The 56830-nt window shown below is 73.9% G+C and carries 51 protein-coding genes; 27 read left to right on the top strand and 24 right to left on the bottom strand.

Features of this window, described 5'->3' with window-relative positions:
• Window positions 1-3: 3 nt before the first annotated feature.
• Window positions 4-666 (bottom strand): DUF4230 domain-containing protein, encoded by a 663-nt coding sequence (locus tag AB0L74_RS18275; RefSeq protein ID WP_365652649.1) that lies wholly within the window; start codon window positions 664-666, stop codon window positions 4-6.
• Window positions 667-1009: 343 nt separating this feature from the next.
• On the opposite strand from AB0L74_RS18275, the gene AB0L74_RS18270 reads away from it, so the two are divergent.
• A complete protein-coding gene (locus tag AB0L74_RS18270; RefSeq protein ID WP_365652646.1) occupies window positions 1010-1963 on the top strand; it encodes a ribose-phosphate pyrophosphokinase in 954 nt (317 codons plus the stop codon).
• Between the two features lie 4 nt (window positions 1964-1967).
• Here AB0L74_RS18270 and AB0L74_RS18265 read toward each other — a convergent pair whose 3' ends face one another.
• The gene (locus AB0L74_RS18265; protein WP_365652643.1) at window positions 1968-2348 is read right to left on the bottom strand and encodes an anti-sigma factor antagonist; all 381 of its coding nucleotides are present in this window, start codon (window positions 2346-2348) and stop codon (window positions 1968-1970) included.
• A gap of 199 nt (window positions 2349-2547) precedes the next feature.
• The gene (locus tag AB0L74_RS18260; RefSeq protein WP_365652639.1) at window positions 2548-3498 is read right to left on the bottom strand and encodes an NADP-dependent oxidoreductase; all 951 of its coding nucleotides are present in this window, start codon (window positions 3496-3498) and stop codon (window positions 2548-2550) included.
• A 709-nt stretch (window positions 3499-4207) separates the two neighbouring features.
• Here AB0L74_RS18260 and AB0L74_RS18255 point away from each other — a divergent pair.
• From AB0L74_RS18255 to AB0L74_RS18235, 5 genes are read left to right on the top strand one after another with little or no spacing between them, the layout of a single operon-like run.
• Window positions 4208-5929 carry an ATP-binding protein gene (locus AB0L74_RS18255; RefSeq protein ID WP_365652636.1) on the top strand — a complete coding sequence of 574 codons (1722 nt, stop codon included), beginning with the start codon at window positions 4208-4210 and terminating at the stop codon, window positions 5927-5929.
• A gap of 4 nt (window positions 5930-5933) precedes the next feature.
• On the top strand, window positions 5934-6344 hold the full coding sequence (locus tag AB0L74_RS18250; RefSeq protein ID WP_029384842.1) for a roadblock/LC7 domain-containing protein: 411 nt from the start codon (window positions 5934-5936) through the stop codon (window positions 6342-6344).
• Window positions 6341-6712, top strand: coding sequence for a DUF742 domain-containing protein (locus tag AB0L74_RS18245; protein ID WP_365652631.1), 372 nt, complete (start codon window positions 6341-6343; stop codon window positions 6710-6712). Before AB0L74_RS18250 ends, AB0L74_RS18245 begins: the two co-directional genes overlap by 4 nt.
• The gene (locus AB0L74_RS18240; protein ID WP_365652628.1) at window positions 6693-7298 is read left to right on the top strand and encodes an ATP/GTP-binding protein; all 606 of its coding nucleotides are present in this window, start codon (window positions 6693-6695) and stop codon (window positions 7296-7298) included. The genes AB0L74_RS18245 and AB0L74_RS18240 overlap by 20 nt, the downstream gene beginning before the upstream one ends.
• A complete protein-coding gene (locus AB0L74_RS18235; RefSeq protein ID WP_365652623.1) occupies window positions 7295-8539 on the top strand; it encodes a cytochrome P450 in 1245 nt (414 codons plus the stop codon). The genes AB0L74_RS18240 and AB0L74_RS18235 overlap by 4 nt, the downstream gene beginning before the upstream one ends.
• 143 nt (window positions 8540-8682) lie before the next feature.
• Here the strand turns inward: AB0L74_RS18235 and AB0L74_RS18230 are convergent, their stop codons facing one another.
• Window positions 8683-9711, bottom strand: a complete 1029-nt coding sequence (locus AB0L74_RS18230) for a 7-epi-alpha-eudesmol synthase (protein WP_365652620.1) — start codon at window positions 9709-9711, stop codon at window positions 8683-8685.
• A 610-nt stretch (window positions 9712-10321) separates the two neighbouring features.
• On the opposite strand from AB0L74_RS18230, the gene AB0L74_RS18225 reads away from it, so the two are divergent.
• Both AB0L74_RS18225 and AB0L74_RS18220 read left to right on the top strand, forming a co-directional pair.
• A complete protein-coding gene (locus AB0L74_RS18225; RefSeq protein ID WP_365652616.1) occupies window positions 10322-11884 on the top strand; it encodes a PQQ-dependent sugar dehydrogenase in 1563 nt (520 codons plus the stop codon).
• Between the two features lie 207 nt (window positions 11885-12091).
• Window positions 12092-12484 (top strand): VOC family protein, encoded by a 393-nt coding sequence (locus AB0L74_RS18220; RefSeq protein WP_365652613.1) that lies wholly within the window; start codon window positions 12092-12094, stop codon window positions 12482-12484.
• Window positions 12485-12573: 89 nt separating this feature from the next.
• On the opposite strand, the gene AB0L74_RS18215 is transcribed toward AB0L74_RS18220, so the two are convergent.
• Window positions 12574-12876, bottom strand: coding sequence for a DUF4235 domain-containing protein (locus tag AB0L74_RS18215; RefSeq protein WP_365652610.1), 303 nt, complete (start codon window positions 12874-12876; stop codon window positions 12574-12576).
• A 107-nt stretch (window positions 12877-12983) separates the two neighbouring features.
• Window positions 12984-14009, bottom strand: a complete 1026-nt coding sequence (locus AB0L74_RS18210) for a glutathione S-transferase C-terminal domain-containing protein (protein ID WP_365652606.1) — start codon at window positions 14007-14009, stop codon at window positions 12984-12986.
• Between the two features lie 246 nt (window positions 14010-14255).
• Between AB0L74_RS18210 and AB0L74_RS18205 the strand changes: the two genes are divergently transcribed.
• On the top strand, window positions 14256-15248 hold the full coding sequence (locus AB0L74_RS18205; protein ID WP_365652603.1) for a cation diffusion facilitator family transporter: 993 nt from the start codon (window positions 14256-14258) through the stop codon (window positions 15246-15248).
• 400 nt (window positions 15249-15648) lie between these two features.
• Here the strand turns inward: AB0L74_RS18205 and AB0L74_RS18200 are convergent, their stop codons facing one another.
• The gene (locus AB0L74_RS18200) at window positions 15649-16200 is read right to left on the bottom strand and encodes a TetR/AcrR family transcriptional regulator (RefSeq protein ID WP_365652599.1); all 552 of its coding nucleotides are present in this window, start codon (window positions 16198-16200) and stop codon (window positions 15649-15651) included.
• A gap of 94 nt (window positions 16201-16294) precedes the next feature.
• On the opposite strand from AB0L74_RS18200, the gene AB0L74_RS18195 reads away from it, so the two are divergent.
• Both AB0L74_RS18195 and AB0L74_RS18190 read left to right on the top strand, forming a co-directional pair.
• Window positions 16295-16753 (top strand): nuclear transport factor 2 family protein, encoded by a 459-nt coding sequence (locus tag AB0L74_RS18195; RefSeq protein WP_365652596.1) that lies wholly within the window; start codon window positions 16295-16297, stop codon window positions 16751-16753.
• A gap of 217 nt (window positions 16754-16970) precedes the next feature.
• Window positions 16971-17939 (top strand): aldo/keto reductase, encoded by a 969-nt coding sequence (locus AB0L74_RS18190; RefSeq protein WP_365652593.1) that lies wholly within the window; start codon window positions 16971-16973, stop codon window positions 17937-17939.
• 73 nt (window positions 17940-18012) lie between these two features.
• Here AB0L74_RS18190 and AB0L74_RS18185 read toward each other — a convergent pair whose 3' ends face one another.
• Window positions 18013-18720, bottom strand: a complete 708-nt coding sequence (locus AB0L74_RS18185; protein WP_365652590.1) for a DUF4232 domain-containing protein — start codon at window positions 18718-18720, stop codon at window positions 18013-18015.
• A gap of 159 nt (window positions 18721-18879) precedes the next feature.
• On the bottom strand, window positions 18880-21258 hold the full coding sequence (locus AB0L74_RS18180) for a SpoIIE family protein phosphatase (protein ID WP_365652587.1): 2379 nt from the start codon (window positions 21256-21258) through the stop codon (window positions 18880-18882).
• A gap of 262 nt (window positions 21259-21520) precedes the next feature.
• Here AB0L74_RS18180 and AB0L74_RS18175 point away from each other — a divergent pair, with 262 nt between their 5' ends.
• The 4 genes from AB0L74_RS18175 to AB0L74_RS18160 all read left to right on the top strand — a co-directional run bounded on the left by AB0L74_RS18175 (window position 21521) and on the right by AB0L74_RS18160 (window position 27793).
• Window positions 21521-24616, top strand: a complete 3096-nt coding sequence (locus AB0L74_RS18175; RefSeq protein WP_365652584.1) for a glycoside hydrolase family 2 TIM barrel-domain containing protein — start codon at window positions 21521-21523, stop codon at window positions 24614-24616.
• Between the two features lie 163 nt (window positions 24617-24779).
• Window positions 24780-27023: a glycoside hydrolase family 9 protein gene (locus tag AB0L74_RS18170; protein ID WP_365652581.1), complete on the top strand. Its 2244-nt coding sequence runs from the start codon at window positions 24780-24782 to the stop codon at window positions 27021-27023.
• A gap of 142 nt (window positions 27024-27165) precedes the next feature.
• On the top strand, window positions 27166-27411 hold the full coding sequence (locus tag AB0L74_RS18165) for a hypothetical protein (protein WP_029384821.1): 246 nt from the start codon (window positions 27166-27168) through the stop codon (window positions 27409-27411).
• Between the two features lie 4 nt (window positions 27412-27415).
• Window positions 27416-27793, top strand: a complete 378-nt coding sequence (locus AB0L74_RS18160; protein WP_365652576.1) for a toxin Doc — start codon at window positions 27416-27418, stop codon at window positions 27791-27793.
• A 42-nt stretch (window positions 27794-27835) separates the two neighbouring features.
• Here AB0L74_RS18160 and AB0L74_RS18155 read toward each other — a convergent pair whose 3' ends face one another.
• Window positions 27836-29005, bottom strand: coding sequence for a lactate 2-monooxygenase (locus tag AB0L74_RS18155; RefSeq protein ID WP_365652573.1), 1170 nt, complete (start codon window positions 29003-29005; stop codon window positions 27836-27838).
• Window positions 29006-29385: 380 nt separating this feature from the next.
• Here AB0L74_RS18155 and AB0L74_RS18150 point away from each other — a divergent pair, with 380 nt between their 5' ends.
• On the top strand, window positions 29386-29820 hold the full coding sequence (locus AB0L74_RS18150; RefSeq protein ID WP_365652570.1) for a protease inhibitor: 435 nt from the start codon (window positions 29386-29388) through the stop codon (window positions 29818-29820).
• Window positions 29821-29947: 127 nt separating this feature from the next.
• Here AB0L74_RS18150 and AB0L74_RS18145 read toward each other — a convergent pair whose 3' ends face one another.
• From AB0L74_RS18145 to AB0L74_RS18100, 10 genes are all read right to left on the bottom strand, one after another.
• Window positions 29948-30196: a CDGSH iron-sulfur domain-containing protein gene (locus AB0L74_RS18145; protein ID WP_365652567.1), complete on the bottom strand. Its 249-nt coding sequence runs from the start codon at window positions 30194-30196 to the stop codon at window positions 29948-29950.
• Window positions 30177-30821, bottom strand: coding sequence for a HemK2/MTQ2 family protein methyltransferase (locus AB0L74_RS18140; protein ID WP_365652563.1), 645 nt, complete (start codon window positions 30819-30821; stop codon window positions 30177-30179). Before AB0L74_RS18140 ends, AB0L74_RS18145 begins: the two co-directional genes overlap by 20 nt.
• A gap of 30 nt (window positions 30822-30851) precedes the next feature.
• Window positions 30852-31871, bottom strand: a complete 1020-nt coding sequence (locus tag AB0L74_RS18135) for an iron-containing redox enzyme family protein (protein WP_365652728.1) — start codon at window positions 31869-31871, stop codon at window positions 30852-30854.
• Between the two features lie 144 nt (window positions 31872-32015).
• Window positions 32016-32198 carry a hypothetical protein gene (locus AB0L74_RS18130; protein ID WP_365652560.1) on the bottom strand — a complete coding sequence of 61 codons (183 nt, stop codon included), beginning with the start codon at window positions 32196-32198 and terminating at the stop codon, window positions 32016-32018.
• Between the two features lie 68 nt (window positions 32199-32266).
• Entirely contained in the window at window positions 32267-33274 is a 1008-nt protein-coding gene (locus AB0L74_RS18125; RefSeq protein WP_365652557.1) for a Ppx/GppA family phosphatase, read from the bottom strand.
• 109 nt (window positions 33275-33383) lie between these two features.
• On the bottom strand, window positions 33384-36203 hold the full coding sequence (locus AB0L74_RS18120; protein WP_365652554.1) for an NHLP bacteriocin export ABC transporter permease/ATPase subunit: 2820 nt from the start codon (window positions 36201-36203) through the stop codon (window positions 33384-33386).
• 1 nt (window position 36204) lies between these two features.
• Window positions 36205-38430 (bottom strand): NHLP family bacteriocin export ABC transporter peptidase/permease/ATPase subunit, encoded by a 2226-nt coding sequence (locus AB0L74_RS18115; protein WP_365652551.1) that lies wholly within the window; start codon window positions 38428-38430, stop codon window positions 36205-36207.
• Complete coding sequence (locus AB0L74_RS18110; protein ID WP_365652548.1) at window positions 38427-39233, bottom strand: HlyD family efflux transporter periplasmic adaptor subunit; 807 nt, start codon at window positions 39231-39233, stop codon at window positions 38427-38429. Before AB0L74_RS18110 ends, AB0L74_RS18115 begins: the two co-directional genes overlap by 4 nt.
• A 127-nt stretch (window positions 39234-39360) precedes the next feature.
• The gene (locus tag AB0L74_RS18105) at window positions 39361-39576 is read right to left on the bottom strand and encodes a type A2 lantipeptide (protein ID WP_365652545.1); all 216 of its coding nucleotides are present in this window, start codon (window positions 39574-39576) and stop codon (window positions 39361-39363) included.
• Between the two features lie 513 nt (window positions 39577-40089).
• Entirely contained in the window at window positions 40090-42249 is a 2160-nt protein-coding gene (locus AB0L74_RS18100; RefSeq protein ID WP_365652543.1) for a SpoIIE family protein phosphatase, read from the bottom strand.
• Between the two features lie 338 nt (window positions 42250-42587).
• Between AB0L74_RS18100 and AB0L74_RS18095 the strand changes: the two genes are divergently transcribed.
• The 4 genes from AB0L74_RS18095 to AB0L74_RS18080 all read left to right on the top strand — a co-directional run bounded on the left by AB0L74_RS18095 (window position 42588) and on the right by AB0L74_RS18080 (window position 45146).
• Complete coding sequence (locus AB0L74_RS18095) at window positions 42588-43007, top strand: CBS domain-containing protein (protein WP_365652539.1); 420 nt, start codon at window positions 42588-42590, stop codon at window positions 43005-43007.
• 264 nt (window positions 43008-43271) lie between these two features.
• Window positions 43272-43451, top strand: a complete 180-nt coding sequence (locus tag AB0L74_RS18090) for a hypothetical protein (protein WP_365652536.1) — start codon at window positions 43272-43274, stop codon at window positions 43449-43451.
• Window positions 43452-43596: 145 nt separating this feature from the next.
• Window positions 43597-44577 carry a dTDP-glucose 4,6-dehydratase gene (rfbB, locus tag AB0L74_RS18085; protein ID WP_365652533.1) on the top strand — a complete coding sequence of 327 codons (981 nt, stop codon included), beginning with the start codon at window positions 43597-43599 and terminating at the stop codon, window positions 44575-44577.
• Window positions 44578-44639: 62 nt separating this feature from the next.
• Window positions 44640-45146: a metallophosphoesterase gene (locus tag AB0L74_RS18080; RefSeq protein WP_365652725.1), complete on the top strand. Its 507-nt coding sequence runs from the start codon at window positions 44640-44642 to the stop codon at window positions 45144-45146.
• 113 nt (window positions 45147-45259) lie between these two features.
• Here AB0L74_RS18080 and AB0L74_RS18075 read toward each other — a convergent pair whose 3' ends face one another.
• On the bottom strand, window positions 45260-46534 hold the full coding sequence (locus tag AB0L74_RS18075) for a YncE family protein (protein WP_365652529.1): 1275 nt from the start codon (window positions 46532-46534) through the stop codon (window positions 45260-45262).
• A 308-nt stretch (window positions 46535-46842) separates the two neighbouring features.
• Here AB0L74_RS18075 and AB0L74_RS18070 point away from each other — a divergent pair, with 308 nt between their 5' ends.
• The 6 genes from AB0L74_RS18070 to AB0L74_RS18045 all read left to right on the top strand — a co-directional run bounded on the left by AB0L74_RS18070 (window position 46843) and on the right by AB0L74_RS18045 (window position 52238).
• On the top strand, window positions 46843-47928 hold the full coding sequence (locus AB0L74_RS18070; RefSeq protein WP_365652526.1) for an S-(hydroxymethyl)mycothiol dehydrogenase: 1086 nt from the start codon (window positions 46843-46845) through the stop codon (window positions 47926-47928).
• The gene (locus AB0L74_RS18065) at window positions 47928-48557 is read left to right on the top strand and encodes an MBL fold metallo-hydrolase (RefSeq protein WP_365652523.1); all 630 of its coding nucleotides are present in this window, start codon (window positions 47928-47930) and stop codon (window positions 48555-48557) included. The genes AB0L74_RS18070 and AB0L74_RS18065 overlap by 1 nt, the downstream gene beginning before the upstream one ends.
• A gap of 190 nt (window positions 48558-48747) precedes the next feature.
• A complete protein-coding gene (locus AB0L74_RS18060) occupies window positions 48748-49662 on the top strand; it encodes an SDR family oxidoreductase (protein WP_365652520.1) in 915 nt (304 codons plus the stop codon).
• Window positions 49663-49854: 192 nt separating this feature from the next.
• The gene (locus tag AB0L74_RS18055; RefSeq protein ID WP_365652517.1) at window positions 49855-50040 is read left to right on the top strand and encodes a hypothetical protein; all 186 of its coding nucleotides are present in this window, start codon (window positions 49855-49857) and stop codon (window positions 50038-50040) included.
• A 55-nt stretch (window positions 50041-50095) separates the two neighbouring features.
• Complete coding sequence (locus tag AB0L74_RS18050; RefSeq protein WP_365652514.1) at window positions 50096-50923, top strand: DMT family transporter; 828 nt, start codon at window positions 50096-50098, stop codon at window positions 50921-50923.
• Between the two features lie 121 nt (window positions 50924-51044).
• Complete coding sequence (locus tag AB0L74_RS18045; RefSeq protein ID WP_365652510.1) at window positions 51045-52238, top strand: aminotransferase class I/II-fold pyridoxal phosphate-dependent enzyme; 1194 nt, start codon at window positions 51045-51047, stop codon at window positions 52236-52238.
• Window positions 52239-52245: 7 nt separating this feature from the next.
• Here AB0L74_RS18045 and AB0L74_RS18040 read toward each other — a convergent pair whose 3' ends face one another.
• Window positions 52246-52659, bottom strand: a complete 414-nt coding sequence (locus tag AB0L74_RS18040; protein ID WP_365652506.1) for a zinc ribbon domain-containing protein — start codon at window positions 52657-52659, stop codon at window positions 52246-52248.
• A 313-nt stretch (window positions 52660-52972) separates the two neighbouring features.
• Here AB0L74_RS18040 and AB0L74_RS18035 point away from each other — a divergent pair, with 313 nt between their 5' ends.
• The gene (locus AB0L74_RS18035) at window positions 52973-53515 is read left to right on the top strand and encodes a flavin reductase family protein (RefSeq protein ID WP_365652503.1); all 543 of its coding nucleotides are present in this window, start codon (window positions 52973-52975) and stop codon (window positions 53513-53515) included.
• A gap of 13 nt (window positions 53516-53528) precedes the next feature.
• Here AB0L74_RS18035 and AB0L74_RS18030 read toward each other — a convergent pair whose 3' ends face one another.
• Window positions 53529-55874, bottom strand: coding sequence for a SpoIIE family protein phosphatase (locus AB0L74_RS18030; RefSeq protein WP_365652722.1), 2346 nt, complete (start codon window positions 55872-55874; stop codon window positions 53529-53531).
• Window positions 55875-56293: 419 nt separating this feature from the next.
• Window positions 56294-56674, bottom strand: coding sequence for a hypothetical protein (locus tag AB0L74_RS18025; protein ID WP_365652500.1), 381 nt, complete (start codon window positions 56672-56674; stop codon window positions 56294-56296).
• Window positions 56675-56830 lie beyond the last annotated feature (156 nt).

Here is a 56830-nt window from a genome sequence, read left to right as displayed (position 1 = left end):
CGCTCACTTCCCGTACGACACCCGCACCTCCTTGAACCCCAGGGATCGCAGCAGGCCCTGGAGCATGCCGGTGGTGTTGCTCTCGGCGCGCGCGGTGAGCCCGCTGTCCTCGGCGGCGTCCGCGATATGCCGCGCGGCGAGTTGCTGCACGGCCTGCTCGCTGTTCGGGTTGTCCGAGAAGAGGTCGCCGAGGCGGTCCAGGAGGCCGCGCTGCTTGGAGACGGCGTAGGAGCGGTCGGGGTCCAGGGCCGGGGTGCCGAGCGCGGCGTGCGGCAGCCGCAGCGTCACCGACGTGCGGTCCCCGTTGACCCTCACGTCGTCCTCGCCGACCGCGCCGAGGTCGACATAGGCGTCGACGGTGCCCGCGCCGACGTACAGGGTGCGGGTGCCCCGGACCGCGTCCGGCAGGAGCCTGGTGTCCTTCTCCAGGTCCACGACCACCTGGAAGGTGCCGGACGCGGCCTCGTAACGGCTGATGTCCCGGACGGACTTCAGCAGCGCGGGTCCCGAGCGGTCGTGCGTCTCGCTGCCGAACAGGTCCTTCAGGCCCGGGATCACGCTCAGCCGGAGGCCCGCGAACAGCACGGCGAGCACCACCGCGAGCGCGGCCAGCGCCTTCACCCAGCCGGGCACCCGCCCGGGCAGGCCCCTGAGGGGAGTCGTCATGGCGTCGGCCCTCCTTCCTGCTGTCCGGATGCCCCTCATACGGCTTGCCAGACAGGGGAGTTGAGGCTTCCGTGCGTACCGCCCGGCCCCCTCCCCGCGCGGCGCCCGCAGCTGCCGGTCCCCCGAGGGCCGCGACCGGCCGAGGCGCTACCGCGCTGCCCCCCGGAAGACCGCGGACGGTGCGGGAGCCGGGTGATTCCGGGCAGTAGGCGCATGGCGGGCTCCCGGGGCGGGGAAAGACGGACCGCGCCGTCATGGCGCGCCTGCGCGGGTGCGCCGCGACGGGATGCCCTCGTCCGTGGCAGGAGGTCCCGGCCTGACATGATCACGCGAGGAGCGGTTCGTGCGAGACATCGCCGTCTTCAGCGGCAGCGCCCACCCCGAGCTGGCCGAGGAGGTCTGCGCGCATCTGGGCGTCCCGCTCAGCCCCGTCCGGGTCAGCCGGTTCGCCAACGACTGCCTGGAGGTGCAGCTCCGGGCCAACTGCCGGGAACGGGACGTCTTCCTGGTCCAGCCGCTGATCCGGCCGGTGCAGGAGCACCTCGTCGAGCTGCTGCTGATGTGCGACGCGGCCCGCGGGGCCTCGGCGGGCCGCATCACCGTCGTCATGCCGCACTACTCCTACGCCCGCTCGGACAAGAAGGACGCGCCCCGCATCTCCCTGGGCGGGCGCCTGGTGGCGGACCTGCTGGTGACGGCGGGCGCGAGCCGGGTCCTCACCGTGACCCTGCACGCGCCGCAGGTGCACGGCTTCTTCTCGGTGCCCGTGGACCATCTGCACGCCCTGCGGGAACTGGCCGCCCACTTCCGGCGGTACGACCTGTCCCGCACCACCGTCGTCTCACCGGACCTCGGCAACGCCAAGGAGGCCGCCGCGTTCGCCCGGCTGGTCGGCGCTCAGGTGGCCGCGGGTGCCAAGCAGCGCTACGCCGACGACCGGGTGACCATCACCTCCGTGATCGGCGACGTCGCCGGGCGGGACGTCATCGTGCTCGACGACGAGATCGCCAAGGGCAGTACGGTCCTGGAGCTCCTGGACCGGCTGCGGGAGGCGGGCCCGCGCTCGATCCGTGTCGCCTGCACGCACGGGCTGTTCGCGGCGGGCGCGCTCCAGCGGCTCGGCGAGCAGCCGGACGTGCTGGAGATCGTGTGCACCAACACCGTCCCGGTCCCGGCCGGTCCCCACACGGACAAGCTGCGGATCCTCTCCGTCGCCCCCGCGCTCGCGGAGGCCGTACGGCGGATCCACAACGGCGAGTCCGTCAGCGCCCTGTTCGACCCGCCGCCCACCGCCTGACGGCTCACCCCGGTCCGCAGGCGGCCTCCAGCTGTTCGAGGACCGCCCGCAGCGTGGGATGCGGCGGCAGCACGCGGGCCAGGCCGGTGATCCGCAGGACGCGCAGCGTCAGCGGGTGGGCGCAGACCAGGTGCAGCCGCCCGCCGCGGTCCAGCACCCGCTGCCGGGCCCGGGACAGCAACCGCAGGCCGGAGCAGTCGAAGAACTCGATCCGGCCGAGGTCGAGCACGATCAGGGCCTCCGGCCGGTCCGTCTCCCGGTCCAGATGCGGGGCGATCCCGGCCGCCGCGGCGATGTCGATCTCGCCGTGGAACTCCAGCACCGTGTACGCCCGCTCGCGGCGCACGCGCAGATGCCGGGTGAGCGGTGCGGGTTGGTGCCGCACGACGGCATCGCCTCCAGCCTGCTCCCTGAACGGTGGGACCGTGGGACAGCACCGCCTGTCCTCGCCCCGCAAGTTACCCCCGACCGAGGGAATTTGAGCATGTTCGATCGACATATGTCTTCAAATTCTTGAGACGGCTCGTGTGACCTGCGGAGCGAGGGGCGGCGGGCGCCGGTGCCGCGTGTGCGGGTGGCCGAGGTCAGTCGGTCACGAGGACCAGCTTGCCCGTCGTCCGGCCGGTCTCCCCCTGCGCGTGGGCCCGGGCGGCCTCGGCCAGCGGGAAGGTCTGCGCGATGGTGGCGCGCAGCTTCCCGGACTCCACGAGACCGGCGATGGCCCGCATACCGGCGTGGTCCGCGTCGACGAGCATCCGGACCGCCCGGACGCCGAGCCGCTCGGCCTCCCGGAAGAACTCCTCCGGGCCGACCGGCAGGATCGACACCACGATGCCGCCCGGGCGCAGCACGCGCAGCGAGCGGAGGGCGGTGTCACCGCCGATCGTGTCCAGGACGGCGTCGACGTCCCGCACGGCCTCGGCGAAATCGGTCCGGCGGTAGTCGACCGGCTCGTCGACCCCGAGGGAGCGCAGGAAGTCGTGCTTGCCCGCGCTGGCGGTGCCGATCACATACGCGCCGCGCGCCTTGGCGATCTGCACGGCCACATGGCCGACGCCGCCGGCCGCCGCGTGGATCAGCACCCGCTGCCCCGGGCGGACGTCCGCCCGCTCCACCAGCGCCTGCCAGGCGGTCAGCGACACCAGCGGCAGCGCGCCCGCCTCGACGTGATCGATCCCGGCCGGTTTCGGGGCGAGCGCGCGGGCGGGGGCGATGACGTACTCGGCGTGCGAACCGTGGCCGAACGGGTAGGGCAGCATGCCGAAGACCTCGTCGCCCGGCCGGAACGCCGCCACCCCGATCCCGGCCGCCTCGACCGTGCCGGCCACGTCCCAGCCGAGCACGAAGGGCGGCTCGCCCAGGAAGCCGCCGTTGGCGCGGTGCTTCCAGTCGGTCGGGTTGACGCCGGCGGCGCGCACCCGGACCAGCACCTCGTTCGGGCGCGGCGCGGGACGCTCCAGTCGTACCTCGCGCAGGACCTCGGGACCGCCGAGGCTGTCCTGGCTGATGGCTCGCATGGTGTTCACATCGTTCATGGTGTCCCAGCCTGCCCGTCTCCGCCCGTCCTGAACACAGCGCGACGGCGGCCGTCGATGACCGTGCCATGCGGCGGTCCGGGCCCGGGCAGCGCGTGGCGGCACTCGCCCGCGGCGGCGTCCGCCCCCGCGAGCGGGGCGACCCCGCCGGATCCTCAGCGGCCTGCGTGCCCTCGGCCGTCCGGGAGCCCGCCGCCCGCCGCCCGGCTCCCGGACGGCCGAGGGGCGATTCCCGCCGGCCGTTCGCCGGGCCGCTCCGCGACCCGCGCCCGGCCCCAGCGCGCCCCTGACGCCGACGGACCTCGCCGCGCACGCCCGGACGAGCCCGCGCGCCCTCGCCCGCCGCTGCCACGAGGAGGCCGGCACCGGCCCCGGTCGCCGGCGCATCCGGCAGCGCGGACGGGGCCGGCGCCCCGGCGGCCGGAGCGGGCGGGGCCGCACACCGGCCCCGGCGGAAGCCGTCCGGCGGGGACGGGAACCGCGCTGGTCCGCAGGGTGATTCACCCGCCCCGCGCTGCCTGGCGGAGCGTGACGGAACCCTCACTTCCGCAGGTGGTTGAGATTGATCCTTTTCCGTTCGAACCCGATAAGGTTCCGATCGGCGCTGCGAGTTGACGCGATCGCGACGGCTCGGATCGCCCTGCGTACTCATGAGTGCGGTCCCCCTTGCGCACCCCCCTGATCGATCGTGTTGCTTCGAAGGATGCAGATGGAACTCGCCACTCCGCCACCTGCGGCGCGGGCCCCTGTCGCCTGGTACAGCTGGTGGCTGATGCCGCTGGGCCTGGGAGGCGGGACGGTAGCCGCCACGTTCATGAGCTCGGAGCGGATCACCGCGGCCGTCGCCGGTGTCACGGCGACGGCGGCCAGCGCTGTGTGCGTGCGCCTCCTGGTCCGCTCGCAGGCCCGGCTGCGGCGCGCGGAGCGTGACGTCCGCGTCTCGCAGGAGGAGACCACGCGGCAGTGGCAGCGGCATGTGGCGGGCCTGGAGCGCGAGTTCGCCGCCGAGCGCGCCGCCCAGGAGACGCGGCTGGCCGAGTTGGAGCGGAAGCACCAGGCGCGGCTGACCGAACAGGCCCAGAGCCACGAGGAGCGGCTGACCGAGCGGAACCGTTCCTTCGAGGAACGGCTGAGCGAGCAGGCCGCGTCCTACGAGGCCCGTCTCGCCGAGCAGGCCGACAGCGCGCGGGAGCGGCTGGCGCACCAGCTGGCCGCCGTGGCCCGGCTCGCCGACGAGCAGCTGCCCGGCGCGCTGGACCGGCTGCGCGCCGGTGACGCCATCGACGACATCCTGCCCACCGTCGAGCAGTGCGCCAAGGTCGGCGCCGAGTTGCAGGCCGAGCTGCGCAAGGTGCTGCGCACCGCCCTCATGGGCGTCGAGCGCGAGCTCGACCGTTCCACCTCCGCGGAACAGGCCGTCATCAGCATCGGCAACCGCATCCACGTCCTGACCAGCAAGCTGCGCGGACGGCTGCACGAGATGCAGGGCGAGCACGGGCGGCTGCCCGCCGTCGCCCGGGGCCTGATGGAACTCGACCAGGCGATCGGCCCCGCCGACTGCCTGGCGGCCAGCATCGGCGTGCTCGGCGGATCCGACCGCCCGGGGCGGCAGTGGCAGGAGCCGCAGCGCCTGCTGAGCGTGGTGCGCGGCGGCATCGGCCGCATCAAGGACTTCCACCGCGTCCAGGTGCGCCACCTGCCCGAACTCGGCGTCGACGGCGGCCTCGTGGACCACCTCACGCTCATCTTCGCCCACCTGCTCGACAACGCGGCCCGCTACTCGCCGCCCACCGAACCGGTGCTGGTCTCCGGCAAGGAGGTCCCCAACGGCGTCGGCATCGAGATCCAGGACTCCGGCAAGGGCCTGAGCGAGGAGAAGAAGCGCGAGGCCGAGCACGCCCTCGCGGGCACCGCGCCCGGCGCCGGTTTCGGCGGTATCACCGAGGACGCCAACATCGGCCTGCGGGTCGTCGGCATCCTCGCCCGCCGCTACGGCATCCGCGTCACCTTCACCGACTCCCCGTGGCTCGGCACCTCGGTGGTGGTCGTCGTACCGCACAAGTACTTCAGCCCGCTGCCGTCCGCCGCGCCGGCCCCCGCCGCCGTGACGGCGCGGCACGCCCCCGCGGCCCCGCCGCCCGGGCCGTCGGACGCGCCGGCCGCGGCGGCCGGCGCCGCGGAGACCACCCCCGGCGGGCTGCCCCGGCGCAGAAGCCGGCGCGGCGACGGCGACCGCCCCCGGCCGGCCGGGCGTACCGAGCGGACCACGCGGGGCAGCTTCGCCGCCGTCCCGCCGGACGCCTCCTTCGCCGGTCTCGCCGCCTTCGCCACCGCCGGCCGGGACGCCGGCGACACCCCCGGCCCGGCCGGCGACCGCGACACGACCACCGGTGGCGCGACCACCGAGCACCGCACCGAAGAGAGCGACTAGTGCCATGACGTACCAGGGAACCGACGTAAGCTGGGCGCTCCGCGATCTCGTGGAGAGCATCCAGGAAATCCGCTTCGCCCTCGTCGCCTCCAGCGACGGCAAGGCCATCACGTCCTATGGCGCCGAGGACCCCGACGACGTCGACCGCTTCGCCGCCGTGGTGGCCGGTCTTCAGGCGCTGGCCCAGCCGGTCGCCGAACAGTTCCCCGGCCACGCGGGGCAGCTGCGGCTGGCCATGATCGAGGTCGACGGAGGCCATCTCTTCGTCGTCCGCGCGGGCGTCGAGACGTATCTCGGTGTCCTCGCCCGCGAGGGTCTCGACCAGGGCCTGCTGGGGCACCAGATGAGGGACCTGGCCCGCAGGATGGGCGAGCTGCTCGGCACCACGCCGCGCCTGGAGGAGCACTCTGGATGAGTGCTCCCCGCCGGCCGACGGACCCGTCCGGTCTCGAGCGCTACTACGTCCTCACGGGCGGGCGCAGCGGACCGGGCGGTTCGGCGTCGAGCCTCGACGTGGCGACGCTCGTGGTCGCCCGCGCCGCCCCCTTACCGGGCATGCAGTACGAACACGCGGAGATCCTCCGGCGCTGTCGCGATCCGCTGTCGGTGGCCGAACTCGGCGCCCACCTCCACCTGCCCTTCAACATTCTCGCGGTGCTGCTGTCGGACCTGCTGGACGCGGGCCGCATCGAGGCCCGCGACCCCATTCCGGCACACGACGCCGGCCGCGGGCCCGACCTCGCGCTCCTTGAGGAGGTACTCAGTGGACTTGAACGGCTTTGACCGGCCCGGCCGGCCCACGGCCGGCGACACCCGCTCGGTCAAGGTGATGATCGCCGGCGGCTTCGGCACGGGGAAGACCACCATGGTCCGCTCGGTCAGCGACATCAAACCGCTCACCACCGAGGAGACACTCACCCAGGCCAGCGCCGACGTCGACCGCCTCATCGGCGTGGCCGACAAGACGCAGACCACCGTCAGCCTGGACTTCGGGAAGATCAGCCTCAACGACACGCTGATGCTGTACCTGTTCGGCACCCCGGGCCAGGAGCGCTTCTGGTTCCTGTGGAACGGGCTGTTCAAGGGCGCGCTCGGCGCGGTCGTGCTCGTCGACACCCGGCGGCTGGAGTCCAGTTTCCGGGCGATCGAGGAGATGGAGCGGCAGCACGTGCCGTTCGTCATCGCGCTGAACGTCTTCCCCGACTCCCGGCGCTTCCCGGTCGAGGAGATCCGGGACGCCCTGGACATCGCCCCCCACATCCCGGTCGTGTCCTTCGACGCGCGCGACCGGGCCTCCAGCCGTGACGTGCTCGTCACCCTCATACGTCATCTGAAGGACCGCCCGGCCGTCGCCCTGGAGCCCCGATGAACGACCAGACCACTCCCGGCCCGGGCGCCGCCGGCGGCTGCCCGGTCGCCCATGGCGGTACCCCGCGCCTGTACGGTCCCGAGGCGGCGACCGACCCGCAGGGCCTGTACGCACGGCTGCGCAAGGAGTACGGCGCCGTCGCCCCGGTCCTGCTGGAGGGCGACGTCCCCGCCTGGCTGGTGCTCGGCTACCGCGAGAACCGCCGGGTGCTCGACAACCCCCTCCAGTTCAGCCGCGACTCACGGATCTGGCGGGACTGGCGCGAGGGCCGGATCGACGAGAGCTCACCGCTGATACCGATGGTGGGCTGGCGCCCCGACTGCGTCTCGCAGGACGGGGAGCCGCACCAGCGGCTGCGCGCCGCGGTCACCGACAACCTGAACGCCGTCGCCGGCCGGGGCATCCGCCGCCACGCCACGCACTTCGCGCACAAGCAGATCGACGCCTTCGCCGACGCGGGCCGCGCCGATCTGGTGACCGACTTCGCCGAACACCTGCCCATGCTGGTCCTCACGAGGGTCTTCGGGCTGGCCGAAGCGGAGGGGCGCCGCCTGGCCGAGTCCAGCAATCTGGTCATCAAGGGCGGCGCGGACGCGCTGGCGCACAACGAGCGCATCATGGGCATCCTCGGTGAACTGTCCGCCCGCAAGCGCGCGGAGCCGGGCTCCGACTTCACCACCGGGCTCATCGAACACCACGCCGGGCTCGACGAGGACGAGATCGTCAACCACCTGCGTCTGGTGCTCATCACCGCCCACACCATGACCAGCAACCTGCTGGCCCGGGCGCTCCAGCTGGTCCTCACCGACACCTCCTGGCTGTCCGGGCTGGTGAGCGGCCAGCTGAACCTGTCCACGGTCGTGGAGGAGGTGATGTGGAACAGGCCGCCGCTGGCGGTGCTGCCGGGCCGCTTCGCCACCGCCGACCTGGAGCTGGGCGGCTGCCCGATCAAGAAGGGAGACCTGCTGGTGCTGGGCCTGGCGGCCGGCAACTCCGATCCGGACATCCGCCCGGACGCCGGCGTCTCCGTCCAGGGCAACCAGTCCCATCTGGCCTTCAGCGCCGGGCCGCACGAGTGCCCCGGGCAGAACATCGGCCAGGCCATCATCGAGACCGCCGTCGACGTCCTGCTGCACCGCCTGCCGGGCCTGCGCCTGGCCGTGCCCCCGGAGGAACTCACCTCGACCGCCTCCACGTGGGAGTACCGCCTGGACAGCCTGCCGGTGGAGTTCGCCGTCTGACCGGCGGCCGGCCGCCGGACAGACGGTCCGGACGGTCAGGCGGTGGCCCGGATGCCGGACCACCCGGCCCGCGCCGGCCCGCCCGGCATCCGGGCCACCGCCCGGCCGGCGGTCCGGCCGGGCGCGCCCGAGGGGCAGAGGGGTCAGACCGTCAGCAGGTCGTCCACCGAACCCCGCCCGGCCGACTCGGCCGTGGCCACCGGGCCCTGTTTCACCGCCGCGTAGCGGCCGGTGGTCAGCGCCCACTCGTAATTGCCGTTGATCCAGTGCCGGATGGCCTCCACGCCCATCCGCACCCGGAGCCGCTGCTCCGCGTCGAGCCCCAGCTCGTCGCACATCCGCGGGACACGGGCCTCCAGTTGGAGGTATTCGCCGAGGCAGGCGGTCGTCATCCGGTAGGCCGCGTCGGCGGCCTCCCGCCACGTGCACCCCCGCTCCCGGTGCAGGACGGCGACGAGGTTGTGGCCGTCCCCGCGGCGCCGCTCCCGCTCGAAGGAGTGGATGTCGTTCATGAACCCGATGGTGTCCGCGGCCAGGTCCCGCATCCGCTCCATCAGCGGATGCGCCATCGCCTGCGCCGGCACCTCGAAACCGCGGCTGGCCTCACCGGCGTCGATGCTGTGGTGGATGCCGACCGTCCGGCGCCGGAACGCGGTGTACTCCGCCACTCCCAGCGACCCGGCCAGCCCCCGGGCCGCCAGGTCCACCTCCTCCACGTGCGCCGCCAGGAACCGCCCCCAGGAGGCGGCGAACCGCGTCCGCCAGGTCAGGGACATGCCATGCGAAAGCTGCTCCCAGACCTCCGCCCAGGCCAGCGTGATGGGGCAGACCACCCGCGGCGGAGCGCCGGCGGGCCGCAGCGGCGTGACGATGAGTTCCCGGGCCACCTCGGCTATCCGGTCCGCCCGGTCGGGCCGGCCGGCGTCGAACTGGTCGTCGAAGAGGAAGGCCAGGGAGAACCAGTTCATCAGCACCACCATGCCGTCCGCCGAGGCGTACGGGTAGGTGCGGGCGGCGGCCTGGGGCAGGTCCCAGGACGCGTACTCCTCGAATCCGGCCTGGCTGCGCACCAGCCCCCGCTCCCGCACCCAGCGCAGATGGCGCTCGCGCGCGTAGTCCAGGTGCTCGCTGACGGGGGTGTCGAAGGGAAGGTCGAACCGGACGTCCTGCATGGGCTTCCTTTCGGGAGACGGACCGCAGAGCCCCCCGCCCCTGCGAGCGGGCGGTCTCCCCGACCACCCGCACTGTCGAACTCGACTTCACGGCTCGAAAGTTGAACCGAAAAGCGGTACGAGGCTGCCCGGGCCGTAAATGATCTACACGGCTGCCCTGTCGTGATCTTGGTTACTGCCCCGCGTCCCGGGGCCGCGTAGACTCATCCGCTCTCTACCTGCACCGACGCCCCTTGCCACGCCGGCCGGTGCCGTGGAGGCGGTGCGCGTGAGCCCGGCGCGCCGAGAGCAGGGAAGCCCGCGCCGGGAGGGCGGTGGCGCCGGTGCCCCGCCTTGCCCGTACGTGGTGCACGAGCGCCCGCCTGGCCGGAAGTCGCGGCACGGGCCTGGTGTGACGCGGGGGAGAGCGGTTACCGTCCCGGCAGGCACACCTGGGGGACGCACCCACGATCCTTCGGCCCGGCCGGTTCCCCACCCGGCCGGTTCCGGCACTCGCGTCCCTGCGGCGCGGCCGTCCGGGTCCGGCCGGACCGGCGGGCGGCGGCGCGGTCGTGCCTGCTGCCCATGGAAGCGCCACCGCCGTGCAAGCGTCCTCGCTCCTGGAGCCGACATGTTACGACGCCGCTGGACCGGTCCTCTCCTGCTCGCCACCCTCCTCACCGTCCTGGCCCCGCTGCCCTCCCAGGCCGCCGGACCGCCCCCTGCCGAGGCACCCGCGGCCGCCGCCGGGGCCACCGCGCCCCGGACCTCGGCGGCCACCTCCACGGTGCCGCTGCCGTCGCTCAGCGCGACGGCCACCCAGGTCGCGTCCGGCCTGAGACGGCCCACCGCCCTGGCCGCCCCCGACGACGGCACGGGCCGCCTGTTCATCACCGAGAAGTCCGGCACCGTCCGCGTCTACCACCCGGACACCGGCCTCGCCCGCACCCCGCTGATCGACATCACCTCGGCCGTGGACGAGACGGGCAACGAACGCGGCCTGCTCGGCATGGCCCTCCCGCCCGACTTCGCCGAGAGCCAGGACCTGTACCTGGCCTACACCGCGCTCCCCGACGGCGCGGTCACCCTCGCCCGCTACCGGCTCGACGCGTCCCGTCTGGAGGTCCTGCTCTCCCAGGAACACGCCGAGTACAGCAACCACAACGGCGGCCAGCTCGCCTTCGGCCCCGACGGCAAGCTGTACTGGAGCATCGGCGACGGCGGCGGCTCGGGAGATCCCTTCCGCGCCGGGCAGCGCCTGGACACTCTGCTGGGCAAGATCGTGCGCATCGACGTCGGCCGGGCCTGCGGCACGCTGCCGTACTGCGTCCCCGGGGACAACCCCTTCGTCGGCACCGCGAACGCCCGCCCGGAGATCTGGCTGTACGGGCTGCGCAACCCGTGGCGGTTCTCCTTCGACCGCGCCGACGGCTCGCTGTGGATCGGCGACGTCGGCCAGGGCCACTGGGAGGAGGTCGACCATCTCGCGCCCGGACAGGGCGGGGCGAACCTCGGCTGGTCCTGCTACGAGGGTCTGGAGAAGTTCGACGGCGGCCACTGCCCGCCCGGTGAGGAGTACACCGAGCCCGTCTTCACGTACTCCCCGTACACCGGCGGCTGCTCGGTCATCGGCGGGCACGTCTACCGGGGACGGAAGTACGCCGATCTGGTCGGCGGCACGTACATCGCCACCGACTACTGCTCGTCCACCGTCTGGGCGCTGCGCCCGGACGGCCGGGGCGGCTACGAAGAGGCCGAGATCGGGCAGATGCCCACCCAGGTGACGTCCATCGGCACCACGGCCGACGGTGAGTTCTACGTGGTCAACGACCTTCCCGGCGGCCTGCACCGGGTGTCGTTCACGCGGGAGGAGCCCACCTGCCGGGTCGACCGCACCGTGCGGTCCTGGGGCACCGGCACCACGGTCGACCTCACCGTCACCAACACCGGTGACACCCCGGTGAACGGCTGGGCGCTCCGGTTCCCGCTGGCGTTCGGGCAGAAGGTCGTCTCCGACTGGAACACCGACCTCACCCAGCTGAGCAACGTGATCACGGCGGCCGACGCGGAGCACAACGCGACGATCCCGCCGGGCGGGAGCGTCACCCTCGGCTACCTCGCCGACCACACCGGCGACGCCTCGGCACCGCCGCGGTTCACCCTCAACGGGGACGCCTGCGCCGTCGGACGCTGAGCCGCCGGCCCGTTGGCCGGACAGGGGGAGCGCTCGGTGGCCGTGGGAGCGCTCCCCGACCGGGCTCGCCCCGCGCGCCGGACGGCCGGGGGCCGTGCCTCGTGACCCGCGGCCGGTGACCGACTGAATCCGCCGGGCCGGGATATCCGCAAGGTAGCAGGGCGCGGGGCACGGCCGCTTCGCGTCCCGGACCCCTTCGGAGGAGACATGGCACTGGTGAACGCGGGCGTCGTGGTGCTCGACTGTGCCGAGCCAGAGAAGCTCGCCGAGTTCTACAAGGCGCTGCTGGGCGGGCAGGAGACGGAGGCCACCGCCAACCGGGTGGAGATCAGGGGGGCGGACGGCTTCCGCATGGCCTTCCGGCGCGATGTGAACGCCACCCCGCCGAGCTGGCCCCGGCCCGAGAACTCCCTCCAGGCGCACCTGGACTTCGTGGTGGAGGACCTGGACGCGGCCGAGCGCGCAGTCGTCGGGCTCGGCGGCCGCCCGCTGGAGGCGAAGGACGCGGCCGGCCCCTACGAGGAGCGGGGTTTCGCCGACCCGGCGGGCCACTCCTTCACCCTGCGCCGCGTCGCGTCGACGGCACCCAAGCAGGGCTGAGCCCGCCGCCTCGGCGGCCGTCCGAGCCCAGGCCCCGGTGCCGTCCGCACCCCGTCCGCGGGGTCCGGACGGCACCGGCGCCGGCGGCATCAGTCCCGGCCGCCGCCATCCTTGGCCGGCCAGACCCCGGTCGAGCGGGCGATGGCCTTGGCTCCGGTGCGGTCCACGGCACTGCGCACCACGGCGAAGATGGCGCCCTGCACCGCGGCCGCCAGCAGGATCTCGCCCCAGCCGCGGTCCGGGTCGAGCGCGTCGGGCGCGTCGTCCTCGTGCCGGAGCACCTTCCAGGTCTTGCGGAAGGCCATGCCCGCCAGCGCGCCGCCCGCCCAGCCCAGTACGAACCCGACGGGCTGGTAGGCGAGGGGCAGCTTCTTCTTCTTGCTCTTGCCCACGTGGATCTCCTTGTGTGTGTTACGTGTGCGATGCGTGTGCGGTGCGTTTTCGGTGAGGTGCGGTGTGCGCACCGGCCGCAGGCCGGACGCGCGGGGGACGGGACCGCTCAGGGGCGGCCCCGCGCGGGGACCCGCTCCCCGGCGGGGACCGGTCCCGGAGGCGTCCCCTCGCCGAAGGGCCGGCCGCCCAGCTCCTGGCGGTGATGCGGCGTCAGCCACCCGGACAGGTCGGGCCCCACAGGCACGATGCCGGTGGGATTGATGCCGGTGTGGACCTGGTAGTAGTGGCGTTTGATGTGGTCGAAGTCGACGGTGTCGCCGAAGCCGGGCGTCTGGAACAGATCGCGGGCGTACGCCCACAGGACCCGCTCCTCCGTCAGCTTCCAGCGGTTGCACTTGAAGTGGCCGTGGTAGACGGCGTCGAAGCGGACCAGCGTGGTGAACAGCCGGATGTCCGCCTCCGTGATCGTGTCGCCGACCAGATACCGCTGCCCCTCCAGCCGCCGCGCGAGCAGCTCCAGCCGCTCGAACACGGCCGTGCACGCCGCCTCGTACTCCCGCTGGCCGGTGGCGAAGCCCGCCCGGTACACACCGTTGTTGACGTCTTCGTAGACCTCCGCCATCACCGTGTCGATCTCGTCCCGCAGCGCCGGCGGATACAGGTCGGGCGCCCCCGGACGGTGCAGCGCGGACCACTGCGTGGCCAGATCCAGGGTGATCTGCTGGTAGTCGTTGGTGACCAGCCGTCCGCTGGGCACGTCCACGACCGCCGGCACGCTCACCCCGCCCGGATAGCCGGTCTCCCGCTTGTCGTACGCCTCGCTGAGGTAGCGGATGCCGAGGACGGGGTCGCGGTCGTCCGCGTCGAGCGTGAACCGCCAGCTGCGGTCGTCCTGGACCGGGTCGGCGATCGCCATGGACAGGGCGTCCTCCAGGCCGAGCAGCCGCCGGGAGATCACCGCCCGGCTCGCCCAGGGACACGCGCGGCTGACCACCAGGCGGTAGCGTCCGGGCTCCACCGGCCAGCCGTCCCGCCCGTCCGCGGTGATCCGGTCCGCGAAGTGACTCCTGGACCGCTTGAACGCCCTCCTGCCGTACGCGCGGTTGCCGCCGCCGTGGTCGTCGCCACTCATGCACCTCACCTCCCAGTCGTACCCGTCGTGCGGGTGCCCTGGTGGACGCGTTCCCCGTTTTGCGCCGTCGGCACTGGTGAGCCACTCACAAGAAGGGTGTGAGGCGCGTCCGGCCGGGGCAGTCGGCGTGACGTGAGCGGGACATCCTCGGATCGGCAGACGGAGCGGAAGACGGAGCAGCGCGAGACGCGCCGGGCGGCGGACGGCACAGCGTCCCGGGCCGCGGCGGCGCACACGGAGGGGAACGTGGCGGAGGGGAATGCCGAGGGGAACCCGGACGGGGGCACCGGCGCCAAGGCCGACCGCAGGACGCGCGTCACCGTGCTGGTGGCGCTGGCGGCCAATCTGGTGATCGCGGTCGCCAAGGCGGTCGGCGGTCTCCTCGCCGGATCACCCGCCCTGCTGTCGGAGGCGGCGCACTCCGTGGCCGACAGCATGAACGAGGTCTTTCTGCTGGCCGCGCTGCGCCGCAGCCGCCGCCCCGCCGACCGGCGGCACCCCTTCGGGTACGGCAAGGAGCGGTTCTTCTGGTCCCTTCTCGCGGCCGTCGGGATCTTCGTGATGGGCGGCTGCTTCTCCTTCTACCAGGGCGTCGAAGCCCTCCGGAAGGGAGCCGAGGAGGAGCTCGGCGGCTATGTCGCCGGCCTGGTCGTGCTCGGCGTCGCCCTGCTGGCCGAGGGCGCCTCGCTGGTGCGGGCCCTGTACCAGGTGCGCCGGCAGGGCGGGACGCGCGGCCTGCGCGACCCGGCGCTGCGTACGGTCGTCGCCGAGGACGGCACCGCCGTGCTCGGGGTGACGCTGGCCGTCGCCGGCATGGCGCTGCACATGGGCACCGGGCAGGTGGTGTGGGAGGCCTGCGCCTCCCTCGCGATCGGCACCCTGCTGGTGTACGTCGCCTACCGCCTGGGGCGCGAGGCCCGCGACCAGCTGATCGGCGAGGCCGCCGATCCGGAGGCCAGCGGCCGGATCCGGGCGCTGCTCCAGGCGCAGCCGGAGATCGACAGCGTGGAGGCGCTGTTCACGATGAAGACGGGTCTCGACTCGGCCCTGGTGGCGGCCCGTGTCGACCTGGTGCCCGGCCTGGACAGCGAGCGGGTGGAAGAGGTCGCCGTACGGATCAAGCGGTCGATAGCCCACACCGTGCCCGAGGCGGGGCAGATCTTCCTCGACGTGACCGACCGGCCGGCGCGGGAGGCGCGGGAAAGCCCCGCCGCGACGGGGGAACGCGGCGGGGCCTGACTCCACGGGTGCCCGGCCGGCCTCGGTCCATGCCTGCCCGGCCGGAGCAATGTTCCGCCCGGTTTCCGGCCCGGTCCGCCGTCCGTCCTCGGATCCCCCCGGAGCCGTCAGCCCCCGCCGGGCCGGCCCCGGCAGCCGCCGTCCGGCGGGGAGGTAAGGAGCGACCACCAGCCCACCGCTCCGCCTCCGCCCGCCGCATGACGTTCCGTCACCTCGGCCGCGGGAAGAGCGAAGAGGCGGGACCGGGTGCCGTCCGCGGCGGCAGGTCCGGCTCGGTGCCCGCGTCCCCCGCGTCCCTGAAGGCATGGATCGACCGGCTGGCCTGCCCCGGCGCGCCACCGCCCCGGACGGCGCCGAGAGCCTGCGGACGGTGGCGCCGCAGGTGCCGCGTGACGCCCCGTCACCGGGCCCGCAGCAGGGCCCGCGCCGCCTCGCGCGCGCGGGCCGCGGGCTCCGCGCCGCCCGCGATGCCCGCCGTCACCATGGCGCCCTCCGCCAGGAGGAACAGCTGGCCGCCCAGCGCGGCGGGCAGCCCCGCCCCGGCGACCAGTTCGTCGAGGAACCGCCCGAAAGCCCGCTTGTGCGCCCGCACTCGTTCCGCGACCAGTGGTGAGAGGGCGCCGAGCTCGCCGTAGGAGTTGATCCACGCGCAGCCGCGGAAGTCCGGCTCGCCGAACCACCGCTCCAGCCAGTCGAAGACGGCCAGGATCCGCTGCTCCGGCTCGGCGTACCGCCCGGTGTACTCCGCCAGCCGACTCCGCCAGCGCAGGTCGCGCCGCTCCAGGTAGGCCGCCACCAACTGCTCCTTGGCCGGGAAGAGCTGGTAGAGACGCCTGAGCGAGACGCCGGAGGCGGTGCGGATGTCGTCCATGCCGACGCACTGCACACCCCGGCCGTAGAACAGGGCCTCGGCGGCGTCCAGCGCCCGCTCCCGGGCGATCTCCAGTTCCATGCGGAAACCCCTCCTTGACGTGAGAACGAGCGTTCTCCTACGGTAGCAGCCCTGTGGAGAACGCCCGTTCTCCATCTGTCGCCGGGGAGGACCCATGACCGCCCGCCCGCCGTTCCCGCCGTTCACCCGCGAGACCGCCGCCCTGAAGGTGCAGGCCGCCGAGGACGCCTGGAACACCCGTGACCCGCGACGGGTGGCGCTCGCGTACACGGAGGACTCGGTCTGGCGCAACCGCGACACCTTCCTCACCGGGCGCGCCGCCATCGTCGAGTTCCTGACCCGCAAGTGGCAGCGCGAGCGGGACTACGCCCTGCGCAAGGACCTGTGGGCCTACGACGGCAACCGCATCGCGGTGCGCTTCCAGTACGAGTCGCGCGACGCGGACGGCCGGTGGTGGCGCTCCTACGGCAACGAGCTGTGGGAGTTCGACGAGCACGGCCTGATGTCCCGCCGCGAGGCGAGCATCGACGATGTCCCGATCGAGGAGGAGGAGCGCCGGATCCACGGCCCCCGGCCCGAGAGCGAGCGCGGGCGGCCGCTCCCTCTTCAGTAGGGTGCCCGCCTGACCGGACAGGACGCCCAACCCTCCCTCCGCGCCGTCATCAGCGCGGCCCGGACGGCTGAGCGCCCCGCGCCGACGCGCACCCGAGGGCCGGCACCCCGGGCGGGGGAGAGGGGACCGGGACCCCCGGGCGGGACCCGTGGACCTGGAGTACACGCGAACACGTACGCTCGTCTCCGGTACCGATCACGAAGGAGCAGCGGCGAGGATGCAGTATGTGAAGCTCGGTTCGACCGGCCTGGACGTGTCGCGGATCTGCCTGGGGTGCATGACCTACGGCGTCCCCGGCCGCGGTGCGCACGAGTGGACCCTCGACGAAGAGGCCGCGCGTCCGCTGATCCGGCAGGCGCTGGAGGCGGGCGTCACCTTCTTCGACACCGCCAACATCTACTCCGACGGCACCAGCGAGGAGATCGTCGGCCGGGCGCTGCGCGACTTCGCCCGCCGGGAGGAGATCGTGCTCGCCACGAAGGTGCACTACCGGATGCGCCCCGGGCCCAACGGCGCCGGACTGTCCCGCAAAGCGATCATGACCGAGATCGACCACAGCCTGCGGCGCCTGGGCACCGACTACGTCGACCTCTACCAGATCCACCGCTGGGACCCGGACACGCCGATCGAGGAGACCATGGAGGCGCTCCACGATCTGGTGAAGGCCGGCAAGGTGCGCTACATCGGGGCCAGTTCGATGTACGCCTGGCAGTTCTCCAAGGCCCAGTACACCGCGCGGCTGAACGGCTGGACCAGCTTCGTCTCCATGCAGAACCACTACAACCTCCTCTACCGGGAGGAGGAGCGCGAGATGCTGCCGCTCTGCGCGGACCAGGGCGTCGGAGTCCTGCCGTGGAGCCCGCTCGCGCGCGGCCGGCTCACCCGGGACTGGGGCACCACCACCGAGCGCAGCGCCACCGACACCTTCGGCAGCACCCTGTACCAGGAGGGCGACCGCGCCATCGTCGAGGCCGTCACCCGCATCGCCGCCGAGCGGGGCGTCCCGCGCGCCCAGGTGGCCCTCGCCTGGCTGCTGCACCAGGACACGGTCACCGCGCCGATCATCGGCGCCGCCAGGCCGCGGCACCTGGACGACGCGGTGGCCGCGGTCGAACTGGAGCTGACCGGCAAGGAGATCGAGGAGCTGGAGCGGCCGTACACGCCGCACCCGGTCGCCGGTCACTGACCGGGCGCCGCGCCGGCCACCCGTGGGACGGGGCGGCCGGCGCCCTCGCGGCCCGGCCCCGGGCGCTCACGTCTCAGGGCCCCGTGCCGGCGTCCAGCACGGTGACGGACACCGCGGACTCGCCGCCGCCCACGGGAACCTTGCCGCCCTGCCACCGCACCGTCAGGGAGTCCCGCTCGTCCGGCGGAGTGACCAGCAGCGCCGCCGGGGTCACGGCGCGGGCGCCGCTGACCTCCGGGCTCGCGAACGACAGCCCGGCCCAGGCGCTCCGGCCGGGCGCCAGCGTCACCGTCTCCGGGGAGCCGGGCGCACGCCGCGGGTCCGCGCCCACCTGGCTGCCGGACGCGTCGACGAAGGCGGCGCCCGGATAGCCGTACAGGGTGCAGGTACGCGACGAGGTGTTGGTCAGCACGACGGGGAAGTTCCGCTGTCCGGCGCCCGGGTCGGCCCGGCCGACGGACGCGCGCAGCTCGGAGGTGTGACAGCGGCCGCCGAACCCGGCGGAGGCGGACGCGGACCCCGCCGTGTCGCTCGGCTCGGCGGGGGACGGCGACCGCTCCCCGCCACCGGCGGGGGAACCGCTCGCGGCGCTCGTGGGCGTCCCCGGGACCGGGGACTGCCGGGCGGCTCCCGTCGCGCCGCCGGTCGCGGCGCCGCTCGCGCCGCCGGTCGCGGCGCCGCTCGCGCCGCCGTCCGTGCCGCAGGCGGTCAGCGCGCCCAGTGCCGCCACCGCGCTCGCCAGCAGGGCCGTCCGGCGCACGGACGGGGACGTGTTCGCCATCGCTTCTGCCCTCCAGGAGACTCACCGCGTACGGCCGCACCCGTGCCGACGCACGTGCCTACCCAGTCGAGTGTCCGCCGCCGGGGCCGGAAAAACCCGGCGGATCCCCGGAAGCCGTCAGGAGCGGGGGAGAAACGGGGCCGGGGCGCCGGGCGGCCCTCACATGCCCTCGAGCAGCCCCAGCTCGGCCCAGATCGTCTTGCCCTCGACCGTGTGCCGGCTGCCCCAGCGCTGGGTGAGCTGCGCGACCAGCAGCAGCCCGCGTCCGCCCTCGTCCCACGTCTTGGCACGGCGCAGGTGGGGTGCCGTGTGGCTGGTGTCGGACACCTCGCAGATCAGGGTCGCCGTGTCGTGGATCAGCCGCAGCCGGATGGGCGGGGCACCGTACCGGATGGCGTTGGTGACCAGCTCACTCACCACCAGTTCGGCGGTGAACGACGCCTCCGTCAGGGACCAGGCGGACAACTGGTCCAGCACCTGCTTGCGGATGGGCGCGACCAGCGACGGATCGGCGGGGATGTCCCACGTGGCGACCTGGGAGGCGGGCAGCCCCCGGGTGCGCGCCAGCAGCAGGGCCACGTCGTCGGCGGCGCCGCCGGGCGGCAGCAGGGCGTGCAGCACGCGGTCGCAGGTCCCGTCGAGCGATTCCGGCGCGCCGGACAGGGCGCCGCACAGCAGGTCCTGGGCGACGTCGAGATCCCGCCGGCGGTTCTCGATCAGCCCGTCGGTGTAGAACGCCAGCACCGTGCCCTCGGGCAGCAGCAGGTCGGCGGATTCGAACGGGAGCCCGCCCAGGCCCAGTGGAGGACCCGAGGGCAGCTCGATGGGCCGGGCCGTCCCGCCGGGCGGCACCATGACGGGCGGGGGATGGCCGGCCCGGGCCAGGGTACAGCGCCGCGAGACCGGGTCGTACACCGCGTACAGGCAGGTGGCGCCGACCTCGCCGGTGCCGTCGCCGCCGGTTTCCTCCGACAGCCGCAGCACCAGGTCGTCGAGGTGGGTGAGGAGTTCGTCGGGCGCCAGGTCGATGTCGGCGAGCGTGCGCACGGCGGTGCGCAGCCGTCCCATCGTGGCCGACGCCTGGATGCCGTGGCCGACGACGTCGCCGACCACCATCGCGACCCGCATCCCGGACAGCGGGATCACGTCGAACCAGTCGCCGCCCACGCCGGAGCGCGCCGCCGGGAGATAGCGCGAGGCCGCTTCCACCGCGGCGGTGGGCGGCAACGTGCGCGGCAGCAGGCTGCGTTGCAGGGTCAGGGTCGTCTCGCGTTCGCGGGAGTAGCGGCGGGCGTTGTCGATGCAGACGGCGGCGCGGGCGGTGACCTCCTCGGCCAGCAGCACGTCGTCGTGGGTGAAGGGGTCCGGGCGCCGGAAGCGGCTGAAGACCGCCACGCCGAGGGTGGTGCCGCGGGCTTGCAGCGGCACGGACATCGTGGAGTGGACGCCGTACTCCCGCGCCCGCCGGAAGCGGGCAGCGTCCCACTCCAGCCACCCCTCCGGCTCCCCGGGGGGCATCGTCGCGACGACGGCGCGGCCCGTGACCAGCGAGTCGGCCTGCGGGGTGCCGGCCGGATAGGTGTCCAGCTGTCCCTGCTTGGCCACGGCTTCCGGGCATCCCTCGGTGACCGACCGGTGGGCCGTGCGCCGCAGGCCGACCGGCGGGTCCGGCACGGCGGGCGGCTCCCCGCCGTACTCCTGGCCGTCGAGCAGGTCGACGCTGACGAAGTCGGCGAGGACGGGGACGCACACGTCCGCCAGTTCCTGGGCCGTACGGGAGACGTCGAGGGTGGTGCCGATGCGCACGCTGGCCTCGTTGACCAGCTGGAGCCGCTCCCGGGCACGGTGCTGCTCGGTGAGGTCGTGGGCCATCACACACAGTCCGCGCACCTGCCCGCCGGGGTCCCTGAGCGGCGCGATGCGCGCCAGCCATGCGTGGGCCCGGCTCTCCGCGGCCGCCTTGAGATGCGCCTCCATGTCGTAGCCCTGGCCGGTCTCGAGCACCCGGCGCATGTACTCCTCGATCTCCGCGTTCTCCGGCCGGCCGCTGACGTCGGTGGGCCGCAGACCGCGGATGCGGGCGGGCGGCAGTTTCATCAGCCGTGCCATCGCGTCGTTCAGATCACGCAGGCGGAGTTGGTCGTCGAAGACCATCATGGCGCAGGGCGACTGCCGCAGCGCCGCGGCGACCAGGGGGTCGTCCGGCCGTTCGGCGTTGCTTTCCAGCGGTGTGGCCACGAGCCAGGTGGGCGGGCGGCCCCCCGCCGCCGCCCGGCGGTTGGCCAGCACCCACACCGGCAGGGTGCGGCCGTCGCGGTGGCGCAGCGCGAGTGTGCCGCTCCAGCGTTCGCTCCCGGGCGGGAGAGGCGGGTGCGGGCCCGCGACGGCCAGCAACTCGGCTGCGGGACGGCCCACGACGTCCGCCGCCGTGTGTCCCAGGAGCCGGCGGGCGCCCTCGTTCCACTTCAGCAGGGTGCCGGAGTCGTCGATGACGGCCCGGGCCGTGTCGGCTTCGTCGAACGGGTTGTCCGGGCTCATGCTCGCCACTCCACGAACTCACAGTGAACGGTGTGTCACTTGGGACGCAAGCCTAGTGTGTCGCGGGCCCGAGCGGACCGGAACGTCGTACATCCCCGCAGTTCACCGTCCCGGGGGACAGGTGGACGGCGGCCCGCCGAGGCAACGCGTGGGAGGGAAGGACGGTGCCGCCCCCTTGACGGACGTGTGTGCCGCACCGACAGAATCTGTTCGTTCACGATGAGTTATGAGCACTTCTGGTCCCCGATGAGGGAGAGTCGTCATGACAGTCACGCGCAGATCGGTCCTCGCCGTCTCCGCGGCCGCCCCGGCGGCCGCGGCGCTCCCGGGCGCCGCGGCGGCCCGGGCCGCGGACGTGACGGGCGACGCCCCCGGCCGCCGGACCGTCGCCCTGCGCGACGGCTGGCGTTTCGCGCTGGTGAACCCGGGCGGGATCACCGACCCGACGGGGGAGTACACGCGGGCCGCCGAGCCGGAGTACGACGACGCGGCGTGGCGGCGGGTGGCCGTGCCGCACGACTGGAGCATCGAGCAGACGCCCACGACCGGGCACGGCACGACCAGCGGCACCGGATTCCTCCCCGGCGGCCTCGGCTGGTACCGCCTCGCCTTCACCCTGCCGCCCGCGTACGAGGGCAAGCGGATCTCGGTCGAGTTCGACGGCGTCTACATGGACGCGTACGTGTACTGCAACGGCCGGGAGATCGGCCGGCACCCCTACGGCTACACGGGTTTCGCCCTCGACCTCACCGACGTGGCGCACACCGACGGCCGGACCCCCAACGTCCTCGCGGTCAAGGTCCAGAACCGGCTGCCCAGCAGCCGCTGGTACTCCGGCAGCGGCATCTACCGCGAGGCCCGCCTGGTCGTCACCGAACCGGTGCACGTGGCGCGCTGGGGAACCCAAGTGACGACCCCTCAGGTGACGGACGACCGGGCCCAGGTGCGGGTCCGCACCACGGTCGCGAACACGTCGGGGGCCGCTCGGCGGGTCGAGATCGGGTCGGTGATCGAAGACCCGGACGGGAACACGGTGGCCCGCGCCGCCTCCACGGCCCCGGTCGCCGGCGAACACACCGAGACCCATGAACTGACCGTCCCCCGCCCCCGTCTGTGGGACTTCGCCACCCCGCACCGCTACACCCTGCGGACCGAACTGCGCGTCGACGGCCGGAGCGTCGACACCTACGACACCCCCTTCGGCATCCGCACCTTCCACGTCGACCCCGAGGAGGGCTTCCACCTCAACGGCGCCTACACCAAGCTCAAGGGCGTCGACCTCCACCACGACCTGGGCGCGCTGGGCGCCGCGGTCAGCGTCGACGCGATCCGCCGGCAGATGGACATCATGAAGTCCATGGGCGTCAACGCCCTGCGCACCTCGCACAACCCGCCCGCGCCCGAACTGATCCGCGTCTGCGAGGAATTGGGCATCGTGATGGTGGTGGAGGCGTTCGACTGCTGGCGGACCGGCAAGAACCCCTACGACTACGGCCGGTTCTTCGACGAGTGGTGCGAGAGGGACGCCACCGAGATGGTGCACGCGGCCCGCAACTCGCCCGCCGTGGTGATGTGGTCCATCGGCAACGAGGTGCCGGACTCCACGTCCACCGCCGGGCTCGCCATGGCCGACCGGATCATCGACGCGATCCGGGCCGCCGACGACACCCGTCCCCTCGTCATCGGCTCCGACAAGTACCGCCGTCTGCCCGCCAAGGGCTCGCCCGCCGACCTGATGCTGGCCAAGCTGGACGGCCTCGGCCTCAACTACAACACCGCCAAGTCGGTGGACGCGCTGCACGAGGCGTATCCCCACCTGTTCCTCTTCGAGTCGGAGTCGTCCTCGGAGACCTCCAGCCGCGGCACCTACCAGGAGCCCGAGCGTCTCAACACCGGCGAGAACCACACGCCGGGCAGGAGGGCGACCTCCTCGTACGACAACAACCTCGCCTCCTGGACCATGAGCGGTGAGTACGGCCACAAGAAGGACCGCGACCGCAAGTGGTTCGCCGGGCAGTTCCTGTGGTCGGGCATCGACTACATCGGGGAGCCCACGCCGTACGACGTCTTCCCGGTCAAGGCGTCCTTCTTCGGCGCCGTCGACACCGCCGGCTTCCCCAAGGACATGTACCACCTCTTCCGGAGCCAGTGGACCGACGAGCCGATGGTCCACCTGCTGCCCATGAGCTGGAACCACCAGGAGGGCGATACGGTCGAGGTGTGGGCGTACGCCAACGTGGCCACCGTCGAGCTGTTCCTCAACGGCAGGTCCCTCGGGACGCGGAGCTTCGACACCAAGACGACCGTCGACGGCCGGGCGTACCTGGAGACCACCGAGGCGACCGGCGACGACAAGACCTTCACCGACGGCCCCTACCCCGGCAGCTACACCAGCCCCAACGGCAGTGCCGGCAAACTCCATCTGACCTGGAAGGTGCCCTACCAGCCGGGCGAACTCAGGGCCGTGGCCCGGCGGGACGGCGAGGTCGTCGCCACCGACGTCCTGCGCACCGCCGGGGCGCCGCACACGATACGGCTGACGCCGGACCGCGCCTCGCTCGCCGCGGACGGCCGCTCCCTGGTGTTCGTGACCGCCGAGGTGGTCGACCGGCACGGCGTGATGGTGCCGGACGCCGGGCACCTGCTCTCCTTCGAGGTCACGGGCGGATCCCTGGCCGGCCTCGACAACGGCCGCCAGGAGAGCGCCGAGCGCTACCAGGCGAGCACCCGCACCGCCTTCCACGGCAAGGTGCTGGCCATCGTCCGCGCCGGCACCCGGGCCGGGACGCTGCGGGTGACCGCCCGCGCGGACGGGCTGCGCACCGGCACGGCAGCCGTGCGGACCACCCGGGCCGCCTCCCGCGCGACCACACCCGCGCCCGTCTTCGGCCCGGACCATCCCGCGCCGGAGAACTACCCGTACGCGGACGCCGGTTACTCCGGCCGCCCCGACACCCCGCCGGCCGCCATGCTGGACGGCGACCCGGCCACCGGCTGGTCCAACGGCTTCCTCAAGGCGGCCACCGCCCTGCTGCCCGCCTTCGACGGGGCCCGCGCCGAGGACTGGGTCTCGGTCGACTACGGACGGACGCGGGCCTTCGACCGCCTGGAGGTCTCCTTCACCGTCGACGGGGGGCACAGCCTGCCGGCCACGGCCGAGGTCGCCGTCTTCGACGGCCGCGGGTGGCGGGCGGTCCGCGGCGCCCGTGTCGACTGGGCCACCGCCTCCGACGCGCCCACCGTCATCACCTTCGACCGGGTCCGGGGTTCCCGGCTGCGCCTGACGCTGACGAGCCGTCACCCGGGGCGGCCCCAGGGGGCGGTGCGTATCAGCCGGTGGGAGGCGCCCGCCGTGTGAGCCGGGCGGGCCGGTGCGGGCGCAGCGGCCGGGGCGGGATGCAACCACTCCCGTCCCGACCGTTGACGCGGTGTCATGGCTGCAACAACGATGTCCCTGCATCCGCTTTTGGGAGCGCTCCCATCATGAGCGTTCCCCGCCCCTCCCCTTGAGGAGCCCAGACGTGAAAAGACGCAGAACCGCCCTGCTGTCCCTGACGGCCCTGCTGGCGACGGCGCTCACCGCGCTGCCCGCCGCGCAGGCCGGGGCCGAGGAGGTCGAGCAGGTCAGGAACGGCACCTTCGACGCCGGCACCGCCCCCTGGTGGACCAGTGCCAACGTCACCGCGGGCGTGTCCGAGGGCCGGCTGTGCGCCGACGTCCCCGGCGGCACCACGAACCGCTGGGACGCGGCCGTCGGCCAGAACGACATTCCCCTCGTCAAGGGAGAGTCCTACCGCTTCTCCTTCTACGCGGACGGCACCCCCGCCGACCACGTCGTCCGGGCCGTCGTCGGGCTGTCGGTGGAGCCGTACGACGCGTACTACGAGGTGAGCCCGCAGCTCAGCGTCTCGGGCAACCGCTACTCCTACACCTTCACCTCGCCCGTCGACACCGCCCAGGGCCAGGTCGCCTTCCAGGTCGGCGGCGGCGCCGACCCCTGGCGGTTCTGCCTGGACGACGTGTCCCTGCTGGGCGGGGTCACACCGGAGCCGTACGAGCCCGACACCGGGCCCCGGGTCCGCGTCAACCAGGTCGCCTATCTGCCCTCCGGGCCGAAGAACGCCACCCTGGTCACCGACGCCGCCTCCCGGCTGCCCTGGCAGCTGAAGAACGGTGCCGGGACGGTGGTCGCCCGCGGCTGGACCGTGCCGCGCGGCACCGACGCCTCCTCCGGGGAGAACGTCCACTCGATCGACTTCGGCGGCTTCCGGACGCGCGGCAAGGGCTTCACGCTGGTCGCCGACGGGGAGAGCAGCCGCCCGTTCGACATCGGCACGGACGCCTACGAGCGGCTGAGCGTGGACGCGGCGAAGTTCTACTACACCCAGCGCAGCGGCCTGGCGATCCGCGACGACCTGCGCCCGGGCTACGCCCGCCCGGCCGGGCACGCGGGCGTCGCGCCCAACCAGGGCGACACCGACGTGCCGTGCCAGCCCGGGGTGTGCGACTACCGGCTCGACGTCTCCGGCGGCTGGTACGACGCGGGCGACCACGGCAAGTACGTCGTCAACGGCGGCATCTCCGTCTGGGAGCTGCTGAGCACCTACGAGCGCGCCCTGCACGCCCGCACCGGAGAGCCGGAGAAGTTCCGCGACGGCTCCCTCGCCATCCCGGAGAGCGGCAACAAGGTGCCCGACCTGCTCGACGAGGTCCGCTGGGAGCTGGACTTCCTGCTGAAGATGCAGGTGCCGGAGGGGCAGCCGCTGGCCGGCATGGCCCACCACAAGATCCACGACGAGAACTGGACCGGGCTGCCGCTGCTGCCCAGCGACGACCCGCAAAAGCGCGAGCTCCACCCGCCGACCACCGCGGCGACGCTCAACCTGGCCGCCGCGGCCGCCCAGGCGGCCCGCCTGTACAAGCCCTACGACCGCGAGTTCGCCGCCAGGGCGCTCGCCGCGGCCCGCACGGCGTGGGAGGCGGCCCAGGCGCACCCCGACGTCTACGCGTCCGAGAGCGACGGCATCGGCGGCGGTGCCTACCCGGACCGGAACATCGACGACGAGTTCTACTGGGCGGCGGCCGAGCTCTACCTCACCACCGGCGAGAAGCGGTTCGCGGACCATGTGCTGAACTCCCCGGTGCACACCGCGGACATCTTCGGCCCGGTCGGCTTCGACTGGGCGCGCACCGCGGCGGCGGCCCGTCTGGACCTGGCCACCGTGCCGAGCCGGCTCCCCGGCCGGGACAAGGTCCGCCGGTCCGTCGTGCAGGGCGCCGACCGCTACCTGGCCACGCTGAAGGCCCATCCGTACGGCATGCCGTACGCTCCCGACGGCCACCTCTACGACTGGGGCTCCAGCCACCAGATTTTGAACAACGCGGTCGTGCTGGCCAGCGCCTACGACATCACGGGCGGCTCGAAATACCGTGACGGCGCGGTCCAGAGCATGGACTACATCCTCGGCCGCAACGCCCTGAACATCTCCTACGTCACCGGGTACGGCGACGTCACCGCGCAGAACCAGCACAGCCGCTGGTACGCCCGCCAGCTCGATCCCAAGCTGCCGAACCCGCCGGCCGGCTCGCTCTCCGGCGGTCCCAACTCGAGCATCCAGGACCCCGTCGCCCAGAGCAAACTCCAGGGCTGTGTCGGGCAGTTCTGCTACATCGACGACATCCAGTCCTGGTCGACCAACGAGATCACCATCAACTGGAACGCGGCTCTGACCTGGATGGCGTCCTTCGTGGCGGACCAGGGCTGACCGTCCCGTTTCCGCCGTCTCCGTCCCGCCGTGCGGCCGCCCACCGGCCGCCGCACGGCCTGTCCCACCCCCAGGTACCGCGCGTCAGCGCCGTGACCTGGGGGTATTTACGTCATGGTACCCGCGCGGTACCGTAGGGAGCATGCCAGCTCTGAACGTGGAGTTCAGCGACCGCGAACTGGAGGATCTGCGGCAGATCGCCAAGGAGCGCGGTACGTCGATGAAGGCCCTGGTGCGCGAGGCGGCCGCCGCCGACATAGCGCGGCACCGGGCGTTGCAGGAGGGCGCGGAGGCGTTCCGCCGGTTCTTCGCCGCCCACGCGGAGGAGTTCGCCGCCGCCTTCCCCGACGACGAACCGCCCGCCAAGGGCGAGGGCCGGGCCGCCTGATTCCATGGCGGCCGTCCTCCACATCGATGTGCCCTGGCTGCTCCAGCGCCATGAAGAGGTCCTGCCGGACCAGCCCACGATCAACGACTTCTCGGCGCTGGTCGCCGCCGTCGCCCGGCACCGCGTCGACCCGCCCCGGCTGGGCGTCGACTCCGACCCGGCCTGGCGGGCCGCCGCCCTGCTGCACACCCTCGCCGTCCTCAGGCCCCTCCCGTCGGCCAACGCCCGTTTCGCCTGCGCCACGGCGGTCGCGTACATGTTCGTCAGCGGGGTCGGCATCGACCCGCCCTACGGCGCCCTCGTCGACCTCGCCCGCGACCTGATGTCCGGCGCGGCCGACGTCTACGGGGCGGCCGACCGGCTGCGGGCCTGGCAGATCTGAGACCGTCCGGAGCCGTGGCGGAGCGGGTCCGGCGCCGGCCCGTCAGGCGGCGCCCTCCACGAGGTCGGCGGGGCTCAGCGCCGACGGAGTGGCGTGGCCGGACAGGGCGAGCGTGAGGTCGAACTCGGCGAGCAGGCAGCGGATCACGTGCTCGACGCCGGCCTGGCCGTCCAGGCCGAGCCCGTAGGCGTAGGGACGGCCCAGGAGGACCGCCCGCGCGCCCAGGGCGAGCGCCTTGAAGACGTCGTCGCCGGTGCGCACCCCGCTGTCGAACAGGACGGTGAGCCGGTCGCCGGCCGCCTTCACCACCCCGGGCAGCGCGTCGGCCGCCGCCACCGCGCCGGCCACCTGACGGCCCCCGTGGTTGGAGACCACGACGCCGTCCATCCCGGCGTCGGCCGCGAGACGGGCGTCGTCCGGGTGCAGGACGCCCTTCAGCACGATCGGGCCGTCCCAGTTCTCCCGCAGGAACGCCAGGTCCGGCCAGGTCTTGCCGGGGTCGGCGAACATGCCGACGAAGTGCGTGACGGCCGCGTCCGGGTCCTCGTGCACGGGCTTGGCCAGACCCGCCCGGAACGCGGGGTCGGAGAAGTAGTTGGCGGTGCCGACGCCGTGCAGGAACGGCAGGTACGCCTGGTCGAGATCGCGGGGGCGCCAGGACAGCAGCGGCGTGTCCAGGGTGACGAACAAGGCGGTGTATCCGGCGGTCTTCGCCCGGATCAGGAAGCTGCGGGCGACCTCGCGGTCCTTGGGCCAGTACAGCTGGAACCAGCGCTCCGCGTCGCCCATCGCCTCGGCCACCTGCTCCAGGGGCGTGCTGGACGCCGAGGAGAGGATGTACGGCACGCCCTGCGCGGCGGCGGCCCGGGCGGCGGCCGGTTCGGCGTCCGGATGCATGATCGACAGCACCCCGACCGGCGCGAGGGCCAGCGGGGCGGGCAGGGGGCGGCCCAGCACCCGGACCGACAGGTCCCGCTCGCGCACGTCCCGCAGCATCCGCGGCACGATGCGGCGGCGTTCCAGCGCCGCCCGGTTGGCGCGCGCGGTGCTGCCGTCGCCCGCGCTGCCCGCCACGTAGCCGACCGGACCCGGGCCGAGCCGCTGCTCGGTGAGCGCCTCCAGCCGGGTCAGGTCGGTGGGCAGCCGGGGCACGGCACCCGTCATCCCGTTCAGGTAGATCTCGTACTGGAAGTCCGCCCAGTGCTTCGCCATGCGTGTGTCCCGCCTCTCGTCGTCGAGGTAGCGCCGCCCAGACGATACTCGCGAGTAGCCCGGGCCCGGGCCGGAGAGGAGGTCCCGGGGGCGAGGGAGCCGGGCGATCGGCCGGGGTTCGGAGCGGCATGTTTCAGGCCGATTGGCGAACGCGGAGATCACGCCATGGGACCGGTACGAGCGATCAAGAATCGCCAGGAACCGGCATTGGAACGTTCGAATTCCGTGACATCGCGCCACTGATTCAATACGCAAGGTTACCGAAATCTATGGGGTCGATGTGAGTTCCGGCGGCGGACTCGGCAGACTCGCGCTCGCCGTCCCGGATCCCGACCGGGTCCGGCCGGCGACCCATCGAATCGAGCGGAAGGATGCACACGATGCGGAACACCGCGCGCTGGGCGATGACCCTCGGCCTCACGGCCGCCACCGTCTGCGGGCCCCTGGCCGGGGCCGCCCTCGCCGCCCCGGAGCACACGCCCGCCTCGCTCCACGCCCCCTCGGCCCTGGTGCTCACCGTCGGCCGCGGAGAGAGCGCGGCCTTCGCCACTCCGGTCCGCGCGGTCACCCTGACCTGCGCCCCGCGGCCCGCGGGCACCCATCCGGCCGCGGGCCCGGCCTGCGCCGAACTGCGCGGCACCGGCGGCGACTTCGACGCCCTGGCCGCCGACGACGGCGTGTTGTGCACCAAGGAGTACGACCCGGTGGTGGTCACCGTCGACGGGGTCTGGGAGGGCCGGCGTGTCTCCTACGAGCGCACCTTCGCCAACGAGTGCGTGAAGAACGCCCACGGCGCGGGCGTCTTCGCGTTCTGAGACCGGCACCGCGCGGTGCCCGTGACGTGTCAGGGGCCCGTTGCTGGGGAGTGCGGGCCTGTCACGGGCCGGCGCGGTGCCACACCGGGGGCGGCGGACGGAGTGGGGCCGTCCGCCGCCCCCGGAATCACGTGCCGTCCCGCCGGGGCCGCTCGTCGCAGGAGGGCCCCTCACCCGGCCGGGACCGGGCGCGGTGACTGGTGTCGCACCAGGGGAAGCGCCGGCTGCGGCGGCAGGTGCACAGGGCGACCCGGAAGCGGTCGGAGGACACCGTCGTGCCGTCCTCCAGCTCCACCTCCACCGGCCCCTCCACCAGCAGCGGGCCCCGGCGTTGGACGGTGATCCGGCGGGGGGTGTCAGACGGGGAGTTCGGCACGGACGACCACCAGCTCTTCCTTGTTCTCCGCCGGGGACAGCAGCCCCCGCTGCCGCAGCCAGCGCTCCCGGCCGCGCAGCACGGGACCGAGTGAGATCCGCCGGCGCCGGACCACCGCCGCCTTCAGACCGGCCTCGCGCAGGTACCTGACGGTCCGGCCGGGATCGCTGAGCGCGGACTGCACGATCAGCAGCACACCGCCGGGGCGCAGCAGGGCGGGGCCCTCCCGGCAGATCCGGTCCAGCACGAGCCGGCCGTCCGGCCCCGCGTCCCAGGCCCGGGCGGCACCGCGCGGCCGGGTGCCGCCGTCCGGCGCGGGCACATACGGCGGATTGGCCAGGATCAGGTCGAAGGACTCACCGCGGACCGGCTCGAAGAGGTTGCCGCGCCGCACCCTGACCGGCAGCCCGGCCAGCCGGGCGTTGAGCCGGGCGGCGCACGCCGCCCGCCTGGACACGTCGACGGCGGTCACCCGCCCGCCCCGCCGCGCGGCCCGCAGCGCCAGCGCGCCGGAACCCGTCCCCACGTCGAGCACGGCGGCCCCCGCGGGAAGGGGTTCCTCATACAGCGCTTCGGCCAGCAGTTCGGTGTCCTCCTGAGGGGCGTACACGCCCGGTAGCACCATGGGATTCACGCGTCCCAGGTACCCCGCGGATCAGGAAGTATGGGAGACGGGCACCCCGCCGGGCAGGGCGGTGCGCAGGGACGAGCGGCCCGCCCGCCAGTCGGCGAGCAGCCGCGCGGCGAAGCGGTCCTCCACGTGGGCGGTGGCGTCGATCCCGAAGACCACGTCCGCGGCCAGGTGCGGCTCCTGCTCCAGCAGACCGCCGATCACGTCGTGGCGCACCACCTGCTCGTGGACGGCGTCGGCCTCGACGTGCTCGTCGTAGAAGTGCTCGGCGGCGGGCCCGGCCCCGGTCCGGCGCATCGCCTCGGCGAGCCGGCGCGACCCGGGCGAGGACGTGATCTCCACCGAGGCGAAGTGGCCCACCAGGGCGCCGCGCAGGCCGCGGTGGAGACCGAAGAGGGACATGAGGTTCACCGTGGCGAGCGCCTCCCCGGACGCCTCGTCCAGGTAGTGCCCGTAGGTGGTGTCCAGGCCCAGATCCGTCATCAGGCCGGCGAACAGACGGGCGTGGACGCGGTCGGGACGGCCGCCGCCGTACTCGTCGAACTCCACCGCCGCCATCGCCGCCTTGGCCCGGCCGTGCAGCCGGGGCAGCACCCAGGCGTGCGGGTCCGCCTCCTTCAGGTGGTACAGGGACCGCAGGGCCGCGTACTCGCGCAGGTGCCACAGCTCGCCCTCGTCGCGCAGGAAGTGGGTGACGCCCGAGCCGTCGGCCGGTTCGACGAGGAGGCCGGCGACCGCGTCCTCGACGCTCGCGTGCACCCGGGTGCCGGCGCGCAGCGCGGACAGGAAGCGGTGCTCCAGCGCGGCGCGGGTGCGCAGCAGGTCGGGGTCCCACTCGCGGTCGGGGGAGACGCCCGCGAAGCCGCGGTAGTGCAGCTCGTAGCACACATAGAGGGCGAGTTGGAGATCGTCGCCGTACGGGGACGCGGCGGCGGCGGTCTCGGGGTGGGGCAGCGGGCCCGCACCCAGCAGGTACTCCGTGACGGCGGCGGACAGCGGTCCCCGGGCCGTCGGCAGCCGGGGACCTTCGCGGTCGTGATCCAGATCCATGGGCTGCGGGTACCCGGGCGCGGCGCGAGAGCACCTTCCCGGTGCGTGTCCCATGTCTCCCGGACACCTCCTCACGTGCGCGGACGGCGACGGCCCGCCTCGGGGCCGTCGCCGTCCGCGCACATGGAGGTGCCTGCTTCAGTCGCCGCGGGACTCCTCCTGGGCCCGGAGGTTGGTCGTGAGGGCGTCCCCGGCCTCGCCGCGGTGCCGCCGCGCCTCCTCGGACTCCGACGAGCGCGTCTCGGCCTCCTCGACCTCGCGCAGCACCGCCTCGATCGCCGTCTCGGGCTTCTTCCGGGCGCGGTCGCCGTCATGGGACACGGCTGTCTCCTTCCGTGGTGCTCTCTCTGTTCCTCCGGTGCCCGGCCGCGGCGGCCGGACACCGGCGCTCAGCTGGTCGTGGTCGCGATGCGCAGCGGCACCGGGTCCGGGGCAGGGGCCTCGTCACCGCGCCGGGTGACCTCCGCCCACCAGGACGGGCCGTCCTCGATGTGCCGCAGCATGATGCCCTCGCGGATCGCCCAGGGGCAGACCGTCACCGTTCTCAGGCCCGTCAGCTTCATCGCGGTGTGCCCGACCACCGCGCCGGCCAGGCTCTGCGCGGCCCGCGGCGCGGAGATGCCGGGCAGCCGGGACCGTTCCGCGGCGGGCAGCGCGGCCAGCCGGTCGATCGCCCGCCGCAGGTCCCCGCAGCGCAGCTCGCGCTCCACGAACGGCCCGTGCCGTCCGGGCGCGGCCCCGCACAGCCGGCCCAGCTGCTGGAAGGTCCGCGAGGTGGCCACCGCGGTGCGCGGGCCCTCCCAGCGGATCCGTCCCGCCACGTCCCGCAGCTGGTGGCGCACACTGCGCCGCAGCGCCCGCACCAGCTCCGGCGGCGGCGGGTCGCAGCCCTCGAAGAACTCGTGGGTGAGCCGTCCCGCCCCGAGCGGCAGCGAGGCCACGAAGTCGGGCAGCCGGCCCCGGCCGAAGGCGACCTCCAGCGAGCCGCCGCCGATGTCGAGCAGGGCGAGGGGACCCGCCCGCCAGCCCATCCAGCGCCGGGCCGCCAGGAACGTCAGCTCCGCCTCCACCTCGCCCGGCAGGGTGCACAGGGCCACCCCCGTGCCGGTCCGCACGGTGCGCAGCACCTCCTGCCGGTTCGGGGCGGCCCGTACCACCGCGGTCGCGAAGGCCAGCGGACCGGCGGCACCCCAGCGGGTCGCGGTCCCGCTCGCCTCGGCGACCGCGTCGACGAGCCGCTCGACGGCGCCCTGCGGGATCGGGTCCCCCGGTCTGACCTGCTGCGACAGCCGCAGCCGCCACTTGGCGGTGTGCACCGGCAGCGGCACGCCGCCCTCCGCGTCCGCCACCACTAGCCGGACCGTGTTCGATCCGACGTCCACCACGCTGATCCGCATGCCCGGCAGGTACCCACTCGGCGGGCGCGTCAACGGAGCCGGGCGGGGGACGGCCGGCATCCATCGCCACGGCGGCGGAAACCCGCGTACCGGGACCGCCGCGCGTCCCTCAGGCGAGCTGCCGCCGCACCAGCTCGTGCAGCCGGCTCCCCGTGTCGGCGAGCAGCTGCGCGGGCGGGCCCTGCTGGGCGACCTTGCCGTCCTCCATCACGATCACACGGTCGGCGTCCAGCACGGTCGACAGGCGGTGGGCGATGACGACGCGGGTGGCGTTGAGCGCCTTGGTGGACTCGATCACCGTGCGCTGTGTCTCGTTGTCCAGGGCGCTTGTCGCCTCGTCGAAGAAGAGGATGCGCGGACGGCGGATCAGCGCCTGGGCGATCATCAGCCGCTGCCGCTGGCCACCGGAGACCGCCCCGCTGCCCGAGACGATGGTGTGCAGCCCCATCGGCATCCGCCGGATGTCCTCGGCGAGCCCCGCCATCTCGGCGGCCGCCATCACCTCCTCCGGCGTGTACGGCTCCGTGCCGCAGATCACGTCCATGATCGAGCCGGTGAACGGCTGCGCGTGCTGGAGCACCACCCCGCACTGGCGGCGTACCGCGGACTGGTCCAGGGCGGCCAGGTCCTGGCCGTCGTAGAGCACACTGCCCGACAGCGGACGGTCGAAGCCGATCAGCAGCCTGAGCAGGGTCGACTTGCCGCAGCCGCTCGGGCCCACGATCGCCACGAACTCGCCCGGCCGCACCTCGAACGACACATCGTCCAGGATCAGCGGCCCGTCGTCGGTGTACCGGAACGACAACCGCCGCGCCTCGATCGCCCCGGACAGCGGACCCGGCCGGGTGCTGGCCGTACGCACCTCCGGCGTCGCCTCCAGCACCGGTTTGATCTCCTCGAACAGCGGCAGCGCCGCCACCGCCGAGACGAACGCGCCGGTCAGCTGGGTCACCGAGGTCAGCAGCATGGTCACCGACGTGCTGAAGGTGAGGAAAGCCGCCGCCGACATCGAGCCGCGCGCCGGTCCCGCCAGCAGCATGAACATCACCAGCGTGCACAGCGGCAGGTACACCGCGCCCAGCACGGCGTTGAGGTTCTTGACGCGGCCCGCCTTGCGCTGGAGCTCACGGCTGTGCGCGAAACGCTCCGCCCAGGCGGCGTACGCGTAGTTCTCGGCCGCGGCCACCCGCAGCTTGGGCAGGCCCCGCAGCGTCTGGAACGCCTGGTTGTTCAGCTTGTTGGTGAGTACCACCAGCCGCCGCTGCCAGCGCACCTGCCACAGGCCGAGCCCCAGGAAGACCGCGGCGATCACGACGAGCATGCCGATCGCCGCCAGCGCCATCGGCATGCTGTACCACAGCAGCAGCCCCAGGTTCATCGCGCCGACGGTCACCGACTGGGCGACCGTCGGGCCGACCCCCGCCAGCAGCCGGCGGATCGCGCTGATGCCCATGGCGGCGCTCGCCAGCTCGCCGGTGGAGCGCTCGGTGAAGAACGTCGTCGGCAGTCGCAGCAGCCGGTCCCACACGGCCGGCTGGAGCGTCGCCTCGATCCGGCCCTCCAGCCGCAGGATGGTGAGGTTCTGCAGCAGCATGAACGCCGCCGCCACCACACCGCCGATCAGCACCGCCAGGCAGACCTGGCTGATCAGTTCGGTCTGGGCGCGCGGTACGAACTCGCCGAGCACCTTGCCCGTCGCCAGCGGCACCAGCGCCCCGACCGCCACCGTCACCAGCCCGCTGGCCAGCAGGTTGAGCAGGTCGCCGCGGGTGCCCCGCAGGCAGAACCGCATCAGCCGCAGCGGGCTGAGCCGGCGCTCGGGCAGTGGCCGGTAGAACATCACCGCGCGCGGTTCGAACTCCTCGGCGTTGGCCTTGTCCACGGCCGTCTCCCGCCCGGAGCCCGGATGCACCGCCACGTATCCGCCGCGCCGCCACAGCAGCGCCACCGGCGCCCCGGACAGCGCCCGCCGGCCCACCAGCGGCCCGACGTTCTCCCGCCACCAGCGGCCCTGGAGGCGCACGGCGCGGGTGCGCACCCGGGAGGCGACGGCGACCCGCTCCACCGGGTCGAGCCGGTCGCTCTCGGCGCCGCTGTGCGCGGGCTCGGCCAGCGCGATGCCCGCGGCCCGGGCGACCAGCTTGCACGCCGCGTACGTGGCGTCCGCGTCGGCGGCCGTCGTCCGCTGCGCCGACCGCTTGCCGATCGCCGCCAGCAGGGTCCGGTCGGCCCGGACGCGCACCGCCTCACCGGCCTTGATGCCTTCCGCGGTCCGGGTCTCGTGGGTGCGCTCCAGCTGCTCGATCCAGCGGTCCAGCGTGGTCAGCAGGCGGTACTGCTGGTCGACCATGCTCTGCCACAGCGCCGGGTCCATCAGCAGGTCGGCAGCCGCCTCGGCGCCGTACAGCTCGCCGTACCGCACGCTGCCCGGCGGCACCTGCATCCAGAACACGTCGTCGTCGGCGGCGGGCGCCGCGGCCCGCTCGGTGGCCATCGGCGCCTGGAACAGGATGGACAGGCCGCGGCCGACGCCGAGGGCGAGGGCGTGCTCCAGCGGGCTCGTCGCCGGCGGGACGTACTGCGGCTGGCCGTACTCGTCGTACGCCCAGGTCTGTGTGGTCGCCGGCTGGTAGAGCTCCCGCAGGCCGATGCGGTGCACCACGCAGTCGCGCAGCGGGCGGGCCACCAGCGTGTGCTGCGGTCCGGCGACCGGGCCGAGCAGCAGCGAACCCGCCTCCAGACGGCCGAGGTGGTGCCAGTGGCCCTGCTGCGCGGCGTCCACCGCGAACAGGTCGACGGCGCCCGCCGCGACCAGCCACAGCACCTGCGGGCCCTCCAGGTCCAGCCGGCTGAAGCCGGCGCAGTCCAGGCGGGTGCCCAGCCGGCCGAGCGCGCCGAGGACCAGGTCCTCCTCGTGGACGGACGTCATCTCACCGCTCCCTGACCAGTGCCGCGTACGCGCCGCCGCGCGCCACCAGCTCCTCGTGCCGCCCGCGCTCGACGACCGTGCCGTGCTGGAGCACGACGATCTCGTCGCTGTCGCGCACGGTGCTGAGCCGGTGCGCGATCACCACACAGGCGCAGCCCCGCTTGCGCAGGTTGTCCATGACCACCTGTTCGGTCTCGGCGTCCAGCGCGCTCGTCACCTCGTCCAGCACGAGGATGCTGGGCCGGCGCACCAGCGCCCGCGCGATCTCCAGGCGCTGGCGCTGCCCGCCGGAGAAGTTGCGGCCGTCCTGCTCCACCCGGCTGTGGATGCCGCCGGGGCGGCGCGTCACCACGTCGTACAGGGCGGCGTCGCGCAGCGCCTCCATCACCGCGTCGTCGGGGATGGACGGGTCCCACAGCGCCACGTTGTCGCGGACCGTGCCCTCGAAGAGGAACACCTCCTGGTCGACGAAGGAGACGGAGGCGGCCAGCGCCCCGCGCGGGATGTCCTCGATCCGCCGCCCGTCGATGCGGATGACGCCCTCCCACGGCGTGTACAGACCCGAGATCAGCCGGGACACCGTGGACTTTCCGCTGCCCGAGCCGCCGACCAGTGCCACCTGCTGCCCCGGGCCGACGACCAGGTCGAAGCCGCTGAGCAGGGGCTTGTCGAGGGGGTTGTAGCCGAAGGTGATGTTCTCCAGCTCGACATGGCCCCGCAGGCGGCGCGTGGAGTCGCCGGCGCCGGGGCGGCCGTAGAGCGGATCGGCCTGGAAGTTCTCGACGTCCTTCAGACGGGCCACGTCGGCCGCGAAGTCCTGGATGCGGCCCGCGACGCCGTTCAGACGGGTCAGCGGGGCGGTGAAGCGGGCCACCAGCGCCTGGAAGGCGACCAGCAGCCCGACCGAGATGTGGCCCTCCACCGCGCGCATGCCGCCGATCCACAGGATCAGCGCGCTGTTGAAGGTGGCGAGCGTCGGCGCCACCACGCCCAGCCAGGCGCTCGGCACCCCGAGCCGCTGCTGCTCCTCCAGGGTCGTGGCGTGCTGCCCGGCCCACTTGCGGAAGTAGCCGTCCTCGCCGCCGGTCGCCTTCATCGTCTCGATCAGTTGCAGACCGGTGTACGAGGTGTTGGTGAGCCGCGCGGTGTCCGCCCGCAGCTTCGCGGTGCGCGTGGCGCGCAGCCGGATGACGACCCGCATCGCCACGATGTTCAGCAGCGCCACGCCGATGCCGACGAAGGTCAGCTGGGGGTCGTAGGTGTACATCAGCAGCGCGTACAGGACGACGACCACCGCGTCCACGCCCGCCGCCGCCAGGTCGCGGGCCAGGGTCTCGGCCACCGCGTCGTTGGACTGGAGCCGCTGGACCAGGTCGGCCGGGCTGCGCTGGGAGAAGAACGTCACCGGCAGCCGCAGCAGATGGCGCAGGAAGCGGGCGCTGGACAGAGTCGAGGAGATGAGCCGGCCGCGCAGCAGGTTGGCCTGCTGGAGCCAGGTCAGGACGACGGTGAGCAGCACGCACGCCGCCATCGACGTGAACAGCACGCCCAGCAGCGAGGTCTGCCGGCCGATGAGGAATTCGTCGATGTAGGTGCGGCTGAGCGCGGGCACCGCCGCGCCGACGATCACCAGCAGCAGGCTCGCCAGCACCGCGGCCGGCAGGGTGCCCGCGGTGCCGCGCAGCCGGGCCGGCATCGCGCCCAGCACGCCCGGCCTGCGCCCGCCCCGGGTGAAGCCCTCGCCGGGCTCCAGGACCAGGACCACGCCGGTGAAGCTGCCGTCGAACTCCTCCAGCGGCACGAACCGGCGCCCCTTGCCGGGGTCGTTGATGTACACCCCGCGGCGGCCGAAGCGGCGGCCCATGCCGTCGTAGACGACGTAGTGGTTGAACTCCCAGAACAGGATGGCCGGCGCCTTGACCTCGGCGAGGGCGGCCAGGTCCATCTGCATGCCCTTGGCGGTCAGGCCGTAACCGCGCGCCGCCTTGAGCAGGTTGCTGGCGCGCGAGCCGTCGCGGGAGACACCGCAGGCGATGCGCAGCTCCTCCAGCGGGACGTGGCGGCCGTAGTGGCCGAGCACCATCGCCAGGGAGGCGGCGCCGCACTCGACGGCCTCCATCTGGAGCACGGTCGGGGTGCGGACGGTCTTCGTGCGGGCCTTGGGCACCGTGCGCTTGGGCGGCGGGGCGGCACGGCGTCTGCCCCGGGTCTTCAGGTCGGCGGTCACGGCAGCAGCCAATCGACGGGACGCTGGTCGGCCAGCCGGATCGAGCCCGTGGCCAGGGTCATGGAGGTGAGGGCGTACGGCGGTCCGCCGGCCGTCGACCAGACGTAGCCGCTCTTCGTTGCGGAGGAGGTGTCGAGGCGGACCGTCACGGCGATGGGCCTGCCCTCCTTGGTGAACTGCTCGCCGAGCTGGCTGTCGCCGAGGAACGCGCCGATCTGCTGCGCGGACTGGGCGGAACGGTCCACCGACTTCACATGGCCGCGCAGCACGCCGTACTCCTGGGAGGGCACCGACTGCACGGTCAGGTCCACGGCGGCGCCCGCCCGGATCTCGGCGGCGTTCTCGGCGGGGACGTACACGGTGGCGTACAGGGGGTCCCGGGCGCGGGCGACCTTCTCGACGGCGGCGACGTTCGCGCCGGTCTGGACGATCTGCCCGACGGTGGCGGCGAGCGCGCTGACCCGGCCCGCGTCGAGGGCGCGGACGGCCGTCTCGCCCTCGGCGGTACGGACCTTCAGCACCGGCGCGCCGGCGGGCAGCCGCTCGCCCTGCTCGGCGAGGACGGCGGTGACCTGGCCGGCGACGGGGCTCTGCAGCACGTAGCTGCCCTGCCCGTGGGTGAGGACGGCGGGCGCGCTGACGGTGGAGGCGACCGAGCCGGTCACCGCCCACACGGACGCGGCGGCCATCGCGACGACGGTCACGGACAGGACGAGCCAGCCCTGCGGGCGGGCGAACCGCACCGGGAGATCGAGCTCCTCCGGCGACTGGAGCCTGGCGAGGGCCTGCTGGCGGAACTGCACGGACCTTCCCTCACCTGCGGAACGTGGCGGAACTTGACGGAACCGGCCCGGACGGGCCGGTGTGACGGCACCCGAGAGTCCCGGAGCCGGGGAGCGGCTCCGGGACTTCGGTAGCGCGTGGGCGCGATCAGAGACCGGCGACCAGGCCGGTGACCGGGGCGGTGTTCAGGCCCGTGACGCCCTCGACCGTCTCGACGACGCCGTTCACCAGGCCGGTGACCGGGGCGATGCTGTCCACCACGCCGGTGACGGTGTTCAGGGCGTTGATGGCGAGGCCGCCGGAGACGTTGTCGAGCTCGGCGTCGGCGATCTCGACGGTCTCAACCTGGGGGGTGGAGTTCATGATGGAACTTCCCTTCATATGGATATTCACAAGGGGGGAGCGGCCCCCTCTGGGGACAGATGGACGGCCGCGGCCGCGGGTGCCGGGCGCCCGGCCCGGGAGCCGTTCGCGGCCCCCGCGGTGCGATGGATCAAAGCACGGCGCCAGCCCGCCGTTCCACTCAAGCACCCCCTCCGACCAGGCAGTTCGAACCGTGCGGCCACCTTTTGGTGCAGGTGCGCGCACGGCTTGCTGGCGACTTCTTCACATGCGGCGCGGTGCCGGAGCGCCGACGTCCCCGCGGTCCGGTCGGCGAATCCGGCACTTGGGTCCCAAAGGCGTGAGCGGGGCCGGGCGCTTGTGCAGATCCCCCGGGCGCGGTGACCGGGTTGGGCATTCGATGTGCAGATTCACTGAAGCGAGGATTCCATTCCGTGTCGTCGACAGATCGTTATCGACCGATCGCCGAACGTAATGAAAAGTGGTGTGATCGAGGCTGATATATCCGCAGGAAACAGCCGTGCCGACGCCTTCTCACATCTCCCGCGTCCTGAGCAGCAACAGGGCGATGTCGTCGATGCGTTCCTCCGCGTCCGCGACGTGCCGCACCAGTGTGTCGGCGAGCGCGTCCAGCGGCAGGTCTCCGGCCTCCGCCAGCCGCCGCCCCAGATCGGCGAGGGCGTCCTCGAGGTCGACGCCGGGCGCTTCCACCAGCCCGTCGGTGTAGAGGACGAGCAGGGACCCGGGGGAGAGGTCGGCCTCCGAGCTGGGGTACACCGCCGACGGCTCGATGCCCAGCAGCGGACCGCCGGCCAGATCGAGGACCCGCACCCGCCCGTCCGGCCGCCGCAGCAGGGGCGGAGGGTGCCCCGCGCGGGACAGCACGGCCCGCCGCCGGCCCGGGTCGATCCGCAGGTACAGACAGCTGGCGAACAGATCGCTCCCCAGGTCGATGAGCAGCCGGTTGGTCCGGCGCATGACCTCCTCCGGCGCCTGGCCGACGGCCGTGTACGCGCGGACGGCGGTGCGGATCTGCCCCATCAGCCCGGCCGCGGTCACGTTGTGGCCCTGCACGTCCCCGATCACCGCGGCGGCCATGCCCTCGACGGGCACCAGATCGTAGAAGTCGCCGCCGATGTCCATGCCCCGTGTGGCCGGCAGATAGCGGGCGGCCGCCTCGATCCCCGGCAGGGGCGGCAGCGAGTGCGGCAGCAGGGCCTCCTGGAGCCCGTGGGCCAGACGGTGTTTCGCGTCGTACAGCAGGGCCCGGTCCAGGGCCTGGGCGACCAGCCCGGCCAGGCTGGTCAGCACCGCCCGCTCCTCCGCCGGGAACGGATGCGGCCGGGCGTAGGCGAGCACCCAGGTGCCCACCGGCCGGCCGGAGGCGATCAGCGGCAGATAGGCCCAGGCGGCGAAGCCGTCCGGCGTGGCCTGCCGGGCCGGATACAGGTGCTCCAGCTGCTCCGCGGACTCCAGGAACGCGGGCACCCCCGTCCGCAGGACCTGGGTGCCGGGAGTGCGCTCGGTCAGCGGCATCCCGTCGAACCGCTCCACGACGTACGGGTCCGGATAGCCCCGGTGCCCCAGCACATGCATCCGGCCCGCCCGCGAGCCGAGGACCACCAGAGCCTGGCTGCCCAGCGTGGGGGCGATCTCGTCCGCCACCAGCTGCACCACGTCCTGCACGCCCGCCGCCTCGGTCAGCGCCCCGGCCAGGCTCAGCACCTGCGCGATGGTCACCAGGCGGGACGGCGTCCCGGCCGGCGCCGGACCCCCGGCACCGGACCGTCCGGCCCCGGACACGCCCTGGGACCGGCTGATGCGCACGCTCAGCCCGTTCCGGTCCGGGTACAGCCGGAACGACAGCCACTCGCCGGGCGGGCGCAGCGCCACGAACGAGGTCGTGTGCTGGCTGAGCAGCGCCGCCCGGTAACGGTCCTCGTACACGGGGTCGTTCAGCCACGGCACGGCCGCCCACAGCGGCGTGCCGAGCAGCCTGCCGGCCGGCACGCCCAGCAGTTCGGCCGCCGCCGGATTGACGAAGCCCACGCGCCCGTGCACGTCCAGCGAGCACAGCCCGTACGGCAGCCGCCCCGCCATCCGCACGGCCTCCAGGGCGCCGAGCGACCCGGCCACCGCCCCCGCGGCCGGCGCGGCGGCCGGTTCCGGCTCGTGCCGCGCCGGCGGACGCGTCCGCGCCCCGCGCTCCAGCCGGAGCGCCAGCCGGTCGCAGGCGGCCGCCAGCTGCTCCCGTTCCCGCCCGGACAGCTCCGCGGGGCGCGTGCCCGGCCAGGTCAGGAACACCCCGCCGTACACGGCGGAGCCGGTCGCCACCGGGAGGGCGGCCAGGGCGAACGGGTAGGGGAGCACCACCGCGACCCGCGGATAGCGCCGGGCCATCTCCTCCTCGCCGCCGACCCAGACCAGCCGCCGGTCGCGCACGGCGTCGGCCACCGGGATCCGCGCGCTCATCGGCACCCGCTCCCAGGGCGCCGCGAAGGACCGGGGAAGCCCCGCCATCACCGCCATCTCCAGCACCCGCCGGTCCGCGGAGAGCAGATACACCGCACCGGCGTGCGCGTGGACCTCCTCCATCATCGAGGCCAGCGCCAGCGAAAGCGCCGGCCGGCCGACCACCGGCCCGGAGCCCGGGGGCTCCCCCGGAGTCGACTGCCGGTCGGACACCCCGACCACCTCCTCGCACGGCCGGGCGACGGTCCCAGGGTCAAATCTCCCTCGCGGCGGCCCGCGGCGCACGGCGAGCCGCCCGGCGGCCGCCGAAGGACGCGGCCTACCCGCCCGAGCCGCGGATCCCGCGCGGACAGGGCAGACGCGGTCCGGGCGCGGGCCTAGAGGGGCCCGGCACGGGACGCGATCGCCCCGGTCTCCCGCGCGGCCGCCCGGGCGCCGGTGCCGGCGCCCGGGCGGCCGGCACGGCCTCGACGAAGAGGACGACCCGACGTGCCGGGACCGCGCGGCGGGGTACCCGGATCCGCAGCACAGCGGAGAGAGGGCGAGGAAAGAGGTACGTCATGGTCCAGTACGTCCGCGACATCATGACGAGCGAACCGGTGACCGTCGAGCCGCAGACCTCCGTCGTCGACGTGGCCCGCATCATGCGGGACGAGGATCTCGGAGCCGTCCTGGTGACGGAGGGGGACCGGCTGCGCGGGCTGGTCACCGACCGGGACCTGGTGATCCGGTCGCTCGCGGAGGGCGGCGACCCGCAGCAGACCACCGTGGCCGGCGCGTGCAGCGACGACGTGGTGACCGTCCGGCCCGACGAGGAGCTGGACCACGCGGTGGAGCTGATGCGCGAGCACGCCGTGCGCCGCATCCCGGTCGTCGACGAGGGGCATCCGGTGGGCATCGTCTCCCTCGGCGACATGGCCATGGAGCGCGACCCGGACTCGGCGCTCGGCGACATCAGCGTGGCCCGGCCGAACACGTAAGGGCGCGGCGGCGGAGCGACGCACGCATGACCGCGGGCGGCCCGCCCCCGAAGCGGGCCGCCCGCGGTCCGCCGGCCTCGCGCGTGCCCGGACGGACGGTGCCGCGAGGCCGCTCCGCGTCCCGGCCCGGCCCGAACGGGCGACGGCGTGGGCGTTTGGCACCGTCCGCCGCCGGGAACCCGGCGGCGCGCCACCGTGCGGCGCCGGGCCGGCGGCCCGCCCCCTGGCGCCGATCGCACGCACCCGGAAGGAAGATGATGCCCCGTGACCACGGACACCGGTGACAAACCCGTCGCCCGCCGGCCGGAGACAGGCTGGTCGACCGCCCGCCGCCTGCGCGGCCGGAGCGCTCCGCGCACATGGGTCCCGGCCGTCGAGGACGGCGACCCGCCGCGCGCGCCCCGTCCGGGCCCCGAGCCGCACATCGTCAGGGGCGAGGACTGACGGCCGGCCCCGGGCACCGGTACGCCGCGCGCGCCGCGGAGCGGCGGCCCGGCGGCGGTCACGGAGGACACGCGGGTCACCGGCAGCTCACTGGTAACGTCGCCGGTATGCGGCCCGCAGGACACAGCAAGGTGCACACGCGTTCATGAACCTCCTCGTCACCGGCGCCGCCGGATTCATCGGCTCCCACTACGTCCGCGCGCTGCTCGCCTCCGACGCGCCCGGGGCGCCGCGGATCACGGTGCTGGACAAGCTGACGTACGCCGGAACCCTGGACAATCTCGAACCCGGCCATCCCCGCCTCCACTTCGTGCGGGGCGACATCCGCGACGCCGCACTGGTCGACAAGCTGATGGCCGGCGCCGACCAGGTGGTGCACTTCGCGGCGGAATCCCACGTGGACCGCTCCCTCCACACCGCCGCCGACTTCGTCCTCACCAACGTGGTGGGCACGCAGACGCTCCTGGACGCGGCGCTGCGGCACGGCGTGGAACCGTTCGTGCACGTCTCCACCGACGAGGTGTACGGCTCCCTGGAGTCCGGCTCGGCGACGGAGGAGGACCCGCTGCGGCCCAGCTCCCCCTACTCCGCCTCCAAGGCCGCCGCCGATCTGCTCGCCCTCGCCTATCACCGCACCCACGGCCTGGACGTGCGGATCACCCGCTGCTCCAACAACTACGGCCCCCGTCAGTTCCCCGAGAAGATCATCCCGCTGTTCGTCACCCGCCTCCTCGACGGAGGAAGCGTTCCGCTCTACGGGGACGGGCGCAACGTCCGCGACTGGCTGCACGTCGAGGACCACTGCCGGGGCGTCGAGCTGGTCCGCACCCGGGGCCGGGCGGGCCAGGTCTACAACATCGGCGGCGGCACCGAGCTGAGCAACCGGGAGCTGACCGCCCTGCTCCTGCGGGCCTGCGGCGCCGGCTGGGACCGGGTGGAGTACGTCGACGACCGCAAGGGCCACGACCTGCGGTACTCGGTCGACTGGAGCAAGGCCCGCGACGAACTGGGCTACCGCCCCCGGCGCGACTTCGCCGCGTCCCTCGCCGAGACCGTCGCCTGGTACCGGGACAACCGCGCCTGGTGGGAGCCGCCCGGACGGCGCACCGCGGGGGAGCACGCGTGAGGCCGGCACCGCCCGCACCCGCCCGGCCGGACGCTCCGGCCGGCGGCGGCCGGGCCGGCCCCGTGCGCCTGCTGCTCATGTCCGACACCCACCTGCCCCGCCGCGCCCGGGAGCTGCCCGCCCCGCTCCTGGCCGAGCTGCCGCGCGCCGACGTCGTCTTCCACGCGGGGGACTGGGTCGACACGGCCACGCTCGACCTGCTGGAGAGCCGCAGCCGCCGGCTCGTCGCCGTGTACGGCAACAACGACGGGCCCGGCCTGCGGGCCCGGCTGCCCGAGGTGGCGTACGCAGACATCGGCGGCCTGCGCTTCGGCGTGGTCCACGAGACCGGCCCGGCCCAGGGCCGGGAGGCCCGCTGCGCCGCGCGCTTTCCCGGCCTGGACGTCCTGGTCTTCGGGCACAGCCACATCCCCTGGGACACCACCGCGCCCACCGGGCTGCGCCTGCTCAACCCCGGTTCCCCGACCGACCGCCGCCGCCAGCCGTACTGCACCTACATGACCGCCTCGGTGGCCGACGGCCGCCTCACCGATGTCGCGCTCCACCGTCTGCCGTCCCGCCGCGCCTGACCACCTGGGCCGGCGACGCCTGATCACCTGAGCCGTCGACCGGCCGCGTCCCCGCGACCGGTTTTCGTCCCCCGGTGCCGCGACCGCGGTCCGCCCGCGCCGCGCCGGTGGCGTCAGCCGGCCGACGGACCGGTCCAGTTTGCCGCCACACGGCCGAGGCGCACCCGCTGGGGGTGGTCGCCGACCGGGACGGACACCGCCTTCCGGCCGGTGGCGAAGTCGATGGCCGTGACCTGGTCGGAGCCGCTCTCGGAGACGACGCAGTGCCTGCCGTCCCCGCTGACGGTGGCCCAGTAGGGCTTCGCCGCGGGGACGAGCGGGCCCTCGTCCAGCGTGGCGCGGTCGACCACCGCGGCGTAGTCGTCCATGGTCCCCGCGACGCACAGCCTGGCGCCGTCCGGGCTCATCGCGATGCCGTGGTGACGTGAGTCGTTGACCCAGGTGGTGCGGTCCTCGCCGGTCGCCGGGTTCTTCGGCAGCGTCTTCGTCCGGGTGATCCGGTCGGCGGCGACGTCGTACTCGAAGAAGCCGTTGAAGAAGGAGACCTGGAAGTACAGCCGGGACTCGTCGGGCGAGAAGACGGCGGGCCGCACGGCGTCCGAGCGGTCCTTCAGCCCGACGGCGTCGAGCCGCTCGCGCATGTCGATCACCTTGACCGGCTGGTACGTCGCGGCGTCCGCGACCGTGATGCGCCGGTCGCCCTTGGTCCAGTCCAGCCACGGGGCGTCGAGCGAGGTGTTCACCTCGCCGATGGACATGTTCCAGAGATACGCGCCGTCCTTGCTGAAGACGTTCTCGTGGGGCTTGTCGCCGGTGGCGAACGAGCCGAGCTCCGTGCCCGTCTCGATGTCCAGCACGTGCACGGTGTTCGCGGTCGACGCCGACACCGCGACCCGCTTGCCGTCGGGGGAGACGGCCATGTGGTCGGAGCGGTAGCCGTCCACCGGGAAACGCCATTCGAGACGTCCGGTGGCCAGGTCGATGGAGACCACGTCGGCGAAGCTGGGCCGTGAGACGACCACCGACGATCCGTCCGGGGTCGTGTACATGTCGTCGACCAACTGGTCGTGGCCCTCGCCGACGCTGGTGCGAATCCCCAGGAAGTAGATCAGCCGGATCGGGTCGGCCTTGATCTCGGCCAGCCGCTTCTCCTTGTCCGGGACCACGTCGATCCGCCCGATCCTGCCGAAGTCCCCGGTGGACTCGATGACGTCGGCGGTGCCGTCCCAGTTGTTGCCGACGAACAGCACCTCCCGCAGCCCGGCGGGGGAGTGCGCGTCCGCCGGGCCGGCGGAGGCGTTCGCGGGGGTGGTGAGGCTGAGCGCCAGGGCGGCGGCCGCGGCGGCGGTCACGGAGCGAAGGTGCCTGGGGGACCTGGTGGCGGGCATGACGCCTCCTCTGGTGTGAACATGCCAAATCGAGGGTCGGACATGAGCCTTGTTCAACTCCGATTACTTACTGGAAAGTAGGGATCGATCGTCCCTCTTCACAAGACTGCGTACACGACAAAAAATCGGCACACCGGGGCGATGGCCGACGTGCGGCACGCGTTGTGCCGCCGGAGCGCCGCCGCCACGCCGGACACCGCCGCCCCTCCGGTACCGGCACGCCGGAATGGCGTGATCCGGATCCCTTACCGATCAGTCACGCATAGGGTCGGCAGGGACGGAGACCGGTCGATGAAAGGGGCAGCGCCATGGCGCAGGAAGTACGCGGCGTGATCGCGCCGGGCAAGGACGAGCCGGTGCGCATCGAGACGATCGTCGTACCGGACCCGGGGCCCGGCGAGGCAGTGGTGCGCGTCCAGGCCTGCGGGGTGTGCCACACCGACCTGCACTACAAGCAGGGCGGCATCAGCGATGACTTCCCCTTCCTGCTCGGCCACGAGGCCGCGGGCGTGGTGGAGTCGGTGGGGGAGCAGGTCACCGACGTCGCCCCCGGCGACTTCGTGATCCTGAACTGGCGCGCGGTGTGCGGGAAGTGCCGCGCCTGTCTGCGCGGCCGGCCCTGGTACTGCTTCGACACCCACAACGCCGAACAGCGGATGACCCTGCCGGACGGCACGGAACTCTCGCCCGCCCTCGGCATCGGCGCCTTCGCCGAGAAGACCCTCGTCGCCGCCGGGCAGTGCACCAAGGTCGACCCGGCCGTCGCCCCGCAGGTCGCCGGGCTGCTGGGCTGCGGCGTGATGGCCGGCATCGGCGCGGCGATCAACACCGGCGGCGTCGGCCGGGGCGACACGGTCGCCGTCATCGGCTGCGGCGGTGTCGGGGACGCGGCCGTCGCCGGTTCCCGTCTGGCCGGCGCGGCGAAGATCATCGCCGTGGACATCGACGACCGGAAGCTGGAAACCGCCCGCGCCATGGGCGCCACCCACGCCGTCAACTCCCGCGAGACCGACCCGGTCGAGGCGATCCGCGACCTGACCGGCGGCTTCGGCGCCGATGTCGTCATCGAGGCGGTCGGCCGCCCGGAGACCTACCGGCAGGCGTTCTACGCCCGCGACCTGGCCGGCACCGTCGTCCTCGTCGGCGTCCCCACCCCCGAGATGAAGCTCGAGCTGCCCTTCCTGGACGTCTTCGGCCGCGGCGGCGCCCTGAAATCCTCCTGGTACGGCGACTGCCTGCCCTCCCGCGACTTCCCCATGCTGATCGACCTGCATCTGCAAGGCCGCCTCGACCTCGCCGCGTTCGTCACCGAGACGATCGCGCTGGACGAGGTGGAGAAGGCCTTCGAGCGGATGCACGCCGGTGACGTCCTGCGCTCGGTGGTGGTGCTGTGATGACCGCCCGCATCGAACGCCTCGTCACCTCCGGCCAGTTCACCCTCGACGGCGGCACCTGGGACGTCGACAACAACGTCTGGATCGTCGGCGACGACCGCGAGGCCGTCGTCATCGACGCCGCCCACGACGCCGACGCCATCGCCGAAGCCGTCGGCGACCGGCGCCTGACCGCAATCGTGTGCACCCACGCCCACAACGACCACGTGAACGCCGCCCCGGCCCTGGCCGACCGCACCGGCGCGGTCATCTGGCTGCACCGCGACGATCTGCCGCTGTGGCAGCGGACCCACCCGGACCGGCTGCCCGACGCCTGGCTGTCCGACGGCCAGGTGATCGAGGCCGCGGGCGCCGACCTGACCGTCCTGCACACGCCGGGACACGCGCCCGGCGCGGTCTGCCTGTACGACCCCGGCCTCGGCACCGTCTTCACCGGCGACACCCTCTTCGCCGGCGGCCCGGGCGCCACCGGCCGGTCCTACTCCCACTTCCCGACGATCATCGACTCCCTCCGCGACCGGCTGCTCACCCTGCCGCCCGAGACCGAAGTCCGCACCGGCCACGGCGACTCCACCACCATCGGCGCCGAGGCCCCCCATCTGGACGAGTGGATCAAACGGGGCCACTGATCCCGACCAGGACGGGGCACGCCCGGTCCCTCCCCGGCGGCGACGCACTCGCCGCCCGCCCGCGCCCCGGCCGGACGACCTCGGGAGCGGCGGGGTGGCGGGACGGCCCGGAAAAGGCGACAGGAGATGTCCGGTTTCCCGGGCACCCTCACCGGTGAGAGATCACGCACCGCACGACGGGAGGCCGGACATGTCACGACCGCTGGAGGGCAAGGTCGCATGGGTCGCGGGGGCGACCCGGGGAGCCGGACGCGGCATCGCCGTGGAGCTCGGGGCGGCCGGGGCCACCGTCTACGTCACCGGGCGCAGCACGCGCGCCCGGCGCTCGGAGTACGACCGCCCCGAGACCATCGAGGACACCGCCGACCTCGTCACCGAGGCCGGCGGCCACGGCATCGCCGTACCCGCCGACCACCTCGACCCCCGGCAGGTGCGCGCGGTGGCCGACCGCATCGCCCGCGAACACGACCGCCTGGACGTCCTGGTCAACGACATCTGGGGCGGCGAGATGCTCTTCGAGTGGGACACCCCGGTCTGGGAGCACGACCTCGACAAGGGTCTCAGGCTGCTCCGCCTCGCGGTCGACACCCACGCCATCACCAGCCACCACGCCCTGCCGTTGCTGCTGCGGCGCCCCGGCGGCCTGGTCGTGGAGGTCACCGACGGCACCGCCGAGTACAACCGCGACCACTACCGCAGCTCCTTCTTCTACGACCTCGCCAAGGTGTCCGTGCTGCGCATGGCCTTCGCCCTCGGCCACGAACTGGCGCCGCGCGGCGCCACGGCCGTCGCCCTCACCCCGGGCTGGCTCCGCTCGGAGATCATGCTCGACGTCTACGGCGTACGCGAGGACAACTGGCGGGACGCCCTGGACCGCGTCCCCCACTTCGCCATCTCCGAGACGCCCCGTTTCGTGGGCCGTGCCGTCACCGCCCTCGCCGCCGATCCCGGCGTGGCCCGCTGGAACGGGCAGTCCCTCTCCAGCGGCGGCCTCGCCCAGGTGTACGGCTTCACCGATCTCGACGGCAGCCGCCCGGACGCCTGGCGCTACATCGTCGAGGTCCAGGACGCCGGAAGGCCGGCGGACGTGACCGGCTACCGCTGACCGCCCCCCTCCGGTGCGCGCGGCGCGTCCGGCTCGCCAGCCGGCTCATCAGCCGGTTCGCCGAACGCCGCCGGGCCGTCCTTCCGGAGCGCCGCCCCCCGTACCGCGGCGCCGAGGGACGTGATCAGTAACACGGTCTGATATGTCCGATTGGCTCGCGATTACTCACGGCGCCTTCACTTTCGGCGCCGTATGCTTCACATCATGTCCACCACTGTTGAACCCTCCTCCGAGCGATCGGCTGCCGAGGTCAACGAGGAGATCCGGGCCCTGTGGCTCCGGTCGGGCGGGACACTGAGCGTCGAGCAGCGCGAGGAGTACCAGCGGCTCGTCTTGGAGTGGGCCGCCGCGGCCCCGGCCCCGGAGCGGGCCGCCTGACGCCGCGGGCCCGCCACGGCGCAGCGGAACCCCGCTTGGGGGCACCAGACGACGAATGGGTGCCCTTCTCGCGCTGACCTCGGCCGTCTGCTACGGCGTCGTCGACTTCGCAGGCGGCCTGCTGTCCCGGCGCGTCCACTTCACCGCCGTCTCCTTGTTCGGCCAGCTCGGCGGCCTGCTGCTCGCCCTCGTGGCGGCGCTCCTCGTCCCGGCGGGCGCCCCGCACCCGCCGGACCTGCTGTGGGGCGCGCTGTCCGGCGTGGGCAGCGGCACCGCCATGCACTTCCTCAACCGCGGGCTCAGCCGCGGCGCGATGAGCGTCGTGGTCCCGGTGAGCGCCGTCACCGGTGTCGCGCTGTCCGTGCTGTGCGGGGTGCTCGTCCTCGGTGACCGTCCCGGCCCGCTCGCCTGGGCGGGCATCGCCGTCACCGTCCCCGCGCTCTGGCTGGTCTGCGGGCCCGGCCCCGGCGGCCCGGGTCCGGCCGCCGCCGACGGCCTGCTCGCCAGCGCCGGTGTCGCCGTCCAGTACCTCGCCCTCGGCCAGGCCGGTCCCGGCAGCGGGCTGTGGCCCGTGGCCGCCGGCCGTGTCGCCGCCGTACTGCTGCTGCTCCCCGGCGCGGTGCGCCGCCCAGGGCGCCTGCGGCTGCCGCCCCGGCGGTCCGCCCAGGCCCTCCTGATCGGGGCGGGCGCCGCGCTCGGCCTGATGCTCTACCTGCTCGCCGCGCAGCGGCAGCTCGTGGCGGTCGCCGTGGTGCTCGCCTCCCTCTACCCGGCCCTGCCCGTCGTACTGGGGGTGGCCCTCCTGCGCGAGTCGGTCACCCCGCGGCAGGTGACCGGCCTGCTGGGCGCGGGGGCGGCCACGGTGCTGCTGGCCCTGGGCTGATCAGGGCCGCAGTACGCCGCAGAGCGTGCCGCTCGCGCCACGCCGAGTCGGAAGAAGGCGCACCCCCCGGGAGGCACTCGTGCCGTGTCCCCGGCCCCGCGCAGCCCTTATCTTGTGCCCCATGACCCGTACCCCGCAGGACCGGAGCGGCGACCCCAATCCCCTGCGCGCCCTCACCCTCGACCGGCTGAAACGCCGCACGAGCATGAAATGGCGCACCTACCCCGAGGACGTACTGCCGCTGTGGGTGGCCGAGATGGACGTAGCGCTCGCCGAGCCCGTCGTGCGCGCCGTCACCGACGCCCTCCGCCTCGGCGACACCGGCTATCCCGCCGGCACCGCCTACGCCGAGGCGCTGGCCGCCTTCGCCGACCGGCGCTGGGGCTGGAGCGGGCTCGCCGTGGAGCGCACCGCGGTCGTGCCCGACGTCATGCTGGGCGTGGTCGAGATGCTCAAGCTGGTCACCGGGCCCGGCGATCCGGTGGTGGTCAACCCGCCCGTATATCCGCCGTTCTACCCGTTCGTGGAGCACATGGACCGGCGGGTGGTCGAGGCGCCGCTCGGCGCGGACCTGCGCATCGACCCGGAGGCACTGGAGGACGCCTTCCGGCGCGCCGCCGGGGCCGGCGGACGCGCCGCCTACCTGCTGTGCAGCCCGCACAACCCGACCGGGACCGTCCACACCGCCGCCGAACTGGCCACCGTCGCCGCCCTCGCCGAGCGCTACGGCGTCCGGGTCGTCGCCGACGAGATCCACGCGCCGCTCGTCACCGGCGGCACGCGGTTCGTGCCGTACCTGAGCGTGCCCGGCGCGGAACGGGGCCTGGCGCTGATGTCGGCTTCCAAGGGCTGGAACCTCGCCGGACTCAAGGCCGCGCTCGCCCTCGCCGGGCCCGGGGCCGCCGCCGACCTGGCCCGGATGCCCGAGGAGGTCGGTCACGGCCCGAGCCACCTCGGCGTCATCGCCCACACGGCGGCGCTGCGCGACGGCACCGCCTGGCTGGACGCGCTGCTGGCCGGTCTCGCCGGCAACCGGCGGCTGCTCACCGGCCTGCTGGCCGAGCGGCTGCCCGGCATCGTGCACCGGCCGGGGGAGGCGACCTGTCTGGCCTGGCTGGACTGCCGCGCGCTCGGGCTGGGTGACGACCCGGCGCAGGCGTTCCTGAGCCGCGGGCGGGTGGCGCTCAGCTCCGGGATCCCCTTCGGCACGGGCGGAGCCGGCCATGTGCGGCTCAACCTGGGGACATCGCCGGAGGTGCTCTCGGAGGCGGTACGGCGGATGGCGGCGGCGCTGCGCGCCGGCGACCGCGGCTGACCGGCCGTCAGGTCCAGGCGCGGTACGGCTCGTCGGCCAGCTGGAAGACCGGTTCTCCCCGCACCGGGTCCTTGGCCGTGGACAGCCGCACCCGGTCCCCGCTGTGGATCCCGACGGGCGGACCCATCACCCTGCCCCGCACCACGAACCCCTCGGCCATCTCGATCAGGGACACGTTGCGCGCGGCGGGGGTGTTGCGGTGGACCACCGTGGAGTGGCGCACGGTGCCCGTGCCGCCGCTGCGCTCGGTGTGCAGGTCGCTGCCCCGGCAGACCGGACACAGCACCCGGTGGTACATGGCGGTGCCGCACCAGGTGCAGCGCTGGAACAGAAGGGCCTCGGTGTCCGCCGCCCCCGGTTCGAGGACGCCCGTCGCGGAGCCGGCTGCCTGCTGAACGGCGCTTCCTGAAGGGTGGTACACGCTGTCAACTCCCTGCACTCGGCCGGAATCCCCCGTGCGCGCTCACCGGGCACGCGCGTGCCCGGTCACCGTGCCACCGCGCACGCCGACAGGGTATGGCACTCAGTGTCATGCGTAAAGGCACTCCGTTCCCTGAAGGCGTCTCCGCGCCGCTTCCCGCGGGCGGGGGCCGGTCCGCGCTGACGAAGGGGACGGCTGAATCGCCGGGTCCCGGGCACCTGTGTCCCGGATGGCGGCGGCGGGCGGCGCGTGGTGTCGTGACAGGTGAGTGACGCCCGGGTGCCGCCACGGCGGGCGGAAGGGGCTGATGACCATGGCGAGCACGGAGGAGACGGAGAACACGGAGGGCGTGGACGTCTTCGTCGGGCGGCTCGATCCCGAGATGTGTGTGGTGACGGCCGCGGCGGGCGGGGAACGGGCCGGCTGCCTGGTCGGATTCTTCTCCCAGTGCTCCCTCGATCCGGTGCGGTTCGCGGTCTGGCTGTCCGAGGCCAACCGGACCTTCCGGGTGGCGCGGAGCGCGGACGTCCTGGCCGTGCACCTGCTCGCCCGGGACCAGCGCGAGCTCGCCGAACTCTTCGGCGGGCAGACCGGCGACCGCGTCGACAAGTTCGCGCACGTCCGGTGGCGGCAGGGGTACGGCGCGGCCCCGGTGCTGGAAGACGCGCGGGCGTGGTTCGTCGGCCGGATCCTGCACCGCGTGGACGGCGGCGACCACGTCGGTTTCGTCCTGGACCCGGTCGAGTGGGGCGGGCCGCGCGAGTCCCGCCACGAAGCCCGTCCCGAGGCCGGTGAAGGACCCCTGCTGCACCTCGGCGACGCCGGTTCCATCCGGCCCGGCCACCCCGCCCACTGACCCCGCGCCGCGCTCAGGCCGCGTCGTCCGCCTCCCCGGGCACGCGTATGTCGAGGACGCAGACGTCGTCGCGCCGCTCCTCCTCCAGCATGGCGGCGAGCAGCGTGCCGAGCGAGCCGGACTCCGCGGCGTGGTGGGCCGCGGCGGCCCGCGCGAGGCGCTCCAGGCCCCGGTCGATGCTCTCGGGCGGCCGCTCGACCAGGCCGTCCGTGTAGAGGATGAGCCGGTCGCCCGGCCGCAGCCGGCACTCCGCCTCACTGAAGACCGGGGAGGCGGTCGCGCCGAGCAGGATGCCGCTGGGGCGGTCGAGGTAGCGGGCCCGGCCGTCGCGCAGCAGCAGCGGCGGCGGATGGCCCGCCTGCGCCCAGAGCAGACGGCGCCCGGCGGGCTGGTAGCGGGCCAGGACCATGCTGGCCGTGCCGTGGGAGCCCCGGGAATGCAGCAGCAGCGTGTTCAGGCGGGTCAGCGCGCCGGTGAGCGAGGAGCCGGTGATGACCATGCCCTTGGCGGTGAAGCGCAGCTGGGCCATCGTGGCGACGGCGTCCACGCCGTGCCCGGCGACGTCACCGACGACGAACAGGGCGTCGCCGTCGGGCAGTTCTATCGCGCTGAACCAGTCGCCGCCGACGTACACGCCCGACTGCGCGGGCAGATACGCCACCTCCACACGCAGCCCGGCCGGTTCCAGCGGCCGCCTGGGCAACGGCAGCAGCGCGTCCTGGAGCCGGGCGGCCAGGGTGCGCTCGGCGCGCAGGACATCGTGCTGGGTCAGCATCGCCCGCTCGCTCTCGACGAGGGCCAGCTCCGCCCGGCGCCGTGCCGTCAGGTCCTGTACGAAGCCGAGTACTTCCACGGGAGTGCCGTCGATGCCCGGCACGGCCTCGGCGACGAAGCGCAGATGGCGGACACCGGCCGGGGTCCTGGTCCGGAAGGGGATGTCCAGGGGCCGCCCCTCGCCGACCAGGGCCCGCACCGCCCGGTCCAGCGCGGGGGCCTCGTCGGGCAGCGCCAGGCCGGGCAGGTCGGTCAGGCGGACCGGGCCGCGTGCCGGGCTGCGGCCGAAGATGGCGAACACCTGGGACGACCAGGTCGCCACGTGCGTGGACAGGTTCCAGGTGGCCCAGCCGAGGTTCCCCAGCCGCTGGAGGTCGGCCAGCCGCTGCTCCTGCCGGTCGGAGGAGTCGTGCCGGATCCAGGTCAGCACCAGGCCGTCGCCGAGGGCCGCCACCCGCACCGAGTACGTGGACAGTTCGGCGACGCCGCCCACCACTTTCTGATGGGCGAACGGCGTCCCTTCGTAGGGCTCCCCGGTGAGCAGCGTGTGCAGGCAGCCCCGGCGCAGCGCCTCGCTCTCCGCGGCCGGCAGGCACTCGGTGAGCCGCCGGCCGGCCAGCTCCCCGCCGCCGCGGCCGACGACGTCCGCCGCCTGCTCGGTCGCGGCGTCGATGCGGTAGTCCTGGACCTCCCCGGACGGTGTCCGCAGCGGAGTGAGCAGCATCGCCGCGACCGGGAGCGCGTCGAGCACCCGCTGCACGGCGTCGGCGGCACCGCTCGCGGCGGGCTCCGGCCGGGACCCGGAGGTACGGAGCCGCCCGGCGCAGAGCAGGGCGACGGCCCTGAGGTGCTCACGGGCGGCCGGCGGGAACGGCCCGCCGGCGCGGCGCAGCACGCCGAGGCAGACGTCGGGCGCGTCGCCGGTTGCCACCGGCAGCCAGGCCCGTGACCGCCAGCGCTCGGGCGGGTCCCCGATCAGCAGGTAGCACTCCCGGTCCCGCTCGAAGTCCTCCAGCCAGCGCGGCCGGCGGTCCCGCAGGACGTCCAGCGGCGCCATCCCGTTCAGCGGCGGGACGCGGTGCCACTGGGCGGCCAGCGTCTGGTCGAGGCCGGCGTGGCCGATCAGTTCCAGTCCGCCGGAGGGCAGGCGCGCGTACAGCATGACGGCGTCGGCCCCGGCATCCGGCGCGAGGTGTTCCAGCAGACAGCGGGCCAGGTCCTGGGGTGTGCCGACATGGACGAGGTCCCGGGCGAGGCGGGCCAGGGAGGAGGAGACGCCGTCGGCCGCCGGGGGCGCGGGGGCGTCGCGGCCGGTGGCACCGCACGCCCTGCCGGGGGCGCCGCCCGGGCCCCCGGCGGCGGGCCGGGGGCCGCCGGCTGTCGTCCCCGCGTGCGGCGGGCCGGAGCCGCCGAGCCCTCCGAGCGTGACCCAGGACTCCTCCAGCACCGTGCGGCCGGCCGCCTCGGCGCGCTGGACCAGCGTCTCGCCCGCGGCCTGTACGGAGCAGCCGGTCAGCGCCATCACGGCGCCCTTGGCCCGCTCCACGACGGCCGACGCCGCCGCCAGATCGCGCAGCCGGTCCATCTCGGCACGCTGCCTGGCGACGATCTTGGCCAGCCTGGCCGTGTCGTCGGGCGCGGCGCCGGAACCCGCCGGCGTGGCGTGCTCGCTCGTCACGCGTCGAGCATCGCACACGGGGACGCGTTCGATGACCGCATCCGCACCACTCGCCCCGGGCGTGGGCCGGTCCGGCACAGGTGGGAGCGCTCGGGCGTGCGCGGGGCGGGCGGCCGCAGGCGGGTCAGCGGCGCCGCTCGCCGGGTGCCCGGCACGCCGTCTCCGCGGGCCCTTCCGGACTCCGCGGCGACGCGCGCCCGCCGGGATCCGTCCGGCCGTGGCGCGGGGCCCGCCGGTCCGGCGGCCGGACGGCTCCCGAGGCGGTGCGCCGTCAGCCCGCCGTGCCCGGTCACCGGGTTCCGGCGCCGCCGGTGCCGGAGGCGCGGTCAGCGTCCGGCCGACCGCCCGGCCAGCGCCTCGGTGACCGCCCGTACGCTGCGCGCGATGTGCTGCAACTGGAGCACCTCCGCCGCGTACAGCTTGATCGTGTGCTCGATGACCGACTCGGGCAGCCCGAGCCGGGGCAGATCGGCCCGCGCGGTCTGCAACGCGGTGCGGGCCACCCGGATCTCCTGCTGCACCTGGAGCTGGGCGTGCCGGGCGAGCAGCACCGGGTGGCGGATCAGCGCGGGGTAGCCCGCGTAGCGGGCGGGCACGAGCTCGCGCAGCCATCTGGCGGCGGAGCGTTCCCAGTCGTAGCTTCCGGGGGTTTTCACCTGGCGTGGCCAGTCCGGGCTCAGGCGCGTGGGTGTCAGGGGCATCGTCATCGTTTCCGGGTGTGCGGCGGGACGCGGGCGGCCCCGGCCCGTGCGGGCGAGACCCGACCGGAGCCCCGGGGCGCCGTCGCGGACAGGAGCCGGCGGCAGCGGGTGCCCGTGCGGGAGCCCGGTGACGGCAGGTGCCGCCCGCGCGGCGGGTGGTGC

This window comes from Streptomyces sp. NPDC052020 (assembly GCF_040680575.1).
GTDB lineage: Bacteria > Actinomycetota > Actinomycetes > Streptomycetales > Streptomycetaceae > Streptomyces.
Note: the sequence above shows the minus strand (reverse complement) of the source record. Positions and strands in the feature narration are given on the sequence as shown.

Coding starts and splice junctions, on each gene's coding strand:
- AB0L74_RS18190 (WP_365652593.1), top strand. CDS start 16,971: ATGCAGTATGTGAAGCTCGGTTCGACCGGCCTGGACGTGTCGCGGATC.
- AB0L74_RS18185 (WP_365652590.1), bottom strand. CDS start 18,720: ATGGCGAACACGTCCCCGTCCGTGCGCCGGACGGCCCTGCTGGCGAGC.
- AB0L74_RS18045 (WP_365652510.1), top strand. CDS start 51,045: ATGACCCGTACCCCGCAGGACCGGAGCGGCGACCCCAATCCCCTGCGC.
- AB0L74_RS18150 (WP_365652570.1), top strand. CDS start 29,386: ATGCGGAACACCGCGCGCTGGGCGATGACCCTCGGCCTCACGGCCGCC.
- AB0L74_RS18060 (WP_365652520.1), top strand. CDS start 48,748: ATGTCACGACCGCTGGAGGGCAAGGTCGCATGGGTCGCGGGGGCGACC.
- AB0L74_RS18125 (WP_365652557.1), bottom strand. CDS start 33,274: ATGCGGATCAGCGTGGTGGACGTCGGATCGAACACGGTCCGGCTAGTG.
- AB0L74_RS18225 (WP_365652616.1), top strand. CDS start 10,322: ATGTTACGACGCCGCTGGACCGGTCCTCTCCTGCTCGCCACCCTCCTC.
- AB0L74_RS18260 (WP_365652639.1), bottom strand. CDS start 3,498: ATGAACGATGTGAACACCATGCGAGCCATCAGCCAGGACAGCCTCGGC.
- AB0L74_RS18210 (WP_365652606.1), bottom strand. CDS start 14,009: ATGAGTGGCGACGACCACGGCGGCGGCAACCGCGCGTACGGCAGGAGG.
- AB0L74_RS18250 (WP_029384842.1), top strand. CDS start 5,934: ATGACGTACCAGGGAACCGACGTAAGCTGGGCGCTCCGCGATCTCGTG.
- AB0L74_RS18195 (WP_365652596.1), top strand. CDS start 16,295: ATGACCGCCCGCCCGCCGTTCCCGCCGTTCACCCGCGAGACCGCCGCC.
- AB0L74_RS18180 (WP_365652587.1), bottom strand. CDS start 21,258: ATGAGCCCGGACAACCCGTTCGACGAAGCCGACACGGCCCGGGCCGTC.
- AB0L74_RS18075 (WP_365652529.1), bottom strand. CDS start 46,534: ATGCCCGCCACCAGGTCCCCCAGGCACCTTCGCTCCGTGACCGCCGCC.
- AB0L74_RS18275 (WP_365652649.1), bottom strand. CDS start 666: ATGACGACTCCCCTCAGGGGCCTGCCCGGGCGGGTGCCCGGCTGGGTG.
- AB0L74_RS18065 (WP_365652523.1), top strand. CDS start 47,928: ATGACCGCCCGCATCGAACGCCTCGTCACCTCCGGCCAGTTCACCCTC.
- AB0L74_RS18230 (WP_365652620.1), bottom strand. CDS start 9,711: ATGCAGGACGTCCGGTTCGACCTTCCCTTCGACACCCCCGTCAGCGAG.
- AB0L74_RS18175 (WP_365652584.1), top strand. CDS start 21,521: ATGACAGTCACGCGCAGATCGGTCCTCGCCGTCTCCGCGGCCGCCCCG.
- rfbB (WP_365652533.1), top strand. CDS start 43,597: ATGAACCTCCTCGTCACCGGCGCCGCCGGATTCATCGGCTCCCACTAC.
- AB0L74_RS18055 (WP_365652517.1), top strand. CDS start 49,855: ATGCTTCACATCATGTCCACCACTGTTGAACCCTCCTCCGAGCGATCG.
- AB0L74_RS18245 (WP_365652631.1), top strand. CDS start 6,341: ATGAGTGCTCCCCGCCGGCCGACGGACCCGTCCGGTCTCGAGCGCTAC.
- AB0L74_RS18165 (WP_029384821.1), top strand. CDS start 27,166: ATGCCAGCTCTGAACGTGGAGTTCAGCGACCGCGAACTGGAGGATCTG.
- AB0L74_RS18030 (WP_365652722.1), bottom strand. CDS start 55,874: ATGGACCGGCTGCGCGATCTGGCGGCGGCGTCGGCCGTCGTGGAGCGG.
- AB0L74_RS18140 (WP_365652563.1), bottom strand. CDS start 30,821: ATGGTGCTACCGGGCGTGTACGCCCCTCAGGAGGACACCGAACTGCTG.
- AB0L74_RS18255 (WP_365652636.1), top strand. CDS start 4,208: ATGGAACTCGCCACTCCGCCACCTGCGGCGCGGGCCCCTGTCGCCTGG.
- AB0L74_RS18035 (WP_365652503.1), top strand. CDS start 52,973: ATGGCGAGCACGGAGGAGACGGAGAACACGGAGGGCGTGGACGTCTTC.
- AB0L74_RS18025 (WP_365652500.1), bottom strand. CDS start 56,674: ATGACGATGCCCCTGACACCCACGCGCCTGAGCCCGGACTGGCCACGC.
- AB0L74_RS18235 (WP_365652623.1), top strand. CDS start 7,295: ATGAACGACCAGACCACTCCCGGCCCGGGCGCCGCCGGCGGCTGCCCG.
- AB0L74_RS18220 (WP_365652613.1), top strand. CDS start 12,092: ATGGCACTGGTGAACGCGGGCGTCGTGGTGCTCGACTGTGCCGAGCCA.
- AB0L74_RS18120 (WP_365652554.1), bottom strand. CDS start 36,203: ATGACGTCCGTCCACGAGGAGGACCTGGTCCTCGGCGCGCTCGGCCGG.
- AB0L74_RS18050 (WP_365652514.1), top strand. CDS start 50,096: ATGGGTGCCCTTCTCGCGCTGACCTCGGCCGTCTGCTACGGCGTCGTC.
- AB0L74_RS18200 (WP_365652599.1), bottom strand. CDS start 16,200: ATGGAACTGGAGATCGCCCGGGAGCGGGCGCTGGACGCCGCCGAGGCC.
- AB0L74_RS18160 (WP_365652576.1), top strand. CDS start 27,416: ATGGCGGCCGTCCTCCACATCGATGTGCCCTGGCTGCTCCAGCGCCAT.
- AB0L74_RS18070 (WP_365652526.1), top strand. CDS start 46,843: ATGGCGCAGGAAGTACGCGGCGTGATCGCGCCGGGCAAGGACGAGCCG.
- AB0L74_RS18105 (WP_365652545.1), bottom strand. CDS start 39,576: ATGAACTCCACCCCCCAGGTTGAGACCGTCGAGATCGCCGACGCCGAG.
- AB0L74_RS18155 (WP_365652573.1), bottom strand. CDS start 29,005: ATGGCGAAGCACTGGGCGGACTTCCAGTACGAGATCTACCTGAACGGG.
- AB0L74_RS18095 (WP_365652539.1), top strand. CDS start 42,588: ATGGTCCAGTACGTCCGCGACATCATGACGAGCGAACCGGTGACCGTC.